Origin of the sequence: Cupriavidus consociatus (assembly GCF_017814975.1) — a bacterium.
Taxonomy (GTDB): Bacteria; Pseudomonadota; Gammaproteobacteria; order Burkholderiales; family Burkholderiaceae; genus Cupriavidus; species Cupriavidus consociatus.
This window is the reverse complement of the sequence record NZ_JAGIQA010000029.1, coordinates 1-57,671: the sequence shown is the minus strand read 5'-3', so window position 1 is coordinate 57,671 and position 57,671 is coordinate 1. Positions and strand designations below refer to the sequence as shown.

Sequence of the window (57,671 nt, the reverse complement as noted above, 5' to 3'; positions counted from 1 at the left end):
AAGCGATGGCCCAGTTCGAAGCCGCCTATCTCGTCCGCGCACTGGCGGCAAGTTCGGGCCACGTGGCTCGCGCTGCCGCAAGCATCGGCATCAGTCGGGCGGCCTTGTACAAGAAGCTGGTCGCACATAGGAATGCCGGGCGCTTGCCCGGCCGAGGCGTGTGGAACCTGAATGGCTGAGCGGGCGATTCCCTATCGTCTGATTATGACGGCCGCATTGATGACGTCCACCGGTTGGTCCAGCGTTTCGGCGGCGGCCCGAGGAGGACTCTGTTTGTAACAGTATCTCGAATCGAAACTTGCTAAAGGGTTTCGTACACAAGAGCGATGAGGGGCTATGCACCGCAGCCATATTCGCCGGCATTGTCCCAATTCTGTCAATCTAGGCGAATCGGCGCCCGCAGCCGCGCGTTGAGCCGGTCGACCAGCCACAACAGGCCGCCCCGCCAAAAGCCATAGAGCCGCGACTGATGGCTGCGGTACAGCATCGTGTGGCTGAGTTGCGCCAGCCGTCCGCGGATGGTGACACCTTTGAACAGGCCGAACTTGCCGAGCGAGCCGTACGCATCGTAATCGCCAAGCGAGACCAGTGAGCCAAAATCGCGGTAGACGAACGCGGGAATGGGTTCGTCCCGCAGCACGGCGCCTGGCAGATGCCGGATCAGGTGCTGGGCTTGCTGGTGGGCGACCTGAGCTGTTGGCGGCAGCGGCCGTTCAGTGCCGGGCAGCCTCAGGCTGGCGCAGTCGCCAATAGCAAAAATGTGAGGATCGCGAGTGCTCTGCAGAGAAGGTTGCACCACGAGTTGGTGGCCTCGGGTCGTTTCCAGGCCATCCACCTGCGCGAGGAAGCCAGGCGCCTTGACGCCGGCGGCCCACACCTTGATCGTGGCTGCTACTTGGCCGCCGCCCTCGAGCGAAAACCCGTCTGCCGTCGCCTCGGTAACGCGCGTGGCGGTACGCACCCGAACCCCGATCGACTCCAACCGGACGAGGGTAGCGGCGGAGATGTCCTCGGGGAAGGCCGCGAGCAGACGGGGCCCGCTTTCGATCAGGGTGATTGAGAGGCGCGAGGCAAGGCTCTGTGCGCCGTAGGCCGCCGCCGATTCCACTAGCTGTACCAACTCTGCTGCCAACTCAACCCCAGTGGCGCCCCCACCCACAATGCCGATTGACAACGTGCCGTCCTGCGCAAGGCACTGGAGCATGCGGATGCGCACCTCGCGGTTGAATGCGTCAGCCTGCAGGCGAGAATCGATTCGAAAACAGTGCGCGGCCACACCAGGGGTGCCGAAGTCATTGGCTTCGCTGCCCACGGCAATCACCAGCGCATCATAAGGAATGCGCCTCGCGGGGACGAGCAGCCGGCCGTCCGGTGCATGGAGCGGCGCGAGCAGTAGCTCGCGGGTCGTCCGGTCGATGCCGCACAGTTCGCCGAGCTGGTAGGCAAAGCCGGCATCGCGCGCCTGGGCGAGGTAAACAGTTTGCGGTTGGAAGATGTCGCGCGTGCCAGCCGCGATGGTATGCAGCATCGGCTTCCAGACATGCGCGGAATCGCGATCGATGAGGGTAATTGATGCTTTACCGTTCCCACGCGAAAAACGTCGCCCGAGCGCCGTCGCGACTTCCAGGCCAGCCACGCCACCGCCCACGATGACGATCCTCTGCTGATTCATTAGGTGCGATCCTCTCTCTGCCGTATGGACTGATTATATATACATTCACGGATGTATGTATTTGAGATCGACCATTCTGCACTGGTGCCAGCGTCCATCTTCGGTAGACTTCATGCTGCGGCGCGCTGCTTCCCCGCGCTGGTTACGCCACGCCTACGCGCGCACCCTCGTGGTCGATCACCAGGGTAGCCGCTGCCCGACGCCCAGGCGCGGCTCGGGCACGACCGAACAATGGCGGCCTACGCCCGGACTGACCCCAGCCAGCTCTGGGACTTCGTGGAGGCCACCTTGACCGACAAGCTGCCATACCTGAGCTGCGCTCGACTGGCTTCTGCGCAGACCTTGGGAAGCGATCGTTTTACATGCTGTGATAGTGAAACTGGGAGTGCGCGCGGCTACAGCACCTAGAGAGGAGATTTAAAAAAAGCGTCCATGCGTACTATTGGAATCCGCGAATCGTTATCATTTTGGTTTTCGGTAGGACCCCAGAATGTCATGTAGTTCTAATTCACTGTCTGTCCAGCCAAGTGTCCCGGGCATCGCGAATAAGGCCGCCGCCGCGACCGCTCGCCTTCGGTCCATTGATGCCCTGCGCGGCCTCGTTATCCTGTTCATGCTGCTGGACCATGTGCGCGAGACTTTCTACTTGCACCATCAGGTCCCCGACCCGATGGTCGTGGTGGACGCGCCGCCCGATCTTTTCTTCAGCCGCCTGCTGGCACACCTGTGCGCGCCCGTGTTCGTGTTCCTTACAGGACTTTCGGCATTCCTCTACGGCAACCGACAGGCTAGCGGCCGCGCAGCGGCTTCGTCGTTTCTCTGGAGGCGGGGCTTGTTCCTTGTGGTACTCGAAGTCACGGTGATCAACTTCGCCTGGACTTTCCAGTTCCCGCCCGCCGCGGTGTTCCTGCAGGTGATTTGGGTCATCGGCTTGTCCATGCTCGCGCTTGCGGCGCTGGTGTGGCTGCCGCGCCGTTCGCTGATCGTGCTGGGCCTGGCACTGGTGGCAGGGCACAATCTAGTTGACGGCCTGCATTTCCCTGCTGATCATATGCTTCACGTTCCCTGGGCAGTACTGCACGACCGGGGCTGGATCGAGGTCTCCGAGACATTGCGTTTGCGCACCTCGTATCCGCTGCTGCCCTGGATCGGCGTGATCGCGCTGGGCTATGCGGCCGGCCCCTGGTTCACGTCTGGGGCTGATACGGTACTGCGCCGGCGGCAGTTGCTGTCTTGGGGGTCGGGCCTGCTCGTGGATTTCGTGCTGCTGCGCACCCTCAACCTCTACGGCGACAAGCCTTGGGAGGCCGGCGATACGGCGCTCACCACTGCTATGAGCTTTGTCAACGTCACCAAGTACCCGCCATCGCTACTCTTCATCGCACTCACTATGGGAGTTGGCCTGCTCGTGCTGCGCGCCTTCGAGCTTCGGCCGCATGCGCGCTGGCTTACCCCGCTGGCAGTGTACGGCGCGGCGCCCATGTTCTTTTACGTGCTACACCTCTACGTGCTCAAGTTTCTATACCTCGGTGCCGAGGCCGTGTGGGGATTGAACCAGGGCAAGTTCTTCGGCTTCGAGGCTGTCTGGATGGTGTGGGCCTGCGCCATCGCGCTCGCGTTCGCCCTGTACCCTGCCGTGCATGCCTTCGCCGGCTTGAAGGCGCGGCGCCGTGACATTGCCTGGCTCAAGTACCTGTGACGGCGGCGATTATGCCCGATATCTTGCATTTGATCGGAATGCGCGGCTCTTCGTGGCGATAGCGCGCGTAGTGGCCACCGTGCTCGACAATGGCGTCTGGACCAAGCGCGCCGATGGGCCGTGGCACAAGAAGCCCATGCGCGCGGTGCTCAAAGCCGTGGCCAGCGGTCGAAACTTCAATTGGCGACAAACGGGGCCTCGAAGAATGACCAGACAAGATGCGGTTTTTCTGGACCTCGGCGGGTCGTGCATCAACCCACCCAAGGTCGCCGTCTCGGCGCTGGTGAACAGCCTAAAGGGCGGTGTCCAGCCGCATGATCTGCAAGAAGCGCTGCCCAAGCATTCGCAAGTAGCTGTGGGGCGGTACGCTGTGGTCGCCGTCGTACTTTGCCGGCAGCTGCGGAGGCGCTCGCATCGAAATCATCCGCCAGTACATCGCGAACAGCAGCAGACGCCGCACTGACCGCCCAAAGGACGCCTATGGCGTCCGCGCTATCCTTACCTGGCCTGAAGGCCGAGGCTTGCCGCGCGCCGGGTCAAAGGGCTTGACGGACGGTCTCCACCGCCGTCTTGATCAACATTAGCGTGGCCGCGCCGACTATAGGCGGTGCGACTACGCCCGTGATGCCAAGCGCAACACGTCCGCTCACTGGCAGACCAGGCTTCTTGCACGCGATATAGATTGCAGCCGGCGGCAGGAACAGAATGGAAAGCACATAGCTACGGTACGAGTAGCCGTGCTTTGCGACAAAGGCATAGACCTTCTGTTTAAAGGCGGAAATCATGATGCTCTCCCTGCAAAGCCTGAGCGATGGTCGATAGCGCACGCTTGGCGTTGGTGTTCAGTGCAATGCGGATTTCCTTACGGATTGACCGTGGCGCCGGGTGCCGGCAGGTATCCGCTCGTACGGAAATACTGAAAGCAGGTCCGCAACCACTCGTCCACGGGCTGCATAGCCTCTTCCAGCACGCTCCCGGCCAAGGTTATGAGGTTAGCGGTCGAGATCGGCAAGCGTCTGCCTACGGATGGATCAACGACGGGGTTGAGCTTCTTCAGGACCGGAATGAGCATGGCAAGCGGATGCTCCGTGTCGTTCCTGACGAAGGTAGCGAGCTGCGCAAGCCATGTCTCATAGTCGAGCCGCTCGAGCGAATAGCCCAGTGCCTCGATTAGATCCAACAGAGCGTCCATGTCGTTCCAGTTCGGATTCACGACGTGCACGGCTTTCCCATGCGCCTCTGGATGAAGCGACGCTTGGACCACAATGCGACTGACCAAGTCGACGGGCAGAATGTTGTCGTAGCCGGTCCGAACCGGCGCCTTACCAAACAACACGATGCCCTTGATCAGCCGGCAGAACAGGTCGTCGGTGTTCATGTTGCCCGTGACCGAATGGCCGACAATACGCGATGGCCGATAGATGGTCGCCGGCAGGCCACGGGTGGTAGCAGCGGCCACGAGCTGCTCGGCCACCCATTTGCTTTGTTCATAGCCGCCAGTCAGCCGCTCGTGCAGGGTCACGTTTAGGGTATCGGGGATGTCATCCGCCATTCGGTCCAGGACGCCGACCGTGGAGATATAGTGCACGGGCTTGATACGGGACGTGCACGCGAAGCGCAACACATCCTCGGTCGCCGTCACGTTGACCGCCTTCAACGAAATGTAGGGATAAATAAAATTAACCGTTGCGCCGTTGTGGTAAATCGTGTCGATCCGCTGCGCCATGTCAGCGAACAGCTGCGGCGTCCAGCCGAACGAGGGCTTGCCCAACTCGCCGGGCACGGCAACAACACGCCAGGCTTGACTCGCGTCCCACAGACCGTGCGATCGCATCGCTGCCTGAAGGCGCGCCGTGCCGGATTCTGTATCGGCCGCGCGCACCAGGCAGTAAACGATGGCTTCGGTCCGATTCAGCAGCTCCGCCAGCAGGTGGACTCCGAGGAAGCCGGTCGCTCCCGTCAGCAGCACATGCGTAGGCGCAGCCGGCTCGTAGCATTGCGCGGGAACGATGTCGGCTGCAAGGACCGCGTCCGCGGCCAGGTCCGGCGGCAGCCGGTCGTTGGCAGTTCCACCATCCCGGATCCGGGCGCTCAGTGCAGCAATGGTCGGCCGCTCGATGAAGGCCTCGATCGGAACTGACACCGACAGGCGCTCCTCCACCTGGTAAAGCATGACAGTCGCCTGCAACGAGTCGCCGCCGAGCTCGAAGTAGTTCTCCTCCGTGCCGATGCGATCGCGCTTGAGCAGCGCGCACCATATCGCATGCAGGGCCGTCTCGATCGCATCGACGGGCGACGAATTCGCGTCATCCCGTATTGCTTTCAAATCGCCACGCAGCAATGCTTCTCGATCGATGGCCGCGCCCCGCAACGGGAACTCGTCGAGTTCTGTCACGTTACCCGGTTCGATGCCCGTTCGCTCGCAGGCGAACTTGAGCCGTACCTCGAAGCCGTCGCGGGCGAGCGGCTCTCGCGCAGCGTGGAACAGCGCTAGCTCCCAGTCCCCGTCGGCCGACAACCGCTCGACAAGCGCGACACGGCTTACGCCAATTTCGCGCGCGATCGCCGCTTCGATGGCCGTTTGTTCCGCCATCGGCGCGGACAGTGCCGAACGCGTGTCGGGAAGCACCACGCTGATGCCGATCGCCGATAACCAGGCCGTCATCCCGGTGTGCAGCATCTCACTGTCCGCCGTCGCCGACAGCCCACGACGGTAGTCCATGCCGTTGTGCAACAGGGCATCCGGTACCGTGGGCCCTGTTACCACCATCTGACCGAAGGCGTCCAGGCCGGTCAAGTTGCCGTGTACGTCCAGTACGCGCACGCCAAAACCCGCGCCACCTTGTCCAAGATTGGAGGGCCACGCCTCGCTCCCTGCCGGATCGCCATTGACCTCGAAGCTGACGTGTGCCATCGCGGCCGGCGGCCAGCGCGTTTCACGAATGCGCCGTGCCTGGGGAGCCAGCCGCGACAAGGAACGCGCACCGGCCCATGTCAGGGCGCCAGCGTCGGCCAGCCAGTAGTCCGTTTCCACCAATACGTCCGCCAGTGATCCAGCCAAACGGCCGAGCTGCCGTGTCTGCGGACCGTCGAGGCAGACGCAGTGCCATGCTCCGGTAGCGGCGTGCTGCAGCAAGGACTCGGTTGTCGTCACGGGGAAGCTGTGCAGCGCCCCCCCAGCGCCGATCGCTGCGAGAGTGGTCCAAATTTGTGGTGCATGCGTCAGGCAACCGCCAGCGACGGCCACCGCGCGCGCGTCGCGCACAGGATACGTGGCGGCAAACCGCTCCGCTGCCGCTACAATCTGTGCTTCACGGTACCGCACGAGCATCCAGTCGCCGGCCTCATCCCGAGTCACCAGTGAGCAGGCTCCGCCCACGGCGGACACATTGACCGGCAAGGCATGCGTGGCGTCGACATCGAAGATGGCATACTGCAGATGGCTCGAGGGCGCCAACCCGTCGCAACTTGAGACGATACCGTGCACCGCCCTCGGCCCGGCCCAACCTGCAACGTCAGCCAGCAGCGCATCGCGCGGCACGTCTGCATCCGGCAGCAGGCAGTCCACGCCGGCGGCCATGCCGGAGAGCAGCATCACAAGCAATGACGCCTCATCATCACCAAGCAGCACCGCGCGATCGCCGGGACGATAGCCGAGCGCAGCCCAGTGCCCGATGGCATGGTGCACGCGCTGACGCAGCGCCGTAAAGTCAAGTTGTTGACTGGGGCCCACATAGGCGCAACGGCTCGGCGCTTCGTCGACGTACCGGTCCAGTAATGCCAGAAAGGACGTCGCGGCCGGAGACTGCGCTGCTGGCGCCGATGCCGGGATGCTCGCCTGCCCGGGGGCGGCAAGCGACAGCGCTGCTACGGTCTCGCCGCCGACATGCACGATACGCTCCAGCATCGCGCGATACTGATCCGCCAAGCGCGTAACAGCCGCATGCGAGAGCCGCGACCGGTCATACGTCAACTGGAATGCGAGACCGTCTTCTGGCACCGCGATCAACGCCAGCGCGTAGTTTGTTCGCTCGACGGCACGCAGGTCGTCCACCGAGAGTCCGCACCGGCCCACGACCTCCCGCAAGACCCCCTGCCCCGGATAGTTCTCGAAAACGTAGATCGTGTCGAACAGCGCCGTCTGGCGTGGCGTCTCGGCGCGTTGCAGTACGTCGGTCAGCGCGCTGTGCACATACTGGTCCACCCGCATCGTCTGCGTTTGCAGCGCTCGCAGCCAATCGGCCACTGGTTGGTCAGGCTCGAGCCGGACGCGTATGGGCAGCGTGTTGATGAACAGCCCTGCCATTGTCTCAGCACCCGCCAACATCTGGGGCCGGCCTGACAGCACCATGCCATAGACGATGTCCTCACGGCCTGCGTAGCGTGCAAGCACCGCAGACCAAGCCCCCTGGCACAGCGCGTTGAGTGTCAACTTATGGGTGCGGCAGGCTTGCGCGGCTTGTGTGGCCCATGTGACCGGCATCCTGACGAACACCGTGGCGGTGCGCTCGCCGCCGTACGCCGCAGCGGCCCGCGCATCTGGGCGCATTGATGGTGCGAACTCGAGCGGCCGCCTGTAACCGGCCAGCAGTGATGACCAGAAATCCACGCCCGAGGCGGGATCCTGCTTCCGCAGCCAGGCTACATAGTCACGGAAATCGGTCCGCTTCGGGGGTAAGGCCGCCGCGGTTTCGCCGCCGTAGATCCGAAACACTTCCTCTAGCAGGACGGGCATCGACCAGCCATCTAGGATAGCGTGGTGATAGGTCCAAAGGAAGCGATAGCGCTGCGGCCCGAGCTCGGCGAGCCACAGGCGCATCAGCGGCGCCATACTCCAGTCGAATCCCTGCACGCGATCGTCAGCCAGCATCGCGTCGAAGCGCGCATCCTGCTCCGCGGTGGCGAGCGCGCGCCAGTCTTCCAGTGCGAAGGGCACCTCCACCTGCTTACAGACAACCTGCATCGGCGACTCCGCTTGCAGGCGGATGAACAGCGTCCGCAGCACGTCGTGACGATTGGCAACCGTCTCCCACGCGTGACGGAATCTCCCGACATCGAGTACACCCGTCAGCACACACGAGAATTGCTCAACGTATACGCCCGATGCCGGATCGAGCCGCGAATGATGGAGCATGCCCCGTTGCATCGGGGTGAGGTAATAGATGGTATCGACGTTCTTTTTCATTTGTCTTTTTTTTTGCAGACACGTTCCTTCTGTCCCGGCGGGGGCCCGCTCAGCGCTCGAGCGCCGCGACCTCCTCTAGCAGTGCGTCCAGCTCGTCTTGGCCGAGATCTAGTCCCGGCACGTCGGAAGGCGTTAGCCCCCCCGCATCGTCGCCGCAACAATGCTCGACCATGGCCACGAGGTTCGCCTTGAAGTGCGCCATCAATGCGGTCATGCCCTCTTCGACGCCCGGCGCATTGTGGAACGTGCACTCGATAGTGAGTCGGCCACGCGCGATGAACGCGCATAAATCCAGCAAGTGCGTGCGTGGCTGTCGCGAACTTCGGATACCCGGTGCGGGCTCGAGGCCAGGGCCGAACAGCGACGCCGTGGCGGTCATCTGATCGAGCTGGCCAAGGTATGTGAGCAACACCGGCGAGGGCGGCAACGCGGCGAGCGCCTGTGCCGTCGCATCCGCAGCGGGATCGGTAAGGTATCTCAGCGGACCGAAACTCGCACCCTTGCGCGGAGTCTCGCGCAAGCGCTCCTTCACGTACCGAATCAATCGACCCGGATCCGTGATCGTCCCCGCTTCCAGGAACACCGGATGGATGGACGTGAACCAGCCCATCGTGCGGCTCAGGTCCACCGCTTCGCCCAGTGCGGCACGCCCGTGTCCCTCCAGGTCGACGAGCATCGCCGAGCTGCCGCTCCAGGCGTGAAACGCGGCATGCAGCGCGGCGAGCAGCATGTCGTCGGCGTCCGTTCCGTATGCCTGATGGGCCGTCGTGCGGAATGCCTCGGTGGTCACCTCGTCGAGCGCAATGGAGAAGATGCCCGAAGCCTGGTTGCAAACCCGCAACTTCGATACCGGGTCGCCATGGCGCATCAGCGCCACCGCACCGGCGCGGTCGCCGTGCATCGCCTCGTACAGGCGCCCGGCGAAGCCGTTCCAGTATTCGCGGTCCGCATCGAGCTCGGCGCTGCCCAGGGCGTGCTGCCATTGCCCGACCCACGCCTTCACGGAAGTCGTCTTCAGCAATGGTGCCAGCTCCTTACCGGCCCGCGCCCCCTGATAGCCATCGCTGATGTCCTGCAGCAGCGGGCTCCACGAGATGCCATCGATCAGCAGATGGTGCACCACGATCAGCAGCCGGCTTTCGGCGAGCGTCGGACCAGCGAGCCAGACCACCCGCCACAGCGTGCCCTGCTCGATATCGAGGCTCGTCTGCGACGCGTGAATCGCGTTATCGCGGGTGTCGTCGCAGAGGCGGCCGTCGGGGCCGACACAGGACACCACGGACCATGCGCTAGACGCGACTTCGTCGTCACGCCCATCGAAGACCTGGCGCCAGCCGTCGTCGCCGCGGATGAAGCGCGAACGCAGCACGTCGTGCTGCCGCGCGACACGCCGCAGCGCCTCGCGCATAGCCGTCTCGTCGGGTCGCTCGCGCATCGACAGCAGCAGTGCCTGATTGAAGTGCGAGCGGTCGACATCAATGTGGTGGAAGAACCAGGCGGATGCCGGCCCCAGCACCGCGTCGCCATCGATCGGCCCCTGCTCCGCAGCGACCAACGGTGTCGCACTGGCTGCCCTGGCGAGCCGGGCGATCGTGCCGCACTCGAAGACATCCTTCGGCTTCAGGTAGATACCCTGCAGAGACGCCTTCGACACGATCACGGCCGCGAGAATGGAGTCGCCGCCGAGTTCGAAGAAATCGTCATCGATATTGACCGAGGGCAGCGACAGCACATCGCACCAGATTTCGGCGAGCGTGCGCTCGACCGCGTCGCGCGCCGCGCGCGCCTGCGTCTCCACGCCAGCCGGCACCGGCAGGCACGACGTTTTGAGGGCGCCACGCTCGTCCAGTGGCAATCGTGGCACGCGCACGACATGATCGGGGTGCATGATATCGGGCAGTAGGCGCCGCAACGCGTCCTGCACCCCGTCCCCGACGGCGTCCTCCCACGCCGGATCGGTCGCGATGTAGGCGACGTGCCCGAGGCGCCCTTCGATTTCCTGCACATGGCAGGCGACCTCGCGTACGCCCGGCACCCTCGCCACGCACTGCTCGACCACGCCGAGCTCGACCGGCACCGCCCCATGCTCGGCGACACGCAGCGACGGATCGCGGCATACCAGCGCGTCCATGCACCGCGTGAGCGTGATTGGCGTCGCCACCGCGCGGATCTTGCTGCGCCACGAAGCGAGGTCCTCGTGCCAATCCGCCGGCCTGCCGGCAGCCTCGCATTGGGGCATTAGCCAATGCAGTTTGCCACGCTGCCGCCGCGCCGCCAGCGCGCCATTGGGCCCCAGAACCGCGGGCACGGCCCCGTCGTCATCGGATTCCCTCAAGCGCCATGCTTGTCCCCTCCCCTCGGGCTCAAACACGGCCGGCGGCTGCCAGCCGTTCAGGCTTGCCGAGGGGACGAAGCGCAGCGCGACCGAGGCGCTCGGGACGTCAGATTGACGCGCGCGTAGGGCCGCAATCGTATACGGGTGATCGCCATAAGCCAGCAGGCAGCGCAGCGGCGCGCCATCCGCATCCGGCAGCAACGGCACGAGCAAGGCCGGTAGCGCCATCGCCGTCGCGCCGAACGCCGCGACGTGCGCGCCGACCGTCCGCCCCGCCTCGGCGCGCGCGTCACCGGCCAGCTCCGCGATGCAGGTGTCTCCAGGCACTCGCACCGCTCCACCGGCTCCCGCCACAGCGATCAGGATCGCCATAGCCAGGCGGTCTTCGGTCCCTGCTAGCAGCACCGCACGGGTGTCCGCGCTAACGTTCATCTCCGCGCCAATAGTCGTAATGAAGCCGCCGATTCGTCGCGCGTCGTCACCGGTGTCGCTTCCGATGGCCGCGCGGGCGTCATCGTGCGACGCCGTAATCCGGATCGCCTCCGGGGCCCATCCGGCCCCCGCTACGCTACCGCCCTCCACGAAGCACGCGAACGCCCCCCGGTCCTCCGCTTGCGGCACCTCGTCATCGCCGCATGAGACCCCCGATGCGCCCAGCCGCAGCAGTGCCAGCAACGCGAGCGCGCGCTCTCCCAGGCTGGCGAGCTGCACGCCGACGCGCATGCCGGCACGCACCCCCTGTGCGGACAGACGGCCATGCAGGTCGCCAATGGCATCGACCAATTCACCATAGGTCACCACATGCGCGTCAAGCTGCCACGCCAGGCGGGCGGGGTCGCTGGCGGCCACCGCGCCGATCCCTGCGCCTGCCAACGCGGTTATACCTAAGTGGGCAACCGCTTCCAGACGCGCGGTGACGCGCGCCTTGTCGGCGTCCGCGGCCAGAGAGAATGCGCGCGTCGGCCGCTGCGGCGAGGTCAGGCATTGGCCGGCCAGCGTCGCGAACTGCAGCGCCCAGGTGCCAATGGTCTCTTCGTCGAACAGATCGGTGTTGAATGTCCACGCGGTGCGGTATTCGTCGCCGTAGTCCTGTATGTTGAGCGTTAGGTCGTGCGTAGCGCCGCGCGTACCGGTGCTCGACGCCTTGAGCAGATCGCCGAACAGGGCCGCGCCACCGCCCGCCTTCGCCATGGCCCCCGAGCGTTGCTGGTTCCAGTTGTACATTACCTGGAACAGCGGTGACCGGCTGGGATCGCGCGGAGGACGCAGCTGTTCGACGAGCAGCGGGAACGGCTGGTCCTGATGGTCGAGGACGCGGGCCATGCGCTCGCGCGTCGCGGCTGCGAGTTCCGCGAATGAGGCGTCCGGGTCGATCTCGCAGGCCAGTACCACGGTATTAACGAAGTGCCCCATGACGCTTTCGCTACCCGGCATCCCTCGGCCGGCCGTCGGCGCGCCGACATGAACGCGCCGCTGTCCCGTCTGCAGGAACAGGAACATCTGGTAGACGGACAACAGCAGCATGTATGGCGTCACGCGCAGGCTTCGGGCAGTCGCCCTGACCTGTTCCGTCAGCACCTCGCCAAGCGGCAGGGCATGCACGCGACCGTTCTCGGTCTTCAGCGGCGGGCGCACGCGATCAGTGGCCAGGTCCAGCAGCGGCGCGCCATCACGCAGTTCGTTCGCCCAGAACGCGGCCAGCGCCGCAGCCCCTTCTCCCTGCAACTGCGACGCCTCGTGTTCGACATAGTCTTTGTACTGCAGGACCACCGGCGGCAGCTTCAACGCCTCGCCTGCCTGCGCCATTTCGTAGAGGCGGCGCAGCTCGTCAATGAAGATCTCCAGCGACCAGAAGTCCGCGGCGATATGGTGCACGTTGAGCAGCAGCACACAGGCAGGCGCACCCGAGTCTGCCGCACGCGACGCATTGACCAGCAGCCGCAGCCGGATCGGCGACTGTTCGAGGTCAAATGGGCGATTTGCCACGTCGTCAATCCAGCGGTCGATTGCGGCCGCGTCGGCATCGGTCACCGTGTCGACGACCAGGCGCGCACTGGCCTCGATGCTCACGCGCTGCCTCGGCTCGCCGTCGACGACCCCATAGGTCGTGCGCAGGATCGGATGGCGCGCAATCAGGTAGTCCACACAACGCGCCAGCACCGGCAGGTCGACCGAGTCTGCCAACCGCGTCGCATACGTGACGTTGTAGGCGGTGCTGTCCGGGTTCAGCTGATGCAGCGACCACAGCGACTTCTGCGAATAGGACAGCGGATAGCTGCCCGCCGTTCCGGCAAACTGTTCGAGCAGCGCCACCAACACCGTCTTGCCGTCCTTCAGTTCCGTGAGCACCTCCGGTGTCATCGCTTCGGCGGGCGCCTTGTATCGCAACTTTCCGTCCTCGGCCCACAACTGGATGCCGCGCGCCGCGAGCCGGTTGATGTAGTCGATTGAACTCATAACTCCCCTGATGTCATCTCGGCGCCAAAGCTGGCCTCCGCCGATACCGCGTCGAGCCGCTTGTCGGAGCGCGCGGCAGGGGGCGACGCCGGCGCCGGCGCCGCCGCCGGCTGGTCCGTCGCCAGTGAGGGCACGATCGTCTTCACCACGTCGCGCAGCGTCGCGCCTTCCAGCAGCCGGCCAAACGGAATGTCCACCGCCAGTTCGCGGCGGATCCGATTGCGAAACTCCGCCGCCATCAGCGAATCCAGGCCGAGCGCGATCAGTGCCGCGTCCGGGTCGATCCGGCTGCGCGCGACCTCCAGCGTGGCGGCCAGCTCGGCCTGCAGATGCTGCGTCAGCACCGCTTCCCGCTGGTCGAGCGGCAGCGTCCGCAGGCGCTGGCCCAGCCCGCCTCCCTGCGTGGCGGGCGCGGGGCTGCCGGCCAGCTCGCCCAGCAGCGGCCGCAACGCCACGCTGGCGCTGCGCGCGAGCAGCGTATCCACATCCACGTTCCAGACCTGCGTTTGCCCGTCCCGCTCGCCGGCCAGGCGCTCCAGCGCCTGCAGCGCCGCTTCGGGGTCCAGGGCCTTCAGCCCGTATGTGTCGATGCGCTGGCGTTGCGACGCGTCGAGCTGCTCGGCCATGCCGCGGCCCGCCCACAGGCCCCAGTTGATGGTATGCGCCGCGAGCCCCGCATCGTTACGCATGCGGCTGAGCGCGTCGATGTATGCGTTGGCCGCGGCGTAGGCGCACTGGCCCGGAGAGCCGATGGCGGCCACGACCGAAGAGAACGAGACGAAGTACTGGAGCGGCAAGTGCGCCGTGGCGCGATGCAAGTTCAGCGTGCCCGCAATCTTTGGCGCGAGCACCCGCTGCACCGCCATCGGGCTCTGTGACAGCAGCATGCCGTCCTCAAGCACGCCGGCAGCGTGGAAGACGCCGCGCAGCGGATGGCGTTCATCGGCCTGGATACGGGCCACGAGTGCGTCCAGTTGCCCGTCTTCGGCAATGTCCATGGCGACGAACTCGAGCGAGACGCCCTGCGCATCCGCCAGCCTCTCGAGATTTTGGACCTGTGCGGCGTCGGGCAGGCCCCGGCTTGCCGCGACGATGCGCGTGCCACCGCGTCGGATCAGCCACTCGATGACCCGCATCCCGATGGCGCCGCGCCCGCCCGTCACCAGGTAAGTGCCACCGGCCAGCGCACGGCCAGGGAACGGCGCATCGCGGCGCGACACGCGCGGCACGTAGACGTCGGTGCCGCGCACCACGAACTGCGCCTCGTCCGAACGGCTGCCGGCATCAATCGCGCGCAGCGCGGCGTCGAACGCCGGCGCCTGTGCGCGAGCCACATCGGCGACATCGACCACATCCGCCACATCGGCCACCAGCACACGAATGTCGTCGCACTCGTGCATGAGGCTGCGCGAGAGTCCCCAGGCCACGGCCTGTTGCGGCACCACGGGCGCGTTGTCGTCATGCAAGCGCTGCGCCGACCGTGTCATCACACAAAGGCGGACGGTGCGGCCCGACCAGTCTGTCTCCCGCACGGCGCGCCAGAACGCAGCAAAGCGCAGATAGTCAGCCTGGATGTCCGCGAGCGCCCGCGCGCCGGTGATGCCGTCATCGATGCCCGGCCGCTGCGGCCAGACATAGACGAGCACCTGTTCCCGCATGGGCGCCGCGTCGGCGGCGAGCTGTCGGAGGGCCGGGCCGAAGGCTTCGGTCTCGACGGCGTGCGACGGCTGCGTGCCCAGATAGCCTGCCAGCGCCTCTCCGAAGCCGGCGGCTTCGCCGAACACGGCGTAATCCGCCGTGCGCGCCGCCTCGCCGGGCGCCGCCACGTCCTCCAGCAAACGCCAGGTCTGGCGATACATTGCCGCATCCTGACCCGGCGCGGCCGAGCGCGCCGGGGCGATGGCCGCCAGTTGCAGGTTGTCGATCTGCGCAATGCAGGTGCCGGCATCGTCGAAGAGCCAAAGGTCGGCACCGATCATCCGGCGGCGATGGCGAATGGAGACCGCACACCAGGCCGCATGGACGTCGACCAGCACGCGGCTGCGGATGCGTTCGATCCGCACAGGCACGTGCGCGACCAGGCTTTCCGTGTCGCCCAGCGCGGCGGCCACGAGCTGGAACGCATTGTCGAGCAGCGCCGTGTGCACGGCATGCCCGGCGATGTGCCGGGCGGCAGGGTCTAGCTCGATCCGGCCAAGCGCGGCACCCTCACCTTGCCAGATGGCACGGATTGACCTGAAGCCGCCGCTGTAGGACAGGCCCACCGCGCGCAGGCCGTCATACAGCGTGTCCACTGGCAATGCACCGGTGCAGCGCGCACGGAACGCATCGAGCGACATGGCAGGCACGGGGGGCATCAGCAAAAGCTCACCGTTGGCCGGCGCCGCGTCGAACGCGGCCTGGCTGTGGCGTGTCCAGATGCGCGCCTCGGCCGGTTGCGCGTCGTCGCTCGCAAAAATGCCGAGACGGCACTGGCCGCCGTCTACGGGCGTCACGACGGTGCTCAGCGTGACCGCACCTCCCTCGGGCAGGATCAGTGCGGCATCGAACGTGAGTTCCCGGGCCTCAAGCATCCGGGACGCTGCGCGCGCCGTCGTGGCGCCCGCTGAGCTCCCGCAACGCATGGCCACGTCCAGCGCGACTTCCACGAAGCCGGCGGCGGGGAACATCACGTTGTCGTGTACCACGTGTCCCGCAAGGAACGGGTAGCCGGCAACGTCGAGGCGATTTACGAAGCGGGTCTCCTGCGTGGCCGGCAACGGCACCGCGAGGCCCAGCAGGCTCCTCGGCGCATGTTCCCACTCGCGCACAGCCGCCAGCCCGAGGCCCGTCCGTCCTGCCCCGCCGGCCCCGCCGACATCAGGCAGCCACAGCGGACGCGCGTCGAGCGGGTATGGCGGCAGCTTGACCCGCGGACAGGCCGCGCCGCCACTGAACGCAGGCCAGGCGACATCGCGACCGCCCGCAAAAACGGCGGACAGCACATTGAGCACCTGCTCGCACTCGTCGCGGTGAGCGTCGAAGCTGTGCAGCCAGCGAACCGCAGCTGCATCGGTACCGACACAACATTCACGGGCGAGGCTGGCGAGAACCTTACCCGGGCCAACCTCGATGCCAAGCGCGACGCCGCTCGCGGCCAGGGCCGCCATCCCGTCTCGGAAGCGCACCGTATCGCTCACGTGCCGCACCCAGTAGCCGGGGTCGCAGAAAAGATCCTCCTCGATGGCGCCGGTAACGTTCGAGACCATCGGCACCCGCGGCGGCGTGTAGGCGACCGACTCGGCAACGCGGGCGAACTCATCCAGCATCGGCGCCATCAGCGGCGAATGGAAGGCGCGCGACACTTTCAGCGGCCGCGCGGAAACCCCTTGCGCCTCCAGGTCGCGCACGAACGCATCGACGCTGTCGGATTCGCCCGCGATCACCACACTGGCCGGGCCGTTATCGCCGGCCAGCGCTACCTCTCCACGATAGTCGCGCAGCAGCCCGGCGATTGCCTGCGCGGGCGCGAACACCGCGCACATCTTGCCCGGCGGCGTCAGCACATCCATCAGGCGCCCGCGCGCGGCTATCATCCGCATGCCGTCCTCGAGCGAGAACACGCCGGCCAGGCAGGCCGCGGCATACTCGCCCACGCTGTGCCCGATCAAAACGTCCGGCACCACGCCCCACGCCTGCCATTGGTGCGCGAGCGCGATCTCGAGCGCGAACAAGGCCGGCTGGGTGTAGCGTGTGTCGTCGACGTGCGCGACGTCGTCGCCCCACAGCACGTCGACGAGCGAGCGCTCGTCATGCGTCCAGAAGTACCGGTCGCACTCGTCGAACACCTCGCGGAATACCGGATACGTCCGATAGAGCTGATGTGCCATCCCCGCATACTGGGCACCCTGCCCCGTGAACAGGAACGCGAGCTTGCCGCGTGGCGATGGCGCGGCCGCCGGCGACGCCAGCGCAAGCCGCTTCGCCTCAGCCAGCTTCCCCCGCAGCTCGCTGACGTCCGAGGCGACCACGGCGGCGCGATGTGGATAAACGTCGCGCGCCGCCAGCAGCGCATGCGACAGGTCCGCGAGACTCGTGTCGGACGCTGCGGCAATACAGTCGTCGAAATCACCCAGCACCCTGGCGAGCACCTGCGGTGAGTGGCCGGAGAATGCAAACAGCCGAGCGGGCTCGCGCACCGTCTCCCAGAATGCCGACGGCATTGGCCGCGCCTCGGCGCGCTCATTACCTTCGGGCCGGTACGCCTCGACGATCAGGTGCGCGTTGGTGCCGCTCATGCCGAACGCGCTGATGCCGGCGACCCGCCTGCCCGACTGCAACGACGGCCATGGCATGTGTTCGTCCACGATACGGATGCCGATGCTGTTCCAGTCGACATGCGGCGTCGGCGCTTGTACATGCAGATGCCGCGGCAGCTCGCCGCGTTCGAGCGAGCAGATGAGCTTCATCAGGCCGGCAACCGACGCGGCGGCCTCGAGGTGGCCGATGTTCGTCTTGATGCTGCCGACGTGCAAGTCCTGCGCGCGGTCCGCGTTCTTGCAGTAAACATCGTGCAGCGCGCGCAGCTCGATGGGGTCGCCGAGCAACGTCCCCGTGCCATGCGCCTCGACATAGTCGACCTCCCGTGAGGCGACGCCCGCATGGTCGAGCGCCGCGCGAATCACGTCCCGTTGCGCGAGGCCGTTCGGCGCCGTCATGCCGTTGCTCCTGCCGTCGTGGTTGACGGCGGACCCGCGGATCAGCGCACGAATGGGCCGTCGCTGCGCCACGGCGTCCGACAGGCGCATGAGCGCCAGGATGCCGGCACCCTCCCCGCGCACGTAGCCGTTGGCCGACGCGTCAAACGTCTTGCAGCGCCCGTCTGGCGACAGCGCCTGCAGCTCGCATAGCGCCACGGTCATGTCAGGCGTCAGCATCAGGTTCGCCCCGCCCGCGAGGGCCACGTCGGCTTCGCCGCTTCTCAGGCTCTGGCAGGCGAGGTGCATCGCGACCAGAGACGACGAGCAGGCCGTGTCCAGCTGCAGCGAGGGGCCATGAAAGCCGAACAGGTAGGAGATCCGGCCAGCGGCGAACGGCCGCGCTGTGCCAAGCGCGTTCTGTGCGAGGTTAAGCTCGGCCGGCGGTAGCTGGCCGGACAGCTTCGCATAGTCGTCAAGCGACAAACCGACGAAGACGCCTGTCTTGCAGGCCTTGATGCTCTCGCGCGTGAAGCCGGCGTCCTCGATCGCGCGCCAGCTGCAGTCGAGCAACAGACGCTGCTGCGGATCGATATGCCGCGCCTCGCGATCGGAAATGCCGTAGAAAGCCGGATCGAAGCGATCCACGTCATCCAGGAACGCCCCGTACCGACTGTAGCTGTCGAGGCAGCGACCCGACAGCGCGCGTTGCCCGGCATCGGTCCATCGCTCGTCGGGGACGGCCGTCACCGCATCGGTGCCTGCCGCGAGCATGTCCCACAGGCGCTCGGCAGAATCTGCGCCGGCAGGCAGACGGCAGCCCATGCCGACCACGGCGATCGGCTCGCCGCGCGCCTGGCGGGTCTGCTCGATTTCACGCCGAAGCGCGTCGATCTTCAGCAACGCCCGCTTGACGGGGCTGAGTCCTGCGGGAGTCTGCGCGGTCATCATCTCACTCATTGAAAGTCCTGTTTCGCTTTGTGTCGCTTTGTGTCAGCGTTCCAGTTCATTCAGCAGCAGTGCCTCCGCCTCGGCATCGGAAAGCGCCATCACGTCGGCCTCGGTGCGCTCGCCTGCGGTGTGCCCCCCCACGCGCGAAACGGCCGGCAACGCCTGCGCACGCGGCGCCGCCGCGCTTGCTGCCGCTTCGCCTGCGCCGACCGCCAGCGCCTGCGCGGCGCCCTCCATGCCGGCGAGATAGTTAGCCAGCGCATCGATATCAGGGAATTCCCACAGCATGGCCGCGTCGAGCGCGAGGCCGGTCGACTCGCGCAGCTTGAGCGCCAGTTGCAGCGCGATCATCGAATCGAAACCCATCTCGGCCCACGGCGTTTTGCGCGAGACGCGTGCCTCGTCCGTCTTCGTGAACGCGGCGACGATCCGGACGATGCGGCGCTCGGCCTCCTGCTTCAGCGCCGCCGCGCTGGCCGGGGCGGCGTCCGCGTCAAGCCCGACCGCCAGGGCTGGCGTGACCGCCATAACGTCCGCCAGGCCGGTCTGGCCGGCTAGCCGCCCCTCGGTCCACGTCGCCACCACACGAAGCTCACCTTGCAGGTACGCGCGCCGGCACAACGTCCGCGCAATCTTGCCGCTCGAGGTCTTCTCGATCGAGCCGGGCTCCACGAGCACCACGGCGTGCGGCGTTACGCCGAATTCTTCGTTGACGGCCATCACGATTTGCCGCGCCGTCTCGCCCGCGTCCAACCCCCGGCGCAGCCGCCGGCCAACCTCCTGGATGATGACAAGGCCTTCCTCGTCGCCCGCGGGCACAGACACAGCCGCGCCATAGCCGCGTCGCAGGTCCGGTACGCCGTCCTGCACGCATGCCTCCACGTCCTGCGGATAGATGTTGCGGCCGCGCAGGATCAGCATGTCCTTAACGCGCCCGGTCACATATAGTTCACCATCAATCAGCGCCCCGAGGTCGCCCGTGCGCAGGTAGCCGCGCGCGTCGTCGCCCCATCCGGGCAGCGTCGCCCTGAACGTCGCGTCGGTCGCCGCGGCGTTGTTGAAGTAGCCGGACCCGATGCTCTGACCGCGCACCCAGATCTCACCGATCTGGGACGCATTGGCGACCGGCAGACCCGCCGCCGTCACGATACGGATATCGACGCCCAGCCCGGGTCCGCCGCACGACACCAGGCGCCTGCCATCTTGGTCGTCCGCCGCCACGCGCTCGATGCGGCCCTCGGCCAACTGGCGCGTGCCAACGTCGAGGTAGCGCGCCCCGCCGCCTTTCGCGCCGCCAGTCACCATCAGCGTCGCCTCGGCCATGCCGTAGCAGGGATAGAACGCTTGCGCCGCGAAGCCGTGTCTTCTAGCCGCCTGCTGGAACAGCACGATCGTATCGGGATGGATCGGCTCGGCGCCGCAGAACGCCATGTCCCAGCTCGACAGGTCCAGCGCCGCATCCTCCGGCGTCAGGGCGTCGAGCGCTGCCGCGGTCATCTGATAGGCGAAATTGGGACCACCCGACGTATGTGCGCGATGCGTACTGATGGCGCGCAGCCAGCGCAGCGGCTGCTGCGCGAAGTCCACCGGCGACATCAGCATGGCGCAGGAGCCCACGGAAGCCATCTGCAGCACGACCGACAGGCCCATGTCATGGTAGAGCGGCAGCCACGACAACACGCGCGAGTGCTGGGTGTGACCCATCAGCGCGGCGATGACGCGCTGGTTGTCGAGGATATTGCCGTGCGTAATCATCACGCCCTTCGGCGTGCCCGTGGAGCCCGACGTGTACTGCAGAAATGCCAGGTCGTCGGTCGACGGCAGCACCGTGGTCTCGCGCCGCTGCCCTTCGCCGGCTGCCAGCAGCCCGTCGTACGTCTCGAACTCGCAGCCTTGGAAGAGCCCCTCCGTGGCCTGCAAGCCGGCCAGCGTCGCCAGCGACTTGTCCGGCGCCACGATCAGCGTCGCGCGGCTGCTGTCGACGATCGCCTGCAGCTTCCGCCACTGCACGACCTTTCGGGTCTGTTGCGGCTGAAAGGCCGGCACGGCCACCATGCCCGCCGCCAGGCAGCCGAAGAACGTGCCGACGAACGCCATGCTGGTCGGCAGCAGTAGTATCACGCGGGTGCCGCGAGGGCAGCGCGCGCGCAGTCCGGAGGCGATTGTCTGCGTGGCGTCGTGGAGCTGGCGAAACGTCGCCATGCACTCCACATCCTCCCCGTCGCGCAGTATGGTCAGTGCGTGCTGATCGGGGATCCGCTCACGCCATGCCGCCAGGGTCTCGATGACGGAGTGCGGCTGCGCCAGGGGAAAATAGCCGGGATTCATGGTGGTCGTTCAGGATGAGAAGAGTCGGTTTCCATGCTTCGCAAGTACGGGCGCACGGAGGATCTCCGGGCGCCCGCGCTAGTGGGCGAGAATCAGGCCTGCGCCAGGAAGGCGGCCGCGATGGCCTTCCGGTTGAGCTTGAGATTGCGGGTGCGCAGACCGTTGTCGGCCGTGAACTCGCTGCCCGTGAATACGATATGCCGCAATTGCTGTTGCGCCGGCAGGGTCTCGTTGACGGTGGCGATGTGTTCCCGCAGCGCCTGCGTCACCGCGCGGTCCTCGTGCGCGCGCGTGGCCACGACCACGCTGAGCCCGGGCCGATCGCCCGCCAGCACTACGGCCACGTCGACGCGCGGATCGCGGCAGATCAGCGACTCGATGGGCTCGGGGTGGAACTTCTCGCCGTTGCTGGTAATGATCGCGTCCTTCTTGCGGCCGACCACGCGCAGAAACCCGTCGTCGTCGAACTCGCCGATGTCGCCGGTCGCCACCGCGTTGGAAGCTAGAAACGTCGTGCGCGCGTCCTCCTCCGACGCCTCGAAATAGCCGAGCGAGAGCAACGCTTCGCGCCAGATGATGACCTCACCGTCCTCGGCGAGTGTCACCGACCCCGGCTCAGCGGGCATGCCGACGGTGCCGATGCGCACGCGCCCCGGCTTGTTCCAGGCGACCATGCCGGCTTCGGTGATGCCGAAGGCCTCGTACAGCGGCACGCCGCACTCCCAGAAGAAGTCCAGCGCATTGCGTTTGATCGGCGCCATGCCGGTGACCATGTAGCGCATGTTGTCGCCGGTCAGATGGCGCAGGCGCGTGGCCAGCGCTTCCGGGCTGGCGCCAGCGCCCGCACCAGCGCGGGTCAGGCTGTGCAGCGTCTCGTACAGCACCGGCGGCGCGATGACGAAAGTCGGCCGGTACGCCTGCAGCGACGGGAGCAAGCGCTGGAACGGCACCGACACGAAATCGACGCCGTGGTATAGGCAGAAGTAATAGACCATTCGCTGCTGGTAGTTCGCAAACGGCAGGAAGGTCAGGAAGCGCTCGGCCGGCTCTACGCCGAACGCGTCGAAGTAGAGATCGATCAGGTGCTCCGTGCCCGCAGCGCTGACAATCAAGCCCTTGTTCCTGCCGGTCGTGCCCGAGCTGAACACCAGGGAATGCGTGTGCGGCGCATGCCGGATCGGACGCGCGCTCACAAGCGCTTCATGGTCCGGAGCGAAGCGCGATATGTCCACCACGCGATGAGGCAGCGGTGCCGATGGCGGTAGCCACTGCGGATGCACTAGCAACAGCGTCAGGTTGTAGGCCTCGACCAGTTCCTCCAGGCCGCGTTGCGGCTTCTCATTCGGAAAGGCCACCGAGACGCACTCGAGGGCGGCGCAGGCGAGATCCCACACCATCCACGCATAGCCGCTCGGCGCGGCGATGCCGATCCGGCAGCCCGGTGCCAGGCCGATCTCCTGCGCGCGTCGCACCGCAGCCTGGACGTCGGCATGCAACCCGTCGAACGTGTGCCAGCTCTCGTTGCCCTTCTCGTCCACGAATGTCAGCACGCATGCACTGCCGCGCAGCCGGCCAGGAATCTCCCGGATCTTCATCGTGTGCCTCCCTCAGGCTGGCTCAGGCGAGCGCGGCGGCCGGCTCGCCGGCATCGCGCAGGCTGTAGTACTTCTGCGCCGCGCTCTCATACATGTTCCAGAACAGCTTGCAGGTATGCCGCACGGCGTGAATCGCCTCCTGCTGCATCTCGAAGGTGTCGCACACGTCGGCGACGAGGCTGATGCCTTCCGCCACGTGCGCCACATCCTCCTTCTGGTGCACGGAGAAGAACAGCGTGTCCTGCTCGGTCAAGCCATAGCAGTTCGCGAGGATCGTGTGTCGGGCATCGCCTGCGCGCGTCTCGAGGCTCTGCCCCTCGCTGGCGATCATTACCGCGGCCGCGCCGATGTGATAGGTCTTCTCGCCGTGGCAGTTGTCAAGGCGATAGTGGATGAGCTCCAACGTGGCGTCGGACGGCGTCCACACGTCGCGCTCCTCGTCGGAGATGCCTTGAGCGCGGATGAAATCCTCCATCAGCTCCACATGGTTCTTCGTCTTCGAGAAGCGACCCGTTTCCTCTTCGAACATGTTGAAAAGCAGGCGGCGCTTGTGCGCCGATAGCGGGCAGCGGTAGTGCAGCGTCTCGATGTACTCGAGAAAGAACTTTGTGATCTGGTAGCCCTCGAGCGAGATGATCTTGAGCAGCAGCCAGTTCCGCTCCGGCGTGAATAGCTCCTTGAAGATGGGGTGGTCCAGCGTCAACTGTTCATCCAGCGTTACCCGGAGCGCCTGGGCAAACGTGGCTCTATCCATGGCGGCCGTTGCAACCGTGGCGGCGTCTTGTGTCATAACAAGCTCCCTGTCGTTGGTCGTGGCCACTGTAATTGGACGGGATGCCAGTGGGTACCTGTCCGTTTGGACGGAGTCCTCTGTGGAGTCGAGGACCCTGTACTCCCGTGCAGGTAGTCAGGCGCGCGGGTGCACCGGTATAAATCTCTACGCCTTGCCTATCCACCGGAGAACGCCATGGAGCAACCCGGAAGCCCGCTCGCGCCCGCGCAGCGGGCGTCGATCTTCGAATCGTTCGTCTCGCTCGTCCCGCAGATCGCGCCGACCGACCTCTCGGAGCAGGTGCTGACCGCCGAGACGACGCTCGGCAGCGACCTAATGCTCGACTCGATTTCGATGCTCAGTCTCGTGGCCTTGGCCGAGGAGCGCTTCGGCATCAGCCTCGCGGATCACACCGACGCGCTCGCGAACATGCTCACCATTGGCGATGCCGTTGACCTGATCGAGACACTGATCCGATCAAGGCACTGAGCCTTCAGGGAAATGGACATGACCGACCTCGAACGCCAGTCGCAGCGCCGCTCGGAGGACCCAGACGCCGACTCCGGCGTCGATTCACCGGGCACGCCGCTAGACAAGGCGATCCGCCGACTGACTGAGACCCTAAATGAAGTGCGCCGGCGGCGCGCCGATTATTTCGCCTCCGTGCCGCTCGCGCTGCCGGCCGATGACGCTGGCGAAATCCGTCACGTGGACACCATGGCCTTCGCGGCGTTCCCGACCGGCGCAGCGCGGACGTTGCCCCCCGGTGATCATGTGGTGCACGGCACGCCCGTCTGTTCCTGGCGTGCGCTGATTGCAGCAGTGGCGGACGCGGCCGGCATTCCGGTACGGGACATTGGCACGACCGACGCGGTCTCGGAACTGATGCTGCAGGACTTGCGCCACCTCGATGCCGAGCAGCGCGGTACGCACGCGACGGAAGCGGCGACCCTCGGCGAGATCCGCCTGCCACAAGACAGCGCCCTCGACTGGCGCGCGCGCGTGAACGCGCTCGTCGCCGCAAGCGAGGCCGTGCTCGCGCGCGGCGACGTGCCGTCCTTTGAGTCGCTGCCAGGCTTGCAACGGTGTACGACCGCGGACGGCAGCGCGTATTACCGCTGTGGCAATGGTGGCGACGGTCGCAGCGGCTCCGCCCTGCTGCTTGTCAACGCGTTCGGCATGACGCTCGACGTCTGGCACGACCTCGTGCGGCACGTTTCCGCGTACATGACGATCCTCGTGCCGGCCGATGACGACGGGCCGGGGATGCCTTCCGGCGTGCCTCAGACCTACTATGCGACGCCCGATGCCCACACGATCTTCCTGCACCGCTTTGGCGCGATCCTGCGCGCCGAAGGCCGCGTGTCCTGCCACGTGGCCAGCTGGTGCGGCGGCGCCAAGCTCGCACTCGAACTGGCGCACGCGAGGCCCGAGGCCATCGCGTCGCTCGCGCTGCTTGCCCCGTCATTTGCCGGCGCGCGCAGCGACGCGGGCGCCGATTCGTCGTTCGAGGTCAGCCTGAACACCATGTGCCAGCTGGTCGCCCGCATGCCGCAGGCGGCGCAGAGCATGGCGAAGTCCATGGTCTCCCTGCTGCAACGCAACGATGCCGCGTCGCCCGAGCCGGACGGCGCCGCGATCTTCGAGCGCATGGACGCGGCCACGCAACACTGGCTCCACGCGCCGTTCCTGTCACCGGAAAACATGGTCGCTTACAGCCGGCAGCTGCTGAATTTCCGCACCCATGGCCTGGACCATCTGCCGGCCGGCGGGCTCGAAATGCCGCTGATGCTCGTGACCGGCGAGCGCGACACGATGACCTGTGCGAGTAAGGCACGCGATATCTGCGGCCGGCTGCGCGAACCGCTGCACTTCGAGATGCGCCAGGCCAGCCACTACTTCATCCACCAGAACAGCGAGCTCGTGGCGGCACTGCTGCTTGCCTTCGTGCGCGACGGCACCGGCACAGCGCCGCCGCATCCACGACTGGCCACCCTGCCCGCGCAACGTGCCGGAGCGCTCGTCCTGGGGGAAATCTGACGTCCGGCGACACCACTACCCGCCGCTCGCCGCCGTTTCACAAACGCTACCAGCTGCACGGAGATCGACTCATGTACGCAAACAGTGTCGCCGAGCTCATCGGAAACACCCCATTGATCAGCTTGAAGACGCTTTCGGATCGCGAGCGCGGCATCCATGTCTACGGCAAGCTGGAATGTCATAACCCCGGATACAGCATCAAGGACCGCAGTGCGCTCGAACTGCTGAACCGTGCCGAGCGGGACCACGGGATGCAGCCAGGATGGTCGGTCGTGGAGTCCACCTCCGGCAACATGGGCCACGCGCTCGCCATGCTGTGCGCCACGCGCGGCTACCACTTCATCTGCGTGCTAGACCCCAAAACGCCGAAGAGCAATGTCAACCTTGTGCACGCCTTCGGCGGTCAGGTCGAAATGGTGGAGAAGCCTGACGAGACCGGCAGCTACCAGCGCAAGCGTATTGCGGTGGCGAGGTCGATCGCGAGCAGGCTGCCGGACTGCATCAACCTGGACCAGTACAACAATCCAGCGGCCATCGACGCACACTATTACTCCACCGGCCCCGAGATCTTCTCGCAGCTCGCCGGCCGCGTTGATGCCGTGGTCAGTTCCGCCAGCACTGGCAGCCACCTGAGCGGCGTGGCCCGTTACCTGAAGGAGCGCAACCCCGAGACGCGCGTGCTGGGCGTTGAGCCGCAGGGTTCGGTGGTATTCGGCGGCACGTTCCGGCCGTTCCTGCAGAACGGCACGGGCCTGAGCTTCCAGCCTGGCAATATCCGCACCGATTCGGTGGACGAGGTGATCAAGATTTCCGACCACGACGCCTTCGTCTCGTGTCGGCGGCTTGCACTCGACGAAGGCCTGCTATTAGGCGGCTCCTCAGGCTCCGTCGTCGCCGCGGCGCGGCGCTATATCGGGGGCATGTCCGGGCCCGCCAATGTCGTGTTGCTGCTCGCCGACAGCGGCCTGAAGTACCTGGACACCGTCTACGACGACCACTGGCTCAGATCCCACCAGCTCGGCGGCGTCATCGAAGACGTACTCAAACAAAGTCCGTCGCGCCATCGCGACACCTCGCAAACCTGCCTCTGACCCTCCTTGCGACAGCCATGATCGAATCCCTGCGAATGCACGCCGAAGACGGCGCCCGCTATGCCGTGACCAGCGGCGCATGCCAACCCGCACACATTCACTACCGCTGGGCGGCCGAGATTGGCGATGACCTCGCGCCCCCCATCATCGCGCTGATGCGCGACACCACGGAAAGCGCTCCGGTCATCGGTTTCGCCGAGCAGATCAATGACGACGAGGCCAACGCCTACATCGCGGAACTGCGGGCCAACCTCGCGGCCGGCAAGGTCCGCCTACTGACGATCTTCGCGGATGACAGCACGCTGATCGGCCTCTGCACGCTGCGCCGCAACCTCAACCCGAACAACCGCCACATCACCGACCTCGCCAAGGGCATGATCCACCGCGACCACCGGGGCGGCGCGGTGCTGCCCGCGGCGTTCGTCGAGATCGCGCTGCAGTGCGAGGCCGACGGCGTCGAGCTGGTGACGCTCGACGTGCGCGCCGACACGCCGGCCCACCGGATCTGGACGCACTTCGGCTTTGAGACCTACGGCGTGCTGCCCGATTACGCGCGCGCGCAAGGCAAGACGCACGCGGGCCACTTCATGATGCAGAAGGTGACGGATCTGAAGCAGCGCGCCGTCGCCCGGATCACTGCCTTGTTGCAGCCCGCAGTCGACCGCGACGGCGCGGCAGAAGTGCGTACGGCATGAGCGCGGTCCTGTACGACGGCGAGATCGTCGACGCTCATTGCCACATCGCGTCGACGCGCTTCATCCCGCGGGCCTTCTACGAAGGATTCTGCAGCAACGTCGTGGCGCGGCTGCGGGCGAACGGCGTGAAGAAGAGCTTCGCGGACGTGCTTGAGACGTACCTGAAGCAGAGCCAGGACCATGACGGCGATGCGCTGACGGCCGACATGGACGCCGCCGGCATCGCAAGCAGCGTGGTACTACTGCCGGACTTCAGCTACGTGATGGACAGCGAACTGACGATCGCCGAGATGTTCGCCGAGCATCACCGCATCGCGCAGCGCCACGCGGGGCGGCTGATAGTTTTCGCCGGCGTGGATCCGCGCTGGGGAGCTGACGGCGTAGCGCTGTTCGAGAAGGGCGTGCGCGAGTACGGCTTCCGCGGCCTCAAGCTGTACCCGCCCTGCGGCTACAGTCCGAGCGACCCTGCCCTTTATCCCTACTATGAGATCTGCGGCGCTCACGGCCTGCCGGTGCTGCTGCACATTGGCCCGACCTCGCCCGCGCTCGACTTTTCGTTTTCGCACCCGCTGCTCATCGAGCGCGCCGCGATCGATTTCCCCGCAGTCAACTTCATTCTCGCGCATGGCGCGATCCACTACACCGACGTGTGCGCGGCCCTGTGCGCATACCGACCGAACCTCTATCTCGACATCAGCGCGTTCCTTGGCTCCATGCACCCCGGCGGCTGGCAGGCCGCGTTGGGCGAGCTGTTCCGGATGGGGGTCAATCACAAGATTCTGTTCGGCACCGACTGGCCGGTGTTTCGCAATTCCGGCGGTCACAAGAAGGTGATGGAGATGTTCCTCGCCGCGGACGGCCCGTTGCACGGCCTGGCGCCCCAGCAACGCGTCTGGCTGATGTCGGGCAACATCCAGCGCCTGCTCACGGAAGCCTGAGCCATGACCGAACAGCACACAACGCGCGAGCGTGCCGCGCCAAGGACACTGCCCCGCAAGCATCTGCTGCTCGCCGTGGCATTCGCCGTAGCCGCGCTCGCCGCCACGGCAGGATCGCTGCGCGACACCTGGCAGGGGTTAGAGAACGCGGATCGCTGGACGGACGATGAGCGCGCCGTCCTAGGCTCCATGCGCCACGACGCCAATGCCGCGGCACCGGCCGATCCGTCCAACCGCGTCGCCAGGTCGCCGCAAGCCGCTGGGCTCGGCGAGCGCCTCTTCCATGACACCCGGTTCAGTCGTAACGGCGCGGTGTCCTGCGCGAGCTGCCACGACCCGGCCCGCCAGTTCCAGGACGGCATCCCGCTGGGCACCGGCATCGGCATCGGCAAGGGTCAGCGACGCACCATGCCGGTCGTTGATATCGCCGCCAATCCCTTTTTCTTCTGGGACGGACGGGCAGACAGCCTGTGGGCGCAGGCGCTCGGCCCAATGGAGAATCCGCTTGAGCATGGCGAGACCCGTCTGCATGCCGCGCACGTGATCCAGCGGCACTACCGCGCCGAGTACGAGGCCCTGTTCGGGCCGATGCCCGATCTCGCCGGGCTGCCACCGCATGGCTCGCCGAACGGCACCGCTGATGAGCGCGCCGCGTGGCAGGCACTCCGCCCTCGTTCGCAGGAAGCAGTCTCGCGCGTCTTCGCCAACATGGGCAAGGCCATCGCGGCCTACGAGGCGAGCCTGCGATATGGCAACTCGCGCGTCGACACATACATTCGTGGCGTGGTGGAGCGCCGCCCCGACCTGCTCTATGCACTGGACAGGCATGAGAAAGCCGGCCTGCGGCTCTTCATCGGCAAGGCGCAATGCGCAACGTGCCACAGCGGCCCCTTGCTAAGCGATCACCATTTCCACAACACTGGGATCGCACCGCTCGACCCGGGTAATCCCGATCGCGGCCGCGCCGCGGCCATCGCGCCAGTGATGGCCGACGAGTTCAACTGCCTGGGCCGTTTCAGCGATGCCCGCCCCGAGCAGTGCGAGGAACTGCGGTTCATCGCGCAAGACGACCCGCGCATGCTCGGCGCCTTCAAAACGCCGACCCTGCGCAATGTCGCGCAGCGTGCTCCGTACATGCACGCGGGACAGCTGGTGACGCTGGAGGACGTGATCCGCCACTACAGCGCTGCGCCGAGGGCGGCCGTCGGGCACTCAGAACTCAAGCCGCTCGCCCTGACACAGGCCGAGCAGGCGCAGTTGCAGAGCCTGCTGCGCGCACTGTCCGGCCCGGTGCAGACCGCCGCGGACACGCCATGACCGCCGCGTGGCCACTGGCGCCAATCGTCGGCTATAGGCTGGCAGCAGTTCGGTCCCGCACGGCCACGCCCATCACCTTGATCTTGCCGCCATATGGCAGCGCCGCCGCCTCGTAGATGGTGCGCGCCGGAGGACGCGCCGGGTCGAACAACCCGGCGAACACCGCGTTGACCTCCGCGACCGCAGCCAGGTCGGCAAAGGCGATGTCGACGAACACGAGCTCGTCAGGGCGGAACCCCGCCGCCTCCAGCGCGCGGAACAGGTTGCCGAACGCCAGCCGTGTCTCCTCTGCCGGACTGCCGGGCACGTACCGGCCCTGCGCGTCGAGTGCCAGCTGGCCGCTCAGGTAGCAGGTGTCGCCTGCGACGACCGCGTGACTGATCGGGGCCGACCATTGGGGCAATCCCGCCCCTGAGGTGAAGTACTGCTTCATGCCGGGTGCTCCTGGTTGAGAAATCCTGATGTGTCGCCGATCCTGCCGCCGACCCCGCCGCCAATCCCCACCGGCGCGGCGACCGCCGCCAGCCTGGCGCAGGCGGGCAAGTCGCCCGCTCCGGCCGCCGGCACCCGCATTCGCGTTTGCAGCAGGCGCGCCCCGGCGGTTCCCTCCTCGTATGGCACCACCACGGCCAGCGTGGCGCCCTCGAGCCGGTGCCCGATGCCGGCCCAGCGCCGGCCATGGAAGCAGACATGCGCCAGCGGGGCGTCCAGCGCCTGCCAGCCGACCTGCTCGGGCGGAAACCGGAAGCCCATGCCGGCCGCCTTGAGCAACGCCTCCTTCAGCGTCCATAGCCGGAAGAACGCCGCGTCGAAGCTCGCCTGCCGTGCCAGCCACTGCCGCTCGCCACGATGGAACACGCGTTCAGCCAGCGTTGCGGCCATTGCAACCGGCCGGTGGCATTCGATGTCGACGCCGACCTCGCCCGAGGCGATCGCCACGGCGACCGCCGCCCCGCAGTGGCTGAGATTGAACCGGTACGGAAATGGCGCGGTCGCCTCGGGCTTGCCGTACACACCTTCGGCATAGCGCCACGCGGATGGCTCAACGGCCGGCACATAGTCCGACATCACGCATCGCTTGAACGCATGCGCGCCGATAAACCGGGCCCGCAACGACTCGCGCACAAAGCGCCGGCTGCGCGCGCGCTCACGCTCGCAGAGCCAGCCCGTAAGCGCCGGCGGTGACCAAGTCAGCCAGACGTCTAGCATGAGGCCCTCAGAAATAGTGCTTGAGCAGGACTTGCCACAGGCGCTGCTGCGTCATCGCCCCGAACTCCGACAGCGGCGCGCCGCTGCTGATCTGCCACTGCAACGCCAGATCGGTGCGTTCGAAGCGGTAGCGCGCTTCGACCCAGCTCAGGCGGCTGCGGTCTTCCACGTTGAAGCGCATGAACCCGCTGAGATCGAGGCGTGGCATGAAGGCGTTCTGCCAGCGGATCATCGCGAACACGCTGTTGCGCGTGGCGGGTTCCTGCGCCGCGGTGACGGCCGCCCGATAGGCCGCGTACACCTGCGGGGGCCCCGCCTGCAGCTCTCGCCAGCCCTTGCCGTCTAGCGCGGCACCGTTGTAGTCGTATTCCAGCGTGAGCGACAGGTTGTTGCTGGCGGTGCAGGTCGCGCCGGTTGCGAGCTGGGAGCGGAACGCCGTGTCGCTGCCATCCCGGCCTAGCGCGCGGGCCAACGTGGAGGAGCGGCGCCCGCCCGTCCATTCGAAGAAGCCCACGCAAGCCTGGTTGAACAACGCCGTGGCGTTCCAGCCGAGCTGCGGCGAATCACCTTCCCGCCCATTGCCGTACAGCAGCCATTGCGGCGAGAAGTTGTCCACCAGGCGCGCGGTGCCGGCCAGCAACCACTGCGTGCGGCGGTTCGTCGCGCCGAGGTCGATGGCGAAGTTGCTGTCGTTCTTTTCGTCGGCAAGACGCGGTGCGACCAGCGCGGTGACCGATCCACCCGACCAGACCGCCTGTCCGCGCGCCATCACTGTCCCGAGGCGGTTCTCGCGCAGGCTTGCCGGATCGACGGATACCACCGAGCGCACCGCATCCTCACGAAAGTAATCGGTGGGGTTAAACCCGGTCGCCACGCCCAGGCGCATGTTGATGCGCCCCGCATCGGCGAGCACGGTGCCGTCGCCGATTCGCCCGCTCACGTAGAATTCCTTGAGCGTGTTGATGGCGGCCGGGTCTCCCACGAACCTGGCCGGGCCGTTGAGATCGAGCCGATCCGCAAAGACGAACTTCCAGCCGGGCAGGAACGCGCGCTGGAAGGCCAGGTCGATGGACAGCCGCTGCGCCGGGTCGGTAGTGCTGTCGGGCCGGTTCGTGGCCCATCGCAGCGCGCCCTCCACGCTCACCTGCGCGCTGCCGGTCTCGACGACCTCGATGGGCGTGCTGTCGGCCAGCGCCAGGCCGGCTTCCTCCTCCGCGCCGTTGGCGTGACAGGTCCCGCTCGCGGCCAGCAGCGCGAGCGCCCCGGCAAGCAACCGCTTCATTCCGGCTGGAAGCGCGGCAGGTAGTCCTGTTGGAACCAGCCATCCGGGACGTCGCGCGGCACGAAGCTGTCGTAGCGCATCACGGTCACGAGGTTCGGATTTAGGCCATCGATGATGACGATCTCGGTCGGACGCTGCGCGCCCATTTCCTCGCGATAGCGCCGGTAGAATGCCACTTTCAGCAGCTTGCCGCTGTCGCTGAAGAAGCGGGCCTTGATCGGGCGGCGCGTCGTGGTCTCCACCCACATCTCTATCGCGGCGTAGGTGTCGTCCGCCGCGCCGGACTTGAGCGCGAGCTTATAGGCATGGCGCGTCTGCCGGTCGCCGTCCTGGATATTCTCCTCCACCTCCAGCGTCGCCTTGTAACTCTGGGCGAAGTTGACCGTCACGACGTCGCCGTTGGAGGCCTGCCCCAGCAGGCGCTGCTGCGGGGAAATGCGCACGCTGGCCTTGCTGGCCGGGTCGAAGAACCATAAGTCGTTGCCCGTCTTGAGCATCAGCTTGTTCACATCGCGCGCGGGCGCGACAAAACGGATCAGGCTGCGGAACTGGCCCGAGCGCCCGTTGATGGCCGAATACGCCTGCAGCGCGTTGGCATCGGTCTGCTTGCCGTTGGTGTATTCGGTGAGTGTCACCGTCAGCGAGAACGGCTTGCCTGGATTGCGCACCGCGTCGCTCTCCGCAAGGATGGCCTGAGGATCGGACAGCTGCGCGGCGGCCAGTGTCTGCGTGGCACCGGCCAGCGCCAGTACCGCGAGCGCGCGGCCAGCGAAGCGGATAGCAAATGAACGCATCAACATCTTCAAAGTTCCTCTGATTGGACGTGCCTGCCCCGCCGGTCGCCTTGCGGGCGCCCGGTCGAGGAAGCAGGATTGAAAGGCGCTGTTGCCTGGCGCTTGGCGGGTCAATAACCCGGGTATTCCATCTGCAGGCGCACCCAGGCTGCGGTCCGTTCGCCGAAAGCCGTGGCGATGCGGCCGAGCGCCTCGTCAAGTGAGCGCAGGGGCCTTTCGGTCCGCGGCGCGGCCAGCATGCGGCGCGGCGCATCGACATTCGTCACACGGTCCGGCACGATCGTGAGGCCGCGCCGGGTGACAATCGGTTCGCGGCCCGAGGACACCGTGTAGACGGTCGACTTGAAAGTGGTCGCGAACGCGTCTGCCTCGAGCACCAGGGCGAGCTCGTCCACGCCCGGCGCGACCGGAATGCCGACGTCCTCATGCGACCAGAACGAAGCATAGTTGCCCGCGATGGTGAGCATCGATGGCACCCCGAGCCGGAAGCGCTCGCTCGGATGCGCGGCCGACCAGCCCTCGATGCCGAGCGTTTTCGCCAACGTCAGGGCCTTCTCACGGCCTTGGATCGCCTCGACGAGCGCGAATGAGACCGGAATTGTGGCCGTGACGCCGGTGGTGGTCACGACCTTGCCATCCGCGACGTAGCGCTTGCCGCGGAGCCACTGCGTCTTCGGAAAGGTCTTGCGGAGGTCGTCGAACGAATACCAGTGGCCCGTGGCATTGCGCCCTTCGAGCAGGCCGGCGCGTCCGAGCACCCAGACGCCATCGCAGACGCCTACCACCGTGGCGCCCTTGCGCGCCTGCGCGGCAACCCACCCAACCAGCTTCGGATCGTCGTCGCGATGCACGGCCGGCACGATCACATAGTCGGCGCCCTCCGGGAAGCGCTTGTCGAAGTCGTCGGTGGTGGCCTGCGGCGTGATCGTCAGGCTCGCGGGGAACATGCGCACCGTGCCGGGCTGGGTCGCGAGCGCGTGCACGTCCGCCGCATTGGACGCCGACAGGATGCTGTAAGGCACCACGTAATCAGAGAGTTCCGTGTAGTAGTTCTCCGCGACGACGGCCACGACCGGCCGGGTGCGTCCGAAGCGGGGCTGATATGCGGGCAACCGGTCCGCTTCCGCTTCAACGGCCTGCGCCAACCCGATCACCGCCTCCGCGGGGACCGGCGCGGGCGCGGCGCACGCGGCCTGCTCGACCGCCAGGAGAGACATCAGCAACAGGATCAGTCTACGCATGTATTCCTCTAGTCTTCAGAGTCAACGCCGATACCATACCTTTGTGCGGCGTGGCAACGTCGTATCAGGAAGCCGACGGCGGCAGCACGACATTGAAGGTAATGTCGTCAGTACCGCCGGGCGCATCGATGTCCAGACGAATCACCCACCAGCCCGGCATGCTGAACTTCATGCCCTGCAGCTGATAATCACCGGATGCCGCGCCGGATGCCGGGTCGGGCACCACGCGTGGCTGCGTGGGAAAACCGTGGTCGTGTTGCGGCATGCCGCCACCGAAGCGAATCGAGGCCCCTGGCACCGGCGCGCCGGCCGGAGTGCGCACGACGATCTGCCAGCTTTCCAGCTTATTGACGCGCGTGGGCTGCCCGGGCCGGCGCAGGTCAACCACGTACTTGCCGCCAGTAGACGTCTTTGTCGTCGACAGGTCCAGGCCGGGCGGCGGGGCGCCGTTGCCCTCGTCGCCGTGCGACGAACAGCCCGCCTGCAGGCTGAGCGCCACCACGGCGATTGCGAGCCATCCGAACCATTTCGTCATGATCGTTGTCCTTTCGTGCCGCCTCGGGACAGCATCAAGTATGGCGCAAAGCATCTGCCACGTTCATCCGCGCCGCGCGCCGGGCCGGCAGCACGGCCGAGAGCACAGCCACGAGCAGCAGACCCACGACCGTACCCACGATCAGGTCGCTCTCGCCCCAGACGCGAATGATGAGAGGCACCGGCGAGCGTCCAGGCGGCGTCCAGGTCATGCCGCTGTGGTTGATGAGGCCCGCGAGAGCGGCTGCGCTCGCCACGCCGAGTACCGCGCCGAGCAGACCCAGCATCAGGCCTTCGCAAACGAACATCTTGCGGATGCCGCCCCGGCATAGCCCCAGGGCGCGCAGCGTACCGATCTCCACCGTTCGCTCGATCACGGCCATGCTCATGGTGTTGCCGACCGTGAAGAGGACGATCGCGGCGATCAGCAACGCGACGAAGCCGAACAGCGTGGCGAACATCGCGAGCGCCTGTCCGTAGAAGGGGTTGAGCGTCACGAAATCGACGACCTCCATCTTCTCGCCCTTGAACTGGTCGGCGAGTAGCGCATCGAGGCGCGCCTTGGCCGCTTCGAGCTGCGCTGTGTGCTTGAGCTGCACCACGATCGCCGTGACGTGCGGGGATTCGTTGCCATAGACGAGACGCTGCGCCTGTGCGAGATGCAGACCCACATAGACATCGTCAAATTCCTTGATGCCCTGCTGCTCGGCCTTGACGACCTGCAATGCAGCCACGTTTGGCGCGCCGCGCGCCGTAGCGGCCAGCAGCTCGATGCCGGGCCGTGACCCGGTCGCCGCCGGCGCAGCGCCGTGTGTCGCCTGCGCGAGCGCGCTCACGTCCGCAGGCAAGGCGGGGCCGTCCACCTCGGCCCCATCCGCCTTGCCCTGCGCATCCGAGGCACCGTCGCAGTCGCTGACGCCGAGTTGGCTGCACAGGCTCAATACTCGTGCGAGGCCCGTACCGACGATCGCGGCATCGTTCTGCGTCCCGGTCAGCGCCATCGGCGCCACGACCACCGGGAACGCGTAGTCGTTCCAGTCCCGCATGCGGTTCTGGTCCTCGACCACCACGCCTTGCGCGATGGCCGTGCGCGAAACGCCGCGAGCGAAGTTGCCGGCGATGCCTTGCAGCTGCAGGGTTGGGGTCGCGACGACGAGCATCGGCGCAAGGACCGGATCGGCCTGGATGGCATGGATGATCTTGTCGTAGCCGGCGATGCCGTACGCCGCCGGATTCCCACTGCCGTAGAGATAGTAGCCTTCACGCTGGATCTGCAGGTGGCCGCCGTATTTCACGTAATCGGTCTGCAGGCCGTAGGTGATATTACGGCTGTAGCCACCGAACAGTAGCACTGCATGGGCGCCCACGATCATGGCGAGGATTGTCGTGATCGAGCGACGACGGTTGCGCAGCAGGTTGCGCAGCGCCAGGGCAAAGGTATTCATGCGGCCTCCCGTTCGCCAAGACCTCGGCAGACGTTGACGATCCTGCCGTCGGCGATCCTTACTACGTCGTCTCCGATGGCAAGGACCTGGGGATCATGCGAGGAGATCACGAAGGAAACGCCCTGCTCTTGCTGTAGCCGGCGCATGAGCGCGATGATGGCCGCACCCGTGTGGCTGTCCAGATTGGCGGTCGGTTCGTCGGCGAGCACGATCCGCGGCGACGCCGCCAGCGCGCGCGCCACGGCCACGCGCTGACGCTGGCCGCCCGAGAGCTGCCCCGGCCGATGCTTCGCCTTATCGGCCAAGCCCACGGCGTCCAGCAGCTCCGAGACGCGCCGCGCCCGATGCCCCTTGGACGCGTTGGCAAGCAGGAGCGGATACTCGACGTTCTCGTAGGCGGTAAGCACCGGGATCAGATTGAAGTTCTGGAAAACAAAGCCGAGATGGCGCACGCGAAAGTCCGACAGGGCGTCATCGCTCAGACGAGCGATGTCCTGGCCCGCAACGACCAGGCGGCCACTGTCTGGCCTGTCGATGCAACCGATCAGGTTCAGCAACGTCGACTTGCCGCTGCCCGATGCGCCAGCGATCATCGTCAACCGGCCGCTGCGGATCTCGAGGTCGATATCGCAAAGCGCCGCGACCCCTACCGCACCCAAGCTGTAGCTCTTTCCAATGGAATCTAGTACGACGGCGTTCATGGAAGCTGGAAGAAGGTGTTGTCGCCGCGCGAGATGCGCCCGCGACATGAGCCGAACGACCCGGTCGTCCAGCTCGCTGTTCGGGAGACTACCCGCCCTGCGGCATGGGAAACAGCTGTTCGTTCGGACAGCCACGGCGCGTTCAGAAAAGCTTGCCCATCAGCGCGGCCTTGACGACGGCCTCAGTCTTGTTGGCTGCGTTCAACTTCCGCATCGCGTTGCCCAAGTGGAATTTCACCGTGCGTTCATCGACCGACAGGATCTCGCCGATCTCCGAATTGGTCTTGCCGGTCGCGGACCACTTCAGGGAGTCCTGCTCACGGTTGGTCAGGCTGACGCCAGCTTCTGGCATCAGTCTGGGTGTCAGGTACTGGCTCATCACGACGTGCACGGCGTTGGCAAGCCACGACATCCGGCCTTCGTTCTCCGCCAGCTCCGCCCGGCCGATGGCGCTGCCAGAACGGACCATGGTGAGCAGCCCCCTCGCGCCCGATGCGCTCTGGGCCGACATGCACCAGCCATGGCGCAGGCCATAGTGGTCGGCCTCGGCCCAGAACTCGTTGTTCCTGTCATGGCCGCTAGAGGTCCAGACGAGCGGCTGTGTCGTGGAAAAGCCGTGTCGCACAGTGGGGTCAATCGCAAAATAATGCTGTGAGAGATAATGTCGAACCCACGGCTCGGGATAATCGGAGAAGATGGAGAAACGAGGCTTGCTTACCGGTAATGGAGCGCATATGCCATAGGCACAATGCTCAAATTCAAACTGCCTGACTATATTTGACACCTCAACAAAAAGATCCTCCGCACTTTTTGCGGCACCAAAACGCTCGAGGCACATCTCACGCCAGTCTCTCATTTGACCACCCGACGATTGAAACAGCAAACTTCTGACCTTCTCGCTAGTGAAATTATTGTTATCGCGACTTTCTCAGAAAAAGATGAAACATTAGTGAATTCGCGCCCCAAAGTCGAGACAGAGGTCAAGACAAGAGATTTAATGCTCGCATTTGCATCTTACGCCGCACGCGAAAGAACAATCTCAAGGGATTTGGTGATACGCAAGCGCGCGAGCAGTATTACTTTTTCTTGAGCCGTTGTGACCTGCCATTTTTGGTAGAAGCGCCTGCCGACAATTCTCCGGGATCCGGCCGGCGCGACGGGCAGCGGGGAGTCGGGAGCGGCTCAAACGACAGCGTCGATCGACAAAGCTGCCAGGTCCTCATTTCATCGCCAACATCATTGCCCCACCCGCCGTTGCATTGTCAAACTCGTCACGCGTAGCCTGAATTTGCATTCGGCGCCTCCATCCTTTCTATTCACATCAATGACAAGGAGAGAATTAAAAAAAATTCAATTGAAATGTGTTGACCGTCATGCCAGAATCCCCGGCCCAATAGATTTCACCATTAGCGGATACATCTCCGTGTCGACCATCCACGTAATTGTACGCTGACGTACGGCGCCTTCTCGGCCGTTTACCCATTGTTCCATTCGTCCTCGTATCGGCTCTGGCTCCCACGCATTGAGGACTAACGTGAACATCAACGTAGCAAAATTGCTTTCAACCGATCGTCTTCACGGTTCGGCCCCGGAATTATGGTAAATGCTCGAACCGGTATTCTTCCAAGGCGCGATACCGTAATGGTGACAGTATGGATACAATCAAGTGGCAGGCAGAACTGCTTGCGGACATGCATGACGTATCGTCCACGGGAGAGGCATTCCTGCGTGTCGAACGGGCGGCGCACGCGCTAGGCTTCGACACATGTGCTTACGGCATGCGGTTGCCGTTGCCGCTGTCTCGACCACGCACCACGATCTTCAGCAGCTACCCGACCGCGTGGCAGGCCCGCTATCAAGAGGCCAACTATCTCGCAATTGACCCGACAGTCGCGCACGGCCGGCATACCACAGTTCCACTCGTGTGGGATGACTGCGTCTTCGCCGACACGCGTGCGTTGTGGGAAGAGGCACAGAAAGCTGGCCTGCGCGTCGGCTGGTGCCAATCCTGCTTCGGTGCTGACGGCGTGGGCAGCATGCTGACGCTGGCGCGCAGCGGCCAGCCGATCTCTGCCAGCGAACTCGAGAGCAACGAACGAAAGATGCGCACCCTGGTCAGTGTGAGCCACGTGATCTTCTCGCGCATGCTCGGCGCCAATGCATCGGCCGTGCAGGCGGAGAAGCTGACCCGCCGCGAGACTGAGGTCCTGCGCTGGACAGCGGACGGCCTGACATCCGGCGACATTGCCGGCATCCTGCACCTATCGGTGGACACCGTCAACTTCCACATGAAGAACGCCGTGCGCAAGCTAAATGCGCCGAACAAGACCGGAGCAGTCGTACGCGCGGCCATGATGGGCTTGCTGTACGCCTGATCTCGAGTCGCGGTGCCGGCAGAGTGTAATGGTCGAAGGATCGCCATGGCTCGTGCTCTGGCTCGGCGGTCAGGCCAGTTCGAATTGGCCTGCATAATTGGGGCGCAGTGAGACCGCAGCCGGTGTATCGATCCAACACGCGATCAGGCAATCTCTGCCCGAAATGTGGGGAACACCCACGCGCCGCGCAGTAAAGCCGGCTTTTCGGAGTAGGCGCTCGACGCCCAGTGGCGACACCGTGATAAGGTGCGCCGCGCCGCGGTTAGCCGCTGCAGTCAGTGTTTCGGCGAGCAGTTGCACGGCAAGTGCGGACGACATATGACCGAACGCATTGCCGCTTTGAACACCTTCCGGGGGCGTAGCCGCAAAGCGTGACAGTTCCCAGACGCGCGCAGATGCGGGCGGCGCATCCCCGCCGAGCAACTGAGGGAAGACCTCGCCGAGCAAGTAGGGACGCGTAGTGGGCAACAGACGCGCAATACCCGCCAGTTTCCCGCTCACGTGCGCCGCTACGTAGAGCGTATCGAGCTGGTCGAACTGATCGAGCTCCACACCGTTCGAGCAAGCCAGAGGCCAGTCCAACTGTTCGACAAAGACCTGGTAACGGTAGCGTGCGATTCTTTGCATCAGCGCCGGCCCCAGCTGCTTCGCGGTTCCCGAAACAAAGTCCACTTTATCCCCTGTCGATCCAACCAGGGGGATTGGACAATGGAATGGTCCATCTGGTAACTACCTGAATTGGTGGACCTGTTGCGTACGGCGCGCATCGCGCAGTTGACACGTGCCCGCAACATCAAACACGGAACATAGTGCGCTTGGCCGCAAGACATATGCCTGCTCACCGGCCGCTTCGTCAGCGCCAGGAAAGAGGCTCCAATATAATTTCACGTATATGAAATTATATTGGCATCTTGTGGGACGTGGCCTGTAACAGCTGGATGCGACTCGGCGAACTTCGCATCGTCTTGGGCCAAGTTTGACATCCTCCCGGCCCTCAGCCTTCGGCTGCCGCCTTACGGCGGGGGATTCCTCCGGTGCTACGTGATACGATTCTCTACGTAGTCACTTCGGTGGGTCCCTGCTTCGTAGAGTGGCTTGACTACGCCGACTCTCCACAGGCTGCAACGCGGTGACCCCGCGCCAAACCATAGCGACTCCATCCGAAACTTTAGGGTTCCAGATCATGACTGCGAGCTTGCCGATAACCGCGGGCAACGGTCAATCAAAGCGGTGCTCAACCAGTTCCAGTGATTCGCTGACGCGCTCAAAGCGCGAGGTAAAGCTCGCTCAGAATTCCCTCCCCATGCAGGGTACACACAACAAACAGACCAGCGACAAAATACCCGCTTCGTGAGTTGAGCGCACGCCGAGGTAAGGGACATTTGATATCCGAAGGGTTATGGCCCCAGACCAATCCGAAGCTGAACGCTTGGATACTCGACGACGCTACCCGCCCCGGAAAACTTCACCATCTTCCCCGCATTGCCCTCCCGCCGCAGCCACAGGGGCATCTCATCCTGGCCGTCCCAGATTGTCGGCATTGCAGTAGTGGCCAGCGTAGCAGCGCCTTATCGTGTCCGACATCGTCAACGTGTTGGCGTGGCGTAGATGTGTAGTTCGAATTTCCGGTCACCGCATTGGAGCAACCCTGATGTCGACGTCCCTCCCCGCCTGGCAGGCCTTGCGTGAGCATGCTGCCAAGATTCGCCATACCCATATGCGTGACTGGTTCGCGGGCCCGCACGGCCAGACCCGCTCCGAGCACATGACGGCTTCGGCCTGCGGCCTGACCCTTGACTACGCCAAGAACCGCGTTACCGAGGAAACCCTGAGTTTGCTGCTCGAACTGGCCCGCCAGGCACGCGTGTGCGAGCGGCGAGATGAAATGTTTGCCGGCGAACCGGTCAACACCACCGAGCGCCGCGCAGCACTCCATATGGCGTTACGAGCCCGCCCCGGCGATGGCTACCGCGCATTGGGTGTGCCGGTAGAGGCCGATGTATCAGCCGTACTGGCGCAAATGGAACTGTTCGCACATGAAGTGCGCAACGGCACATGGACAGGCTTTGATGGCCGCGCCATCACGGATGTGGTCAACATCGGCATCGGCGGTTCTGACCTTGGGCCACGCATGGTGTGCCGCGCCCTGGTGGATGATACGGAACCCGCGCCGCGCATGCATTTCGTCGCTAACGTGGACGGCTATGACCTCGCCCGCAAGCTGACTCGCCTAAATGCAGCCACCACCCTAGTGATCGTCTGCTCCAAGACCTTCACCACAGTGGAAACCATGGCCAACGCCCGCACTGCGCGCGACTGGTTCCTGCGCCATGGCGCCACACGGGCAGACCTTGCCCGCCACTTCGTGGCCGTGTCGTCCAACCGGGACGCTGTGGCGGCGTTCGGTATCGACCCCGGCAACATGTTCGCGTTATGGGACTGGGTGGGTGGGCGCTTCTCGCTTTGGTCGGCCGTGGGCCTGTCGATCGCAGTCGCGATTGGCTTTGACAGGTTCCGCCAGTTACTCGATGGCGCACGGGCGATGGACCGGCACTTCGCCAGTGAGGCACCCGAACAGAACCTGCCAATAATCCTCGGCCTGCTGGACGTCTGGTACCGCAGCTTCATGGGCGCTGCCAGCCGCTGCGTGGCGCCCTATTGCGAACCGCTGGAATTGTTGCCGGCCTTTCTGCAGCAACTGGAGATGGAGAGCAACGGAAAGTCGGTGCAGCACAATGGTGCGGCGCTGGAGACCGGATCGGCCGCAGTGGTCTGGGGCACCACCGGCACTAATGGCCAGCATGCCTATTTCCAGATGATGCACCAAGGCTCACAACTGGTGCCGGTGGACTTTATCGCCTGTCTGCAACCTCACAGCGATTTGCCCGGTCACCACACTAAGCTCCTGGCCAACTGCTTTGCACAAAGCGAAGCACTGCTACGGGGGCGCACTGCCGCAGAGGTGTGCGCAGACGCCCAGGTAAATGAAATGTTGGTGCCGCATCTCGTATTCGAAGGGAATCGGCCAAGCAATACCCTCCTGCTGCAGCAGCTTAATGCTTTCCATCTGGGCGCTTTGCTCGCTATGTGCGAACACCGCACATTTGTGCAGGGGGCACTTTGGAACATAAATCCATTCGATCAATGGGGAGTGGAACTCGGCAAGAAGCTGGCCGGCCCCATCGAGCGCGAACTGGAAGGCGCACCGGCGCAGCCGCATGACGCATCGACAGCGGCGCTGATCCGCCGCGCGTGCCGCGCCAGAGCTGTGACGCCGGATTGATTCGTTGCACGTGAAGCCCTTGCACTCAGGAGTGCTCTCTTCGCATGGTTCGCCAGGCCGACGGAAACTGGTCCCGCCAGCCAGGCGATTCCTGCTGGATTCGTCCTCAAACCTGATTTGTGCATGAAGTGCGCAGGTCGAACTCGAGCTTGTGAATCGCGCCACAAGCTCGGAGCTTCTGGGGGTGACAAGCGCCGGCAAGAGGTAGCGGCGACATGTCTAGTTATCAGTCCTGCACCCCTGCGCGCCGCCCCCCCCGAGTTACATGCGCGATGCAGAACCGCCCATCACGCTGCAACGTGGGCGACGTGTCAGGTTGACGGCGCACAAGAGACAACGGAAAGCGAACCCGTCAGCTGGCCGCAGCCTGGGACGAAGTAATTGCGCAATAGGATGGCCTGCTTGCGCCCAAGCGAGCACTGATGGCGACTTCGTCGGTCTCGGCTGCGATTGCGCAGTATGCGGGTTCAACGGCCTTGGCCATGCGGGCGCAGTACGCCGGATCTTCCGCCTTGGCCATACGAGCACAGTACGCCGATTCTTCCGCCTTCGCCATGCGAGCACAGTACGCGAGTTCCGCCTCCTTGGCCATACGTGCACAGTATGTGGGCTTGTCGGCTGCTTCCCGAGCGCAATATGCAGCAGAGGTCAGCGGGCTGCCGAATTCGTGCATGCTCAGCGCATCGCTCGTCGCGGCCATCTCCATGAGACGAACCTCATCCTCCGGGCCGTCGATGCCAACGTAGGGGTTATGGTGAAGGACATAGCCGAAGATGCGCTCGCAATCGCTGGCATAGCGCCTCGTATCCAGGATGTGGGCGTGCCAGAAGGCATCCACCTGCTCACTGGGGACGGCGGGCGTGTCGGGATACTTCGCCGCCAGCTTAAGGAATTGGCGGTAGCCGCTCTCAGCGTGCTCCAGCGATTCCGGCGTCCAATGCGCGTGTTGCTGGTGCAGCAGCTTGGCCTTCATCCTGGAAAAATCGAGATTGTCGATGTCCTGCCACATGATTTCAACAATACGGTCCTGCATATTTTGCTCCCTTGTTATTGGACTGCATAAGCACGCGCTTGGCTGGCTTCCAGTCAGGCGCGCATCGGTTCCGGCCCATTCTCGAAAGCGGGGCCGTTCTCCATACGGCTGGCCAGGAAAGCAGTGATCTTTGCCGGCGGCAGCGGATGGCTGAAGTAGTAGCCCTGCACTTCGTCGCAGCCTTCGCGGCGCAGGAACTCAAGTTGCGCTTCGTTCTCCACGCCTTCGGCGACCACTTCCAGCCCGAGCCGGTGCCCGAGCCCGATTACCGCACTGGTAATTTGCGTGTCGCTGCGGCTTTCTGGTATGTAGCGGACGAAGCTTCGGTCGATCTTGACCGTATCGATAGGCAAGCGGCTCAGGTAAGCGAGCGAGGAGTAGCCGGTGCCAAAGTCGTCGATCGCCAGTCGCACGCCGATGCGTTTCAGACGCGAGAGCCAGCTGGACGCCTGTTCAGCATCGCGCATGACCATGCTTTCGGTAAGTTCAAGTTCCAGCAGGTTGCCGGGCAGCCTGGCTTGCCGCAAGGCATCGATAATGGTCAGCCTAAGCGACTTGTCGGCGAACTGCCGGGCCGAAAGATTGACTGACACACGCACAGGCGAAAGTCCCTGGGCACACCACGCGGCGTTTTGACGGCACGCTTCGCGCAAGGCCCACGCGCCGATCTCGACAATGGCGCCACTCTGCTCCGCGAAGTGGATGAAATCTCCAGGCAGGACCATGCCAAGTTCCGGGTGGCGCCAGCGGATCAGTGCCTCGACCGCCGTGCACGCGCCCGACGCGAGTGCAATGCGCGGCTGGTAGTAGAGCATGAATTCGTTCTGCTCGAGCGCGCGGTGTAGGTGCGACTCCATGTCAATGCGCCGCCGCAGCGACGCGCTCATGCCGCGGCAGTAGAACTGGTAGCCGTTCTTGCCGAGCTGTTTGGCACCGTACATGGCCAGGTCGGCATGCTTGACCAGGGTCTGCCACTCATCGCCGTCTTCAGGAAAGGAACTGATGCCGATGCTTGCAGTCACCCGAACTTCAGACTCATTGACAACGAAAGCTGGCTCGAGCGCAGCCTGGATCCTGGCGATGGTCCGGCCCAGGACCGTCGAATCGCCTCTGGGGTCCAGCAGCACGATGAATTCATCTCCACCGAAGCGGGTAATCAGTTCCACGTCATTGAGGCTCTTGCGCAGCCGGTCGGCCGCCTCGCGCAACACGGTGTCGCCAGCGTTGTGGCCAATCGTGTCATTGACGACCTTGAATCCGTCGAGGTCGACAAAAATAACATGCAGGGTCTGGTCGCTTGCGCGGGCACGGGTCAGCGCCTTTTCGAACTCGGCCTTGAACATCAGTCGGTTGGGCAGGCCCGTAAGAGCATCGTGATTGGCGATGAAGCGCAGGTTCTCCTCGGCCTGGCGCCTCAGTAGGAAGTGGCCGGTCTGATTGGCAATGCCTGTCGCCATGGTGAGCGCGTGCGCATCGCGACTGCACCTGGCACGGGAATAGAGTTCGACGACGCCAAGCGTCACGTGGCCCCTGCTCAGCGGGAAGGCAAACACCGTCCGGATGCCGCCCACATGGAGCCACTTGGCTTGCGCGTGCCGGGCCATCGCAATCCCGTTTGCATACCATTGCGGCGCCTGCAAGACCGCAGCGCCAGCCGGCCATGCAGGGCGATTAGCGAGCCAGGGCTCCAGCGCCTTGACGCGAGCCATACAGATAGGGGGCAGCTTCAGTCCATGGCGGTCGTCGCTCGGCCAAAAGGCACCGGCCTCCCATTCCATGCCTTCGAGCAACGTGTGGACGATCTCCTCCAGCACCTCGATTTCACTGGTGGCTGTCGCCAGACTCAGGGTGATCTGGTGTTCCTGCGCCCTGGCCTGCTCGGCGGACTTGCGCTGGCTGATATCCTGCGCGGTTCCATGCAGGACGGCGCTGTCCGCCCCTCCAAGCACGTGGCCAATCAGATGCAGCCAGCCTCGGCGGCCGCGCCGCGACTGGTAGGGGCACTCAAACTTGAACGGCTGACGATCCTGCACGGCTGCCCGCATCGTTTCGCGCAGCGCGGCGCGATGGCCGGCGTCGATCGCCTCGAACAGCGTTTCCGGAGTCGGCTTGTCGCCGCGCCAGCCAAGCAGGCGCGCCATTTCGCGGGAAAAATGCGCGCTGTCCTTGCTTAGGTCAATGCGCCAATCGCCGAGATGAGCGATCTGCTGGGCCTGGGCGAGCGCGGCCTGGCTTTTGCGAAGGCTGTGCGTCATCTGGTCGGCCACGGCGATGGCACGGGCCCGCGAACTCGACAACGCGTAAGCCAACCACCCCATCAGCACGCTGATAATCAGCCCGGAAATGACTACCAGCGCCGGCAGGTAACGCTGTGGACCACCGATAACTTTCGCATCGGCTGCAAATGCGATCACCCAACGCCGCCCCCCGAAATCCCGTTCGACGCTCTTGACCAGGTCATGCTGCCCTTCACCCGGGGCCGTCTCGCCTCCCGACCCCGCTGTCGCAACGTGCGAGGCAGCCGCGTGGATGGCGCTGAAGCCTGCGCCCCGACTGCGTCCGAGTCCTGTGACACTGTCATAGAGCAGATTAGCAGCGGACGGAGGAACCGCGGGCTCCGTAAAGTCTCCGGCGTCATACACGCGGAACCGGATCCTGCGTAGGTTCTCGTTGCTGACAAGGTCCTTCATCAGGTCATCCACCCGGATTCCCGCGCCCACCGACCCGACATATGCGCGTCGGCGGGCTTCCACGGAGTCTAGGTTCTGCACCTTGTGGTACACCGGTAGGCGCAGGGCGATCCCTACATGTGGGTTCTTTGCCTCGCTAAAGATGAGGCGCCCACTGCTGACCGACTGCCCGGTATCGCGTGCCCTTTCGAGGGCAGCCAAACGGCGAGGATCCTCGCCCATGTCGATGCCAATTGATGCAAGGTTGGTATCGAGCGGCTCGACATAGGTCAGCACGTAGTGACCGGGCCGACGGCCGGGAGGACGGAGATTGAAGGTTATCCCCTTCTCGCGCAGGATTGGATCGCTGCGCTGCCGAGCGACAAAGGCATCAATGTTAGACGCCCGCACATAAGGCGCGTAGTTCAGCGTCTGGAAACCAGGATAGCGCTGCGGCAGGTTCAGCCCTCTGACGAAATCGCGAAATTCACCACGCGAGACATGATCGGTGGCGCCGAACAGCGCCTGCATGGTCACCAGTACGTCGGTATAGAGACGGATCCGTGTATCGATCTGCTGGACGGCGTCGCCGGTATCGTTTTCAAAACGGAGCCGCACGTCCTTTTCCAGCAAATTGGAGCAGAACGCATAGACGACAGCCGTCGTCAGCACGCCAAGCAGCACGGTTGCGGCCATGACGGTGCGCGACCCAAGGTGTCCAAGCGGGCGCAGCATGCGCGCGAGCGTTTGGCGCAAGATTGTTTCCCCGGATGTCGACGGCGGCCATTCAACTAACGCCCGTTGCCAACGAATGATACGAAAAGCACTGACTGGAGTGCGGCGACTTCGACCAGTCACCTAAAATGTCTTAACAATTTATAACAAGCTGGGATGATTAGCGTTAAATTATTTTGATACAGACACCCAACGTTAGTTGGGTACTTTTTTTGCAAATGACAAGATTATAAATTCGAATTAAATGCCCGCTTAATCGCAAATTAGCGTATCGTCGCGGAATTCCGGCGTTGTCCTGGTTTGCGACCAATTTCAACGAAATGCCAGGAGATTCACAGAACTGACATAATTTTCGGAATGCCCAATGCATGCGGAGCATTGCCTACGTTGCCGCTGCGATATCGGATGTCGCGTGGAACTTCCTGGCTCCGACACATCTCCAGGTGACGTCCGCGGGCCAGTTTTATCAGTTGTCGGCGAGTTGAAATATTTCCTGACTAGCCTACAGAGGCCGTATCTGATACTCCCCACAGATCTCTGACGGGCGTCGCGTTGATGGGCTCAGCAAGCTTCCAAGCTTGCGCTCCCACAGGAAAAAACAGGCTCTCCCCCGCTTATCAATGCCTCCTGAAGCCCAACCACGTTTCTACGGCTGGACCGATTTTTCGTACATCTCAGAAAATGACCCTGTCGATTACCGAGTGCATCGATAAACAGCTGCTACATGCGGTGTTCCAGCCCATCGGCATCCTTTCTTCCGGAGACATCCTGGGCTATGAAGCATTGCTGCGTGGTCCGGTTGGATCGGCTCTGGAAAGCCCCTCGGAGCTCTTTGGCCAAGCTCAACGGGAGAACTGCATGGTTGAGCTTGAGCACTACGCTGGCAAACTTAGCGTCAGCGCATTCGCAAAGACCCAGCTTCCTGGAAAACTTTTCCTGAACTTCAGTGCCGCAGCTATCCGGCAAATCGCCAGCTGCGAAGCTGATGTGCGAGCGTTCCTAGAAACGCTGCAGTTTCCCATCGAGCGAATCGTCATCGAGCTAACGGAGCAATCGAACCCCGATCCTATTTCGACCCTTGAAACCTCGATTCGACGCTTGCGTGACGCGGGCGTTCGGTTTGCACTCGATGACTTTGGCACGGGAAACTCCAATCTTGGCCTATGGATTGCATTGCAGCCTGATTACATTAAAATTGACCGCTCAATTGTTCACGGTGTGTCTCAGTCAGCGTTTCACCTCGAAGCGATCCGCCATCTGCATGAGCTCGCCAAGCACGGGCATGTGCAACTGATAGCAGAAGGCCTCGAAACGGTGGAAGACCTGATGGTCTGTCGCGATATTGGCATTACCTATGCCCAAGGCTTTATCCTGGGCAAGCCGAATACTTTTCCGAGCGTCACTCTCCACGCGCAAGCACTAGCTGCCGTTCGTGCGGAATCTATCGCGGTATTTCCGGAAGCCGTAAAACTGGCGCCTCGTGGGTTCTCCGCCAGCAGGCTCATGATTAGCGTGCCAAGCGTTCCCCCGGAAGCCCGTAACAATGATGTTCTCGACATCCTGGCACGAAATCCGAAGCTTCATGCAATCGCCGTGGTCAAGGACGGTCGGCCCGTGGGCGTAATCAATCGCCGTAATTTTGTTGACGCCTATGCACTTCCATATCATCGAGAACTCTTCGGAAAGAAAAGCTGTCTTGAGTTTTCCAACGAATCCCCGGTTATTGTGGAGAGAACCGCCACGATGGAACAGTTGGCGCATCTCTTGAGTGCGCAGGACCAGCGATACATATCGGACGGCTTGGTTATTGTCGATCAAGGTCAGTACGTCGGCCTTGCAACTGGCGAAGACCTGGTTCGATCGGTGACGGAGGTTCGCATTGAGGCCGCACGATATGCAAATCCGCTGACTTTCCTACCGGGCAACATACCAATTGACGCTCACATAAAACGACTCATTGAGAGTGATGCATTTTTTTACGCTTGCTATTGCGACCTCAACAGTTTTAAGCCGTTCAACGATGTATATGGTTATTGGCAAGGCGACGAAATGCTGAAGCTCGCTGCCACGATCCTTGGTGAAGCTTGCGACACTCAGAAGGATTTTTTAGGGCATGTGGGGGGCGATGATTTCTTAATCCTCTATCAGAGCGAAGATTGGGAAAGGCGCCTTCGCGCTGCGATGGCGAAGTTCGATGCAAACGCCGTACATCTCTACACCCCTGCTGATATCGAAGCGGGTGGCATTCTGGCCGAGGACCGCCACGGAAATCCTCGTTTCTATGGTTTCGTGTCCATGGCTGTCGGCGTCGTCCCGGTTAAACCAGGCGCGAACATCGATGCGGACGCCATCGCGACCTTGGCCGCAGAGGCCAAGCGCGTGGCGAAAAGATCCAATTGCAACTTCTTCTGTATGCACAGCCTGCCCGCCTGATAGCAGCGGCTGGCACCCGGCTTGTGCAGCCGTAGAACGGCTGGAGGCGAAAGCCGCGACTTTTGCCGACAGGGCGGGGTTTCCGATCACCCCGAAGTGGGGGATGTCACGGGGCGCCTTCCATGTAAGGATGTTAGTGACAGGTCTGCGGATACCCGTCAACACTTGTGGCCCTCGACACATGTTGACGGGGGCCTTTCTTTTGTCGGACGGCGTTTGCTACCACTACCCGAGCACCCAAGCCAGACCTACAAAACATCCACGTGGATCCGGCAGAATGACCGCTGGGCTGTTCGACCGCAAGCCTTTCGATACATGGGATGCCGCCCCGCCGCGGCGCGCAAAAGAAAAGAAGGTGGATCTGATGATCCAGGGCCCGGACGGAACGATGCGAGCGCCGGACGCTAATACGACGGCTATTGAGCCACCCTCAATAACGAGGGCGCCCTAAGGCGCCCCCGGCGGCGGCCAGTGACTGTTCCCCCAGCTGTCACGATCCAACGCGGATGGAGTGTATCAATGGCGTCGGCATGGGCTTTCCCCTCTGCGGCAGGGGGAAGCACTGGCTCGATAGTTACTGCCAAAGTACCAACTTAGCGGCACACCTCCCCTTCGTAATGCCGGCTCCAGCCGAATCCCCTTCGACTATCCCTCGGGAAGCTGATCGCGAAATGAAGCCTCGATTTGCTCGATTAGGGTCGGGGTGGCGGTTGTCCGTAGGTTTTCGAGAAGTTTATCAAAGGCCATCTGCACGGACGACACGTCGGTTGCCGCGATGAGCTGCTTTCGGATTGGATGGTCGATCGTCCCAAAAGTACGAACAGCGATGTCCATCAGATAGAATTTGGCAGCTGCGAGCGACCTTTTCCGCACTGGCGATTTTGACGGCGATGAGAGAGCAGCCGATTGGACGACAGTCAGTGCTTGTGAATCGGTGCTGGGCCCTGCCTTCCGGATTAGCCCGGACAGCAATAGCCTCTCGATGGCAGCGGGCTCGAGCCCGAGTTGGTTGGCCAACACCCCCAACTTCTCATAGCCAATCCGCCCGTCCACCATAATCAGCAGCGAGCGAGTTCGGCGGTCCAACCCGCCCTTGCGCGAAGCCACTTCCAGGCGTCCGGCATCCGTTTTCTCAAGCCATCTATTTGTATTTTCCATCACGCCCTCCATCCGTCACCAGCAAAAAATGTTATGACACATTGATGACAACCATATGTCTTAACAATTGGCGGCCCTGCGGTGTTGGCACTGCCCTTCTTTGGAATGGACAAGCCATTTTCGACGGCAGCAAACCCGCGGAGTCGGACGACTCCGTATGGTTTCGAGCGCGATCGAGCCTCGATAAGCTATCTCGTCAGCGTGAGCACTGCTGCGATCCGCCGTTGAATGCTTTTCCGCCGGGCCGCTGGCTCTGGACCATACTTTCGCGATCGTGAAACTTAGATAAGCGGCCTAATTGGCCTGTGTCAGATGTCAGACCGATCATCCGCGTTCGCGGAACCCCGACTACGCCCGACGCACGTGCACCAGGGAATCGCGTTTCGTATCGCCGCAAAAATGCAGATCAATTTGATCTTCGCATCTCGAACTGACAAACCTAAGTTTTACGGAAAACTGCAACGTTTTGCATAACCAAACAGACAATTACGGAGAACGACGCTGCTTTCCCCGACAATTATTAACCGCAGTATCGGACGATCGTCGCTGCGTTCCCCACCTAAGGGTGTGGCCTACCAAGGTAGGGTAAGACGAGATCCATGTTCTCATCAATAATCGACGTTGGCAAGCTTGACCCCTTGCCAACCCGTTAGGGTGTAGACCGTCCCCGCGGCTACACCCATTTTTTATATCGATGCTTCCAGCAGCATATAGTCGATGCTAGAATTACCTCGGGGTTGGTTCCATAAAAAAAACGAGTTCGAAATCCGAGTTAAGAAGTGATAATTTATTTATCACAACCAAAAGTAATATTGTCTCGATAACCCACTTTACCTTTTTTCGAAATAATAAAAGGAATTTCGACCATTGAAAAATTTTATTTCTGCGTTGACGATGTCGCCTTGCACCCTTCTTAAAGTTGAGGAGTCCAGCGAGTTACATCAGCGCTCAATTTTTACAATACGCGTATAAACGATGCGGCGTTATGTTAGTGACGCAGCCAATCGGTCCAAGTTGCTCTAGTCACCAGACCGAATTTCGCATCCGCTAAGAATTGGTGCTTTGAACGTGGTCGACCTCAATCAGTGAGGTTGGATCCTGCTGTTCGAGCGGTTCCACGCGGCGAAGGGAAGAGGAACGAACAGTGGCACGTGACCAATCAATGTTGTCAGCTTCGCAAACATTGGCGACCAGTACCTCAGATAGCTTGTCCCATATACCGGCCTCTTGCCAGGCCCGCAGTCGTCGCCAGCAACTCATCCCAGAGCCACATCCCATTTCCTGAGGCAACTTTGCCCAACGAATGCCAGTCTGGAGTACAAAGATAATGCCACTCAGCGCGGCGCGATCGCCAAGCCGGTTGCGTCCGGGACATCCTGGAAGCCTGGGCTTTGGCGCTGGCAACAGTGGCTGAATCATTGCCCAGAGATCGTCGTCGAGTATTGATTTGTACATTCTTTTGATGCGGAAACTGCGTAGCGATCAAGAATCGCGTGCCGATCTTCGCCAATGTCACGCACATTTCACAGATGGCTGCTTGCGGTCATCAGATATTGCCAGATCGCTGAATTGGCAGTGCCGAGCCATCTTACAAATTAGGCCGTGCGTGTCCGAATCAATGAGCGTGACAGCTTCTGTCAGTCATGGGAAGCCTCCCCCTGCTAAGGCGGGGAAACGCAGTTCTATAACAAGATGATTGGTGAGCTCGCCGCAGATCCCGATCTATTGAAACTAGTGCATAAATCGGATACATCCCGACTTCCTTGGCTCGACCAATTGGCTGGATCGATCCCGCGTTAGAGATGACCTGCTGGTCCTCAGCATTAAGTCCCAACCCTTTGAGGGATAGCCGCACAGTGAGCCAGATCGCTTCGGCGTCCGCCGCGATCGGTCTTGACCGGCGCTCAAATTCCTTGACAAAGCGATCCGGAATCAGCTTGACCCAATGGCTGAGTCGTTCCGATGTTGACTTCGTTCGAAGCTAAGAGGTGGAATAGTCGCCTGTAGTGTTGCGCTCAAAGCTCAACATGGTCTCTTCGCTATCGCAAAGGTCCGATCGTCAGTTTCATACACGCCCGCAACGCAAGGCCTCAGCCCGAATTCCGATCGGCGGCGTGGATATTCTCGACCGGATAGCTGGAGCGCCATTCTCTCTACCATCCCGTGCGTATTGCTGATTCCTCTGGGAAGAGGCCACGTTTGCAGGATGATGAAGCCTGTGACAGTGGCGACAAGTGGTGCCACACTGCGCGGCAACGCCCTTCCGGGCCAGTTAAGAAAGGCTAGGCTGCTTGCAAACCCCAACGTCAACCCAGATAAAACCTCGGATGAAGAGTGCGCGCCCACTGCCAGTCGCGACCAACCAATCACCAGCGCCAGGCCAATGCCGCAACCAGCTCCCAACCATGCCAGACGGGGGCGCGATGCCGGTGCGCATAAATAGAGCAGCACGGGAAGGACAGTCGCTGACATCGCGCTATGACCGGAAAAGCCGGTGAAATCAAGCGCCGGGATTCCAACCCCCCAGCCCATGAAGGCAAGTTTGGATATGAGGGTAAGGCTGGCAGCCGCACCGACCGCTAGGAGCCAACGCAATGCACTGGCCATAGTGATGCGGTAGCACAACCAGAGCGCAATACCAAGCGAACTCGGTAGCAGGTAGATACTCTCACCCAAACGGGATACCAGTTGCCAAAATTGCATGCAAAAAGAAAAATGACTTTCATAATAAACGCTCACCCTACCACACGGGCATGTCGCTGAGAGTATGGGCCGAAGCCGACATCGCGCGTCGTAAAAAAAATGGAAACGCAAAGGCTCGCTTTAGTTTCGCGATCAACTTCTTCGACGTCTTCAAATCCTGTACGATAACGACAATGGCTCAGGCGGGCCGCTGATGAGCATGCGGTATTGCAAGGAGTGCAGCGTGCTCGCGCACAAGCTGCGCGGGTGGACAACTCCCCCGTAAGCCTGTAGTAAGCAGCTCACCCCTGATGGGGTCATGGAAGCGTGGCCGAGTGGTTTAAGGCACTGGTCTTGAAAACCAGCGACGGGCAACCGTCCGTGAGTTCGAATCTCACCGCTTCCGCCAAAGAAAACAAGCACTTACCGCGATTCAGCTTACACTCCAGGTGCCTGTAGGTAGCAAAAGTCATTACCGAACTACGAGCGGAGGCCGGGTTCGGCCATGAGCGGCTGTTCAGCCGCGTGCGAAAGCGGGGAGCACATAACAAGTCTCGCTTGATGACCTACTCTCAGCTGCTCGGCGTCATTGAACACTGCTGGAAAAATTATTTTGCAGAGCTCATCCGCGATAAGGCTCTGCTCCAGGACGCGCGCTTGATCGCCCATCTGCGAAACACGATCTGCCAAATGATGGAGATTTCCGAAGAAGAGATCAACCGAGTTCGACAGACAATGCGGGATTGGTTCCGCATTGTCGCGCCATAAAGGTGCGGGCTGACGGCGGTTGCCGTGATCGATATAGCGGTGTTCCTATCGAGAATCGAGCCTAATTGCCCCGGTTCTCAACTGAGGAAACAGCTCACGTTGCCCATTGGCCACAGGATTACCACGCGAGCGGTTTGGAGCATTGGTTGCGTGCCGCTATATGTCTGGTAGAGATGGCGGATTCGCACCGTGGAGCAGACGTTGGCGGACGAAACTCGAACGGCAGCAATGGGGCGCTATGCGAATCTCTGCTATTGGGGACGGCCAGTTCCCCCGCAGATCGGCGATGAAGCAAATAAACAGCCCCACCTCCCTTTCCGAGCAGAACCAATCGGTACAAAGCTCTATAAGCCGGTTCCGAACGAACCTGAGGTGGCGGAAGCGCACAAGAAGCTCCGGATGTCCCTCGGCACCGTGGCTCGCGGCTGCGCTGTTCGTCGCCCCCTCCTGACTACCCAGTGCTCGGTGGTGCGGAATTCGCTTCGTGTGCAATATGCTCGTCGCTCACTCCACAAAGAAGACCGCGGCAACCAAGGCGGCGCGACGAGACAGCAGCCCGATGTTTAGCGGAACAACTTCGTGGAGGCGCTTACGCTGAGTGTTCTGGGTTTGCCGTTCCTTGTCGGCCGCGCGCTGTCACTGACGTTGACATTAGCAACAGCTTGGTCGATTCTTAGCACCTCACCAACGCAAATGGGGTCAGTTATGGGTGAATGGTCGGAATACTTCGAGGACTTTCCCGAAGAGAACTCTGCGAACTATGTCAAAGGGCGGTTCGACCCGAAAGGCGCGGAGGCACTGAGGGCAACAGAAGCCAAGCGCAGGCAGGACCAAGGCAAGCTGAATGCGGAAATCCACGCAATCATCCAGAAGCACCGCCCGTCCGGTGTTGACACGCAATAGCGGGCAAGGCCGCACGCTGTGCTGAGAGTGCCCTGGCGGCGACCCTGTGTGATCGCGGCCCCGCAGCCTGCTATCGCCGCGCAGCCAATCGGCCTAGGGGGCAGCCATCTTGGCTGCCCCCCTGCCACGACCGGGCATGCGGGTTCGCACTGGCGGTTCGAGAGGTTGAGGTTAAGCAAGGCGAGGCAGGCCCACCCCGGCAAAGTAGGCGATATCCAGCACTCACTTGAGCGGGCCGTCATTGTTGCGCCACCAGCGACGGCTCCCGCTTTGCGCTTGACCACACGCCTGCAGCCACCCAGGAGGCGAACCGAGGAATTTGCGGCCAAACGCGCTCGCCCCGCCCACTGCCCATATGCACGCTCCCATCGTCAGCGTATCAGACGAAGCAATGGCCTCCGGCGCTCCAATTCCTTGTTTCCTTCATCGCGCAGCACGTTCGCCGGCAACGGCGACAAGGACCGCCCTGCGGCGTGCCCTCGTGCCGTCGTTGCTGCACCACCCCGCCATCCATAAGCCCGCTGTTCAGATACAGCGGGATCAGACGAATGACTTAGGCGTCCACGAAGCGCTTCTGTAGTCAGTCAACTAGGATGTCATGGTTGAGCGGTCAAGAACTTTTCAAAGTGTGCACATCCGGTTGCCAAGGCCTAGGGCAGCGTGTATCCGCCGAGCGCCCTCGGGAACTTCAGCAGCCATAGGCGCGTTTTACGATCCACGATGTTGCCGCGCGTCACGCGCACGCCGACCGCACCGGCCGTACATTTGCCGTCGTTGACGATGGCGCCCTCGGTGTCTACTGTGCATTCGGTCGGATCGCCTGCGATCAGCGCGCCTGAAGCGTCGACCATGCTAGTGCGCAGACCGAAGTCGCTATCGTTGATGAGTGCCAGCGTATGCCCGTCCACCACCGCCAGGCCCTCGGCCTTCTCGGCCGACCAGCCAGCCGCGTTCAAGTCAAGTAGCACAGTCTTCTTGAGCTTGACCACATTCGCCCAAAACACCGCGCTCGCGGTGGTGGCATCGATACTGTTCTTTTCCAGCTCGATACCGATTGTGGCAATGTCGGTGACGTTGGACGGCACTTCCACCAGCATCAGGAAGTTGCGCACCGCGCCATTGGCGTCCGCGCCCTGCTCGATCACGATAAACTTGCCGTTGCCAAGCGACACCAGGTCACCAAGCTTGGCGCTGCCAGTGCGATTACGGTCCCACTTCCCACCATTGGCGGCCAGCGCGTAAGTCAGCGGATAGGCGTACAACTTCGACATCTCGGTCTTCGGGTCGAACTCGATCCAGCGGGCGAACTGGGCATAGTCCTTCAGCTTGACCTTGTCGGTGTTCTTGCCGTCCTGGTCCAAGTCTGCGCTGTCGACGGTCTCGATGCTCTTGCCGTTGGCGTCCAACGGATCGATTGGGCTTTGCAGGAAGCCGTGCAGCTTGCCAGTCGCGCTGTCCATGGCGAGCCCTTCCATGCCACGGTTGGCACGGCGGTGCTTTAGCACCTCCGGCAGACTGCCTGCAGTGGTGTCCGGCGCATAGCGCTTGAGGGTCACGCCGGTGGCCGCATCGATCTTGAGGATAAACGGCCCGTATTCGTCCGAGGTCCAGAACACCTTGGCAGCCGCGTCGTACACCAAGCTCTCACTATCCAGGCCCTGCGGATCGAAGGCGCCCTTGGCCGCGTCGTACTTCAACGAGTCCGACAACGGGATCTCCAGGCTGCTGCCCACGCTGGTGAACGGCAGCGGGCGGCCGCTGATGCGCGTGCTGGCGTCGGATTTCAGGGGCACCAGACTCTCAACAGTCGCACCCTTGGCCCCGACTGTGATCACGCCGATCGACGGCGTGTAGCTGGGCGCCGGGAACATCTTGGTGATGCTGGTCAGCGTCGGGTTGCCCGGCACCGGGGCATTCGGCGAGTCGCCGTTCGGGCCGCGGTCCGTGATACCCCAGAATTCCAGCGCGCCGTTGGTCTTTGCACCCTTGAATACCAGACCTGAGCCGATGGCCGGAAAGAAGCCCTTGGCGAATTCCTTGCGCGCCGCCTCGTTGCTGCCTTCGTATGGGATGTACAGCGAATCCGGCGCGTTCAACACGTATTTGGTGATCTGCACCTCGCCGCCGGCGCTGGCTTGGCTGATACGCGTGGTCGAGGACTGACCCAGATCGGTCGCCAGCGTCGATTCAAAATGCTCGAGGGCAGCCGCGCGCCGCGTCGCGCCGAAGGCGCGCGCACTGTAGGCAGCGCCGGAGGCATCAGCCTGATCGGCCGGCATCATAGCCTGAAGCGCCGTGTCGAAGGCCTCGGCGGCGGCCGAGAAGTCCAGCGACTTGCCGGCGAAGGCGTTGGCCACCGCCGTCACGATGCGGATACCGTTGGCGGGGTTGTCGTCGTCGTCGAGCGCCTGCAGGAACACCAGGCGGTTCTGCAGCTTCACGTCGTCCAGCGACGTCGTGCCCGCCAAATCCACCGGCGTGATGTCCGCCTTGCAGTCAGCGGTGCCGAGCGCGATGCCGCCCACGTTGAAGGTGACCTTGTCGCCCTGCTTGCAGTCGAACCTGCCATCCGTGCCGGCCCGGCCCGCCAGTCCCGACGGGGTGGCGGCGTACTGCACGCCCTCGACCGCGCTGTCGAGCAGGCGTGCGCTGACGGTCGGCGTCTGCGACGCGGG

37 protein-coding genes, 1 tRNA gene and 2 pseudogenes (1 of these 40 running past the window's edge) are annotated in these 57,671 nt (G+C 63.6%); 16 read left to right on the top strand and 24 right to left on the bottom strand.

Annotated elements, in window-relative coordinates; genetic code table 11:
* Positions 1–179: the 3' portion of a sigma-54 interaction domain-containing protein gene (locus J8I82_RS29960; RefSeq protein WP_209763164.1), read on the top strand. 1,327 nt of this gene lie to the left of the window's left edge; the window shows 179 of its 1,506 coding nt (coding positions 1,328–1,506); its start codon lies beyond the left edge, outside the window; the stop codon is at positions 177–179.
* A gap of 197 nt (positions 180–376) precedes the next feature.
* Here J8I82_RS29960 and J8I82_RS29955 read toward each other — a convergent pair whose 3' ends face one another.
* Positions 377–1,672 (bottom strand): NAD(P)/FAD-dependent oxidoreductase, encoded by a 1,296-nt coding sequence (locus J8I82_RS29955; protein WP_209763091.1) that lies wholly within the window; start codon positions 1,670–1,672, stop codon positions 377–379.
* A 115-nt stretch (positions 1,673–1,787) separates the two neighbouring features.
* Here J8I82_RS29955 and J8I82_RS38600 point away from each other — a divergent pair.
* From J8I82_RS38600 to tnpA, 3 genes and pseudogenes are all read left to right on the top strand, one after another.
* Positions 1,788–2,080, top strand: a pseudogene (locus tag J8I82_RS38600) (hypothetical protein); the annotation flags it as partial.
* An 82-nt stretch (positions 2,081–2,162) separates the two neighbouring features.
* On the top strand, positions 2,163–3,371 hold the full coding sequence (locus J8I82_RS29950) for an acetyltransferase domain-containing protein (RefSeq protein WP_209763089.1): 1,209 nt from the start codon (positions 2,163–2,165) through the stop codon (positions 3,369–3,371).
* 256 nt (positions 3,372–3,627) lie between these two features.
* Positions 3,628–3,834, top strand: a pseudogene (gene tnpA, locus J8I82_RS29945) (IS200/IS605 family transposase); the annotation flags it as partial.
* Between the two features lie 73 nt (positions 3,835–3,907).
* On the opposite strand, the gene J8I82_RS29940 reads toward tnpA, so the two are convergent.
* The 7 genes from J8I82_RS29940 to J8I82_RS29910 form a co-directional block, all read right to left on the bottom strand.
* On the bottom strand, positions 3,908–4,156 hold the full coding sequence (locus J8I82_RS29940) for a hypothetical protein (protein WP_209763088.1): 249 nt from the start codon (positions 4,154–4,156) through the stop codon (positions 3,908–3,910).
* Between the two features lie 77 nt (positions 4,157–4,233).
* Complete coding sequence (locus J8I82_RS29935; protein WP_209763086.1) at positions 4,234–8,556, bottom strand: thioester reductase domain-containing protein; 4,323 nt, start codon at positions 8,554–8,556, stop codon at positions 4,234–4,236.
* Positions 8,557–8,605: 49 nt separating this feature from the next.
* Positions 8,606–13,348, bottom strand: a complete 4,743-nt coding sequence (locus J8I82_RS29930; protein ID WP_209763084.1) for a condensation domain-containing protein — start codon at positions 13,346–13,348, stop codon at positions 8,606–8,608.
* Positions 13,345–18,975 carry a type I polyketide synthase gene (locus J8I82_RS29925; RefSeq protein WP_209763082.1) on the bottom strand — a complete coding sequence of 1,877 codons (5,631 nt, stop codon included), beginning with the start codon at positions 18,973–18,975 and terminating at the stop codon, positions 13,345–13,347. Before J8I82_RS29925 ends, J8I82_RS29930 begins: the two co-directional genes overlap by 4 nt.
* Before the next feature lie 42 nt (positions 18,976–19,017).
* Positions 19,018–21,303, bottom strand: coding sequence for an AMP-binding protein (locus tag J8I82_RS29920; protein WP_209763080.1), 2,286 nt, complete (start codon positions 21,301–21,303; stop codon positions 19,018–19,020).
* Positions 21,304–21,395: 92 nt separating this feature from the next.
* A complete protein-coding gene (locus J8I82_RS29915; protein WP_209763079.1) occupies positions 21,396–22,898 on the bottom strand; it encodes an AMP-binding protein in 1,503 nt (500 codons plus the stop codon).
* A 22-nt stretch (positions 22,899–22,920) separates the two neighbouring features.
* Positions 22,921–23,718 carry an iron-containing redox enzyme family protein gene (locus J8I82_RS29910; protein WP_284183223.1) on the bottom strand — a complete coding sequence of 266 codons (798 nt, stop codon included), beginning with the start codon at positions 23,716–23,718 and terminating at the stop codon, positions 22,921–22,923.
* Between the two features lie 147 nt (positions 23,719–23,865).
* On the opposite strand from J8I82_RS29910, the gene J8I82_RS29905 reads away from it, so the two are divergent.
* From J8I82_RS29905 to J8I82_RS29880, 6 genes are all read left to right on the top strand, one after another.
* The gene (locus J8I82_RS29905) at positions 23,866–24,159 is read left to right on the top strand and encodes an acyl carrier protein (RefSeq protein ID WP_209763077.1); all 294 of its coding nucleotides are present in this window, start codon (positions 23,866–23,868) and stop codon (positions 24,157–24,159) included.
* A gap of 18 nt (positions 24,160–24,177) precedes the next feature.
* Positions 24,178–25,710 carry an alpha/beta fold hydrolase gene (locus J8I82_RS29900; protein WP_209763075.1) on the top strand — a complete coding sequence of 511 codons (1,533 nt, stop codon included), beginning with the start codon at positions 24,178–24,180 and terminating at the stop codon, positions 25,708–25,710.
* 71 nt (positions 25,711–25,781) lie between these two features.
* Complete coding sequence (locus tag J8I82_RS29895) at positions 25,782–26,801, top strand: PLP-dependent cysteine synthase family protein (protein ID WP_209763073.1); 1,020 nt, start codon at positions 25,782–25,784, stop codon at positions 26,799–26,801.
* A 17-nt stretch (positions 26,802–26,818) separates the two neighbouring features.
* On the top strand, positions 26,819–27,496 hold the full coding sequence (locus J8I82_RS29890; protein WP_245180280.1) for a GNAT family N-acetyltransferase: 678 nt from the start codon (positions 26,819–26,821) through the stop codon (positions 27,494–27,496).
* Positions 27,493–28,434 carry an amidohydrolase family protein gene (locus tag J8I82_RS29885; protein ID WP_209763070.1) on the top strand — a complete coding sequence of 314 codons (942 nt, stop codon included), beginning with the start codon at positions 27,493–27,495 and terminating at the stop codon, positions 28,432–28,434. The genes J8I82_RS29890 and J8I82_RS29885 overlap by 4 nt, the downstream gene beginning before the upstream one ends.
* Positions 28,435–28,437: 3 nt before the next feature.
* Positions 28,438–29,751, top strand: a complete 1,314-nt coding sequence (locus J8I82_RS29880; protein WP_209763068.1) for a cytochrome-c peroxidase — start codon at positions 28,438–28,440, stop codon at positions 29,749–29,751.
* Between the two features lie 31 nt (positions 29,752–29,782).
* On the opposite strand, the gene J8I82_RS29875 is transcribed toward J8I82_RS29880, so the two are convergent.
* The 9 genes from J8I82_RS29875 to J8I82_RS29835 all read right to left on the bottom strand — a co-directional run bounded on the left by J8I82_RS29875 (position 29,783) and on the right by J8I82_RS29835 (position 37,813).
* Complete coding sequence (locus tag J8I82_RS29875; protein WP_209763067.1) at positions 29,783–30,184, bottom strand: RidA family protein; 402 nt, start codon at positions 30,182–30,184, stop codon at positions 29,783–29,785.
* Positions 30,181–30,960 (bottom strand): 4'-phosphopantetheinyl transferase family protein, encoded by a 780-nt coding sequence (locus tag J8I82_RS29870; protein WP_209763065.1) that lies wholly within the window; start codon positions 30,958–30,960, stop codon positions 30,181–30,183. Before J8I82_RS29870 ends, J8I82_RS29875 begins: the two co-directional genes overlap by 4 nt.
* A gap of 7 nt (positions 30,961–30,967) precedes the next feature.
* Complete coding sequence (locus J8I82_RS29865) at positions 30,968–32,242, bottom strand: hypothetical protein (protein ID WP_209763063.1); 1,275 nt, start codon at positions 32,240–32,242, stop codon at positions 30,968–30,970.
* On the bottom strand, positions 32,239–33,039 hold the full coding sequence (locus tag J8I82_RS29860; RefSeq protein WP_431831595.1) for an outer membrane lipoprotein-sorting protein: 801 nt from the start codon (positions 33,037–33,039) through the stop codon (positions 32,239–32,241). Before J8I82_RS29860 ends, J8I82_RS29865 begins: the two co-directional genes overlap by 4 nt.
* Before the next feature lie 107 nt (positions 33,040–33,146).
* A complete protein-coding gene (locus tag J8I82_RS29855; protein ID WP_209763059.1) occupies positions 33,147–34,277 on the bottom strand; it encodes a DJ-1/PfpI family protein in 1,131 nt (376 codons plus the stop codon).
* A gap of 64 nt (positions 34,278–34,341) precedes the next feature.
* On the bottom strand, positions 34,342–34,812 hold the full coding sequence (locus J8I82_RS29850) for a FixH family protein (RefSeq protein WP_245180276.1): 471 nt from the start codon (positions 34,810–34,812) through the stop codon (positions 34,342–34,344).
* A gap of 34 nt (positions 34,813–34,846) precedes the next feature.
* The gene (locus tag J8I82_RS29845) at positions 34,847–36,256 is read right to left on the bottom strand and encodes an ABC transporter permease (protein ID WP_209763057.1); all 1,410 of its coding nucleotides are present in this window, start codon (positions 36,254–36,256) and stop codon (positions 34,847–34,849) included.
* Positions 36,253–36,957 carry an ABC transporter ATP-binding protein gene (locus tag J8I82_RS29840; protein WP_209763055.1) on the bottom strand — a complete coding sequence of 235 codons (705 nt, stop codon included), beginning with the start codon at positions 36,955–36,957 and terminating at the stop codon, positions 36,253–36,255. Before J8I82_RS29840 ends, J8I82_RS29845 begins: the two co-directional genes overlap by 4 nt.
* Before the next feature lie 142 nt (positions 36,958–37,099).
* Complete coding sequence (locus tag J8I82_RS29835) at positions 37,100–37,813, bottom strand: autoinducer binding domain-containing protein (protein ID WP_209763053.1); 714 nt, start codon at positions 37,811–37,813, stop codon at positions 37,100–37,102.
* 796 nt (positions 37,814–38,609) lie between these two features.
* Here J8I82_RS29835 and J8I82_RS29830 point away from each other — a divergent pair.
* Positions 38,610–39,332: an autoinducer binding domain-containing protein gene (locus J8I82_RS29830; protein WP_245180274.1), complete on the top strand. Its 723-nt coding sequence runs from the start codon at positions 38,610–38,612 to the stop codon at positions 39,330–39,332.
* A 69-nt stretch (positions 39,333–39,401) separates the two neighbouring features.
* Here J8I82_RS29830 and J8I82_RS29825 read toward each other — a convergent pair whose 3' ends face one another.
* Complete coding sequence (locus tag J8I82_RS29825; protein ID WP_284183220.1) at positions 39,402–40,004, bottom strand: acyl-homoserine-lactone synthase; 603 nt, start codon at positions 40,002–40,004, stop codon at positions 39,402–39,404.
* Positions 40,005–40,983: 979 nt separating this feature from the next.
* Here J8I82_RS29825 and pgi point away from each other — a divergent pair.
* A complete protein-coding gene (pgi, locus tag J8I82_RS29820) occupies positions 40,984–42,615 on the top strand; it encodes a glucose-6-phosphate isomerase (protein ID WP_209763051.1) in 1,632 nt (543 codons plus the stop codon).
* Between the two features lie 352 nt (positions 42,616–42,967).
* Here pgi and J8I82_RS29815 read toward each other — a convergent pair whose 3' ends face one another.
* Positions 42,968–43,648 carry a glycine-rich domain-containing protein gene (locus tag J8I82_RS29815; RefSeq protein ID WP_209763049.1) on the bottom strand — a complete coding sequence of 227 codons (681 nt, stop codon included), beginning with the start codon at positions 43,646–43,648 and terminating at the stop codon, positions 42,968–42,970.
* A gap of 53 nt (positions 43,649–43,701) precedes the next feature.
* On the bottom strand, positions 43,702–47,073 hold the full coding sequence (locus J8I82_RS29810) for a bifunctional diguanylate cyclase/phosphodiesterase (RefSeq protein WP_209763047.1): 3,372 nt from the start codon (positions 47,071–47,073) through the stop codon (positions 43,702–43,704).
* A 660-nt stretch (positions 47,074–47,733) separates the two neighbouring features.
* Between J8I82_RS29810 and J8I82_RS29805 the strand changes: the two genes are divergently transcribed.
* A complete protein-coding gene (locus J8I82_RS29805; RefSeq protein WP_209763045.1) occupies positions 47,734–49,485 on the top strand; it encodes an EAL domain-containing protein in 1,752 nt (583 codons plus the stop codon).
* A gap of 645 nt (positions 49,486–50,130) precedes the next feature.
* On the opposite strand, the gene J8I82_RS29800 is transcribed toward J8I82_RS29805, so the two are convergent.
* The 3 genes from J8I82_RS29800 to J8I82_RS39705 form a co-directional block, all read right to left on the bottom strand.
* A complete protein-coding gene (locus tag J8I82_RS29800; RefSeq protein WP_245180272.1) occupies positions 50,131–50,643 on the bottom strand; it encodes a hypothetical protein in 513 nt (170 codons plus the stop codon).
* 1,047 nt (positions 50,644–51,690) lie between these two features.
* The gene (locus J8I82_RS39710; RefSeq protein ID WP_209763042.1) at positions 51,691–52,098 is read right to left on the bottom strand and encodes a transposase; all 408 of its coding nucleotides are present in this window, start codon (positions 52,096–52,098) and stop codon (positions 51,691–51,693) included.
* Between the two features lie 567 nt (positions 52,099–52,665).
* Positions 52,666–53,175, bottom strand: a complete 510-nt coding sequence (locus tag J8I82_RS39705; protein WP_431831594.1) for a phosphatase PAP2 family protein — start codon at positions 53,173–53,175, stop codon at positions 52,666–52,668.
* A gap of 471 nt (positions 53,176–53,646) precedes the next feature.
* Here J8I82_RS39705 and J8I82_RS29785 point away from each other — a divergent pair.
* The 3 genes from J8I82_RS29785 (at position 53,647) to J8I82_RS38595 (ending at position 54,996) form a co-directional block, all read left to right on the top strand.
* A tRNA-Ser gene (locus J8I82_RS29785) sits at positions 53,647–53,734 on the top strand.
* A 152-nt stretch (positions 53,735–53,886) separates the two neighbouring features.
* Positions 53,887–54,093 (top strand): Swt1 family HEPN domain-containing protein, encoded by a 207-nt coding sequence (locus tag J8I82_RS29780; protein ID WP_209763038.1) that lies wholly within the window; start codon positions 53,887–53,889, stop codon positions 54,091–54,093.
* Positions 54,094–54,672: 579 nt separating this feature from the next.
* Complete coding sequence (locus J8I82_RS38595; protein WP_245180270.1) at positions 54,673–54,996, top strand: hypothetical protein; 324 nt, start codon at positions 54,673–54,675, stop codon at positions 54,994–54,996.
* A 650-nt stretch (positions 54,997–55,646) separates the two neighbouring features.
* On the opposite strand, the gene J8I82_RS29770 is transcribed toward J8I82_RS38595, so the two are convergent.
* On the bottom strand, positions 55,647–57,671 hold a 2,025-nt coding region (locus tag J8I82_RS29770), incomplete at its 5' end, for an esterase-like activity of phytase family protein (RefSeq protein WP_209763036.1).

Excerpts from the sequence above, each read along its gene's own strand:
- J8I82_RS29890 (WP_245180280.1), top strand. The coding sequence starts at position 26,819 with ATGATCGAATCCCTGCGAATGCACGCCGAAGACGGCGCCCGCTATGCC.
- J8I82_RS29875 (WP_209763067.1), bottom strand. The coding sequence starts at position 30,184 with ATGAAGCAGTACTTCACCTCAGGGGCGGGATTGCCCCAATGGTCGGCC.
- J8I82_RS29780 (WP_209763038.1), top strand. The coding sequence starts at position 53,887 with ATGACCTACTCTCAGCTGCTCGGCGTCATTGAACACTGCTGGAAAAAT.
- J8I82_RS29895 (WP_209763073.1), top strand. The coding sequence starts at position 25,782 with ATGTACGCAAACAGTGTCGCCGAGCTCATCGGAAACACCCCATTGATC.
- J8I82_RS29880 (WP_209763068.1), top strand. The coding sequence starts at position 28,438 with ATGACCGAACAGCACACAACGCGCGAGCGTGCCGCGCCAAGGACACTG.
- J8I82_RS29805 (WP_209763045.1), top strand. The coding sequence starts at position 47,734 with ATGACCCTGTCGATTACCGAGTGCATCGATAAACAGCTGCTACATGCG.
- J8I82_RS29900 (WP_209763075.1), top strand. The coding sequence starts at position 24,178 with ATGACCGACCTCGAACGCCAGTCGCAGCGCCGCTCGGAGGACCCAGAC.
- J8I82_RS29955 (WP_209763091.1), bottom strand. The coding sequence starts at position 1,672 with ATGAATCAGCAGAGGATCGTCATCGTGGGCGGTGGCGTGGCTGGCCTG.
- J8I82_RS29935 (WP_209763086.1), bottom strand. The coding sequence starts at position 8,556 with ATGAAAAAGAACGTCGATACCATCTATTACCTCACCCCGATGCAACGG.
- J8I82_RS29800 (WP_245180272.1), bottom strand. The coding sequence starts at position 50,643 with ATGGAAAATACAAATAGATGGCTTGAGAAAACGGATGCCGGACGCCTG.
- J8I82_RS39710 (WP_209763042.1), bottom strand. The coding sequence starts at position 52,098 with ATGTACAAATCAATACTCGACGACGATCTCTGGGCAATGATTCAGCCA.
- J8I82_RS29865 (WP_209763063.1), bottom strand. The coding sequence starts at position 32,242 with ATGAAGCGGTTGCTTGCCGGGGCGCTCGCGCTGCTGGCCGCGAGCGGG.
- J8I82_RS29840 (WP_209763055.1), bottom strand. The coding sequence starts at position 36,957 with ATGAACGCCGTCGTACTAGATTCCATTGGAAAGAGCTACAGCTTGGGT.
- J8I82_RS29905 (WP_209763077.1), top strand. The coding sequence starts at position 23,866 with ATGGAGCAACCCGGAAGCCCGCTCGCGCCCGCGCAGCGGGCGTCGATC.
- J8I82_RS29940 (WP_209763088.1), bottom strand. The coding sequence starts at position 4,156 with ATGATTTCCGCCTTTAAACAGAAGGTCTATGCCTTTGTCGCAAAGCAC.
- J8I82_RS29830 (WP_245180274.1), top strand. The coding sequence starts at position 38,610 with ATGGATACAATCAAGTGGCAGGCAGAACTGCTTGCGGACATGCATGAC.
- J8I82_RS29835 (WP_209763053.1), bottom strand. The coding sequence starts at position 37,813 with ATGAGAGACTGGCGTGAGATGTGCCTCGAGCGTTTTGGTGCCGCAAAA.
- J8I82_RS29925 (WP_209763082.1), bottom strand. The coding sequence starts at position 18,975 with ATGATGACCGCGCAGACTCCCGCAGGACTCAGCCCCGTCAAGCGGGCG.
- J8I82_RS29920 (WP_209763080.1), bottom strand. The coding sequence starts at position 21,303 with ATGAATCCCGGCTATTTTCCCCTGGCGCAGCCGCACTCCGTCATCGAG.
- J8I82_RS29870 (WP_209763065.1), bottom strand. The coding sequence starts at position 30,960 with ATGCTAGACGTCTGGCTGACTTGGTCACCGCCGGCGCTTACGGGCTGG.
- pgi (WP_209763051.1), top strand. The coding sequence starts at position 40,984 with ATGTCGACGTCCCTCCCCGCCTGGCAGGCCTTGCGTGAGCATGCTGCC.
- J8I82_RS29885 (WP_209763070.1), top strand. The coding sequence starts at position 27,493 with ATGAGCGCGGTCCTGTACGACGGCGAGATCGTCGACGCTCATTGCCAC.
- J8I82_RS29855 (WP_209763059.1), bottom strand. The coding sequence starts at position 34,277 with ATGCGTAGACTGATCCTGTTGCTGATGTCTCTCCTGGCGGTCGAGCAG.
- J8I82_RS29815 (WP_209763049.1), bottom strand. The coding sequence starts at position 43,648 with ATGCAGGACCGTATTGTTGAAATCATGTGGCAGGACATCGACAATCTC.
- J8I82_RS39705 (WP_431831594.1), bottom strand. The coding sequence starts at position 53,175 with ATGGGCTGGGGGGTTGGAATCCCGGCGCTTGATTTCACCGGCTTTTCC.
- J8I82_RS29950 (WP_209763089.1), top strand. The coding sequence starts at position 2,163 with ATGTCATGTAGTTCTAATTCACTGTCTGTCCAGCCAAGTGTCCCGGGC.
- J8I82_RS29930 (WP_209763084.1), bottom strand. The coding sequence starts at position 13,348 with ATGAGTTCAATCGACTACATCAACCGGCTCGCGGCGCGCGGCATCCAG.
- J8I82_RS29850 (WP_245180276.1), bottom strand. The coding sequence starts at position 34,812 with ATGACGAAATGGTTCGGATGGCTCGCAATCGCCGTGGTGGCGCTCAGC.
- J8I82_RS29845 (WP_209763057.1), bottom strand. The coding sequence starts at position 36,256 with ATGAATACCTTTGCCCTGGCGCTGCGCAACCTGCTGCGCAACCGTCGT.
- J8I82_RS29915 (WP_209763079.1), bottom strand. The coding sequence starts at position 22,898 with ATGAAGATCCGGGAGATTCCTGGCCGGCTGCGCGGCAGTGCATGCGTG.